Origin of the sequence: Planotetraspora silvatica (assembly GCF_016863315.1) — a bacterium.
In the GTDB taxonomy this organism is placed as follows: domain Bacteria; phylum Actinomycetota; class Actinomycetes; order Streptosporangiales; family Streptosporangiaceae; genus Planotetraspora; species Planotetraspora silvatica.
In genome coordinates this window covers 1-54619 of the sequence record NZ_BOOQ01000057.1, presented here as the reverse complement: position 1 = coordinate 54619, position 54619 = coordinate 1, and the positions used below count along the sequence as shown (strand labels likewise).

At 68.5% G+C, this 54619-nt stretch carries 61 protein-coding genes and 2 tRNA genes; 21 read left to right on the top strand and 42 right to left on the bottom strand.

What is annotated here, in order from left to right; all coding sequences use genetic code 11:
- Window positions 1–84 precede the first annotated feature (84 nt).
- Window positions 85–975 (top strand): LysR family transcriptional regulator, encoded by an 891-nt coding sequence (locus Psi02_RS36170; protein ID WP_203980364.1) that lies wholly within the window; start codon window positions 85–87, stop codon window positions 973–975.
- A gap of 197 nt (window positions 976–1172) precedes the next feature.
- Here the strand turns inward: Psi02_RS36170 and Psi02_RS36165 are convergent.
- From Psi02_RS36165 to cysS, 3 genes are all read right to left on the bottom strand, one after another.
- Window positions 1173–1248: transfer RNA gene (locus Psi02_RS36165), tRNA-Thr, on the bottom strand.
- 48 nt (window positions 1249–1296) lie between these two features.
- On the bottom strand, window positions 1297–2256 hold the full coding sequence (rlmB, locus tag Psi02_RS36160; RefSeq protein WP_203980363.1) for a 23S rRNA (guanosine(2251)-2'-O)-methyltransferase RlmB: 960 nt from the start codon (window positions 2254–2256) through the stop codon (window positions 1297–1299).
- A 23-nt stretch (window positions 2257–2279) separates the two neighbouring features.
- Entirely contained in the window at window positions 2280–3674 is a 1395-nt protein-coding gene (cysS, locus tag Psi02_RS36155; RefSeq protein WP_203980362.1) for a cysteine--tRNA ligase, read from the bottom strand.
- A 368-nt stretch (window positions 3675–4042) separates the two neighbouring features.
- On the opposite strand from cysS, the gene Psi02_RS36150 reads away from it, so the two are divergent.
- Window positions 4043–5398 carry a DUF2637 domain-containing protein gene (locus Psi02_RS36150; RefSeq protein WP_203980361.1) on the top strand — a complete coding sequence of 452 codons (1356 nt, stop codon included), beginning with the start codon at window positions 4043–4045 and terminating at the stop codon, window positions 5396–5398.
- Between the two features lie 104 nt (window positions 5399–5502).
- Here the strand turns inward: Psi02_RS36150 and Psi02_RS36145 are convergent, their stop codons facing one another.
- The 3 genes from Psi02_RS36145 to Psi02_RS36135 form a co-directional block, all read right to left on the bottom strand.
- Window positions 5503–5772: a GlsB/YeaQ/YmgE family stress response membrane protein gene (locus Psi02_RS36145; protein WP_203958434.1), complete on the bottom strand. Its 270-nt coding sequence runs from the start codon at window positions 5770–5772 to the stop codon at window positions 5503–5505.
- A 179-nt stretch (window positions 5773–5951) separates the two neighbouring features.
- The gene (gene ispF, locus Psi02_RS36140; RefSeq protein ID WP_203980360.1) at window positions 5952–6419 is read right to left on the bottom strand and encodes a 2-C-methyl-D-erythritol 2,4-cyclodiphosphate synthase; all 468 of its coding nucleotides are present in this window, start codon (window positions 6417–6419) and stop codon (window positions 5952–5954) included.
- Between the two features lie 17 nt (window positions 6420–6436).
- Window positions 6437–6919 carry a CarD family transcriptional regulator gene (locus Psi02_RS36135; RefSeq protein ID WP_203958436.1) on the bottom strand — a complete coding sequence of 161 codons (483 nt, stop codon included), beginning with the start codon at window positions 6917–6919 and terminating at the stop codon, window positions 6437–6439.
- 257 nt (window positions 6920–7176) lie between these two features.
- On the opposite strand from Psi02_RS36135, the gene Psi02_RS36130 reads away from it, so the two are divergent.
- The gene (locus Psi02_RS36130; RefSeq protein WP_239095448.1) at window positions 7177–7788 is read left to right on the top strand and encodes a copper chaperone PCu(A)C; all 612 of its coding nucleotides are present in this window, start codon (window positions 7177–7179) and stop codon (window positions 7786–7788) included.
- Window positions 7789–7861: 73 nt separating this feature from the next.
- Here Psi02_RS36130 and Psi02_RS36125 read toward each other — a convergent pair whose 3' ends face one another.
- Both Psi02_RS36125 and Psi02_RS36120 read right to left on the bottom strand, forming a co-directional pair.
- Window positions 7862–8551, bottom strand: a complete 690-nt coding sequence (locus tag Psi02_RS36125) for a response regulator (protein ID WP_203958437.1) — start codon at window positions 8549–8551, stop codon at window positions 7862–7864.
- A complete protein-coding gene (locus tag Psi02_RS36120; RefSeq protein ID WP_239095458.1) occupies window positions 8548–9657 on the bottom strand; it encodes a sensor histidine kinase in 1110 nt (369 codons plus the stop codon). Before Psi02_RS36120 ends, Psi02_RS36125 begins: the two co-directional genes overlap by 4 nt.
- A 183-nt stretch (window positions 9658–9840) precedes the next feature.
- Between Psi02_RS36120 and phoU the strand changes: the two genes are divergently transcribed.
- Window positions 9841–10500: a phosphate signaling complex protein PhoU gene (gene phoU, locus Psi02_RS36115; protein ID WP_203980359.1), complete on the top strand. Its 660-nt coding sequence runs from the start codon at window positions 9841–9843 to the stop codon at window positions 10498–10500.
- Between the two features lie 149 nt (window positions 10501–10649).
- Here phoU and Psi02_RS36110 read toward each other — a convergent pair whose 3' ends face one another.
- From Psi02_RS36110 to mshA, 3 genes are all read right to left on the bottom strand, one after another.
- A complete protein-coding gene (locus Psi02_RS36110; RefSeq protein WP_203980358.1) occupies window positions 10650–11393 on the bottom strand; it encodes a phosphoglyceromutase in 744 nt (247 codons plus the stop codon).
- A gap of 61 nt (window positions 11394–11454) precedes the next feature.
- Complete coding sequence (locus Psi02_RS36105) at window positions 11455–11940, bottom strand: type III secretion system chaperone family protein (protein ID WP_203980357.1); 486 nt, start codon at window positions 11938–11940, stop codon at window positions 11455–11457.
- 9 nt (window positions 11941–11949) lie between these two features.
- Window positions 11950–13233, bottom strand: coding sequence for a D-inositol-3-phosphate glycosyltransferase (gene mshA, locus Psi02_RS36100; RefSeq protein ID WP_203980356.1), 1284 nt, complete (start codon window positions 13231–13233; stop codon window positions 11950–11952).
- Window positions 13234–13369: 136 nt separating this feature from the next.
- Between mshA and Psi02_RS36095 the strand changes: the two genes are divergently transcribed.
- Genes Psi02_RS36095 through Psi02_RS36085 form a run of 3 tightly spaced genes read left to right on the top strand, consistent with a single transcriptional unit; the run spans window position 13370 to window position 15464 of the window.
- Window positions 13370–14119: an SDR family NAD(P)-dependent oxidoreductase gene (locus Psi02_RS36095; RefSeq protein WP_203980355.1), complete on the top strand. Its 750-nt coding sequence runs from the start codon at window positions 13370–13372 to the stop codon at window positions 14117–14119.
- Complete coding sequence (locus tag Psi02_RS36090; protein WP_239095447.1) at window positions 14116–14925, top strand: class I SAM-dependent methyltransferase; 810 nt, start codon at window positions 14116–14118, stop codon at window positions 14923–14925. The genes Psi02_RS36095 and Psi02_RS36090 overlap by 4 nt, the downstream gene beginning before the upstream one ends.
- Window positions 14926–14960: 35 nt before the next feature.
- On the top strand, window positions 14961–15464 hold the full coding sequence (locus Psi02_RS36085; RefSeq protein WP_239095446.1) for a GNAT family N-acetyltransferase: 504 nt from the start codon (window positions 14961–14963) through the stop codon (window positions 15462–15464).
- Window positions 15465–15503: 39 nt separating this feature from the next.
- On the opposite strand, the gene Psi02_RS36080 is transcribed toward Psi02_RS36085, so the two are convergent.
- On the bottom strand, window positions 15504–16019 hold the full coding sequence (locus Psi02_RS36080; RefSeq protein ID WP_203980353.1) for an O-acetyl-ADP-ribose deacetylase: 516 nt from the start codon (window positions 16017–16019) through the stop codon (window positions 15504–15506).
- Between the two features lie 51 nt (window positions 16020–16070).
- Here Psi02_RS36080 and Psi02_RS36075 point away from each other — a divergent pair, with 51 nt between their 5' ends.
- The 6 genes from Psi02_RS36075 to Psi02_RS36050 all read left to right on the top strand — a co-directional run bounded on the left by Psi02_RS36075 (window position 16071) and on the right by Psi02_RS36050 (window position 19588).
- A complete protein-coding gene (locus Psi02_RS36075) occupies window positions 16071–16427 on the top strand; it encodes a BlaI/MecI/CopY family transcriptional regulator (protein ID WP_203958445.1) in 357 nt (118 codons plus the stop codon).
- Window positions 16424–17341, top strand: coding sequence for a M56 family metallopeptidase (locus tag Psi02_RS36070; RefSeq protein WP_203958446.1), 918 nt, complete (start codon window positions 16424–16426; stop codon window positions 17339–17341). The genes Psi02_RS36075 and Psi02_RS36070 overlap by 4 nt, the downstream gene beginning before the upstream one ends.
- Before the next feature lie 68 nt (window positions 17342–17409).
- On the top strand, window positions 17410–17844 hold the full coding sequence (locus Psi02_RS36065; protein WP_203887051.1) for a helix-turn-helix domain-containing protein: 435 nt from the start codon (window positions 17410–17412) through the stop codon (window positions 17842–17844).
- A 3-nt stretch (window positions 17845–17847) separates the two neighbouring features.
- A complete protein-coding gene (locus Psi02_RS36060; RefSeq protein ID WP_203980352.1) occupies window positions 17848–18321 on the top strand; it encodes a hypothetical protein in 474 nt (157 codons plus the stop codon).
- A gap of 162 nt (window positions 18322–18483) precedes the next feature.
- On the top strand, window positions 18484–18816 hold the full coding sequence (locus Psi02_RS36055) for a DUF2516 family protein (RefSeq protein WP_203980351.1): 333 nt from the start codon (window positions 18484–18486) through the stop codon (window positions 18814–18816).
- Window positions 18817–18853: 37 nt separating this feature from the next.
- Window positions 18854–19588, top strand: a complete 735-nt coding sequence (locus tag Psi02_RS36050) for an alanyl-tRNA editing protein (RefSeq protein WP_203980350.1) — start codon at window positions 18854–18856, stop codon at window positions 19586–19588.
- A 13-nt stretch (window positions 19589–19601) separates the two neighbouring features.
- Here the strand turns inward: Psi02_RS36050 and Psi02_RS36045 are convergent, their stop codons facing one another.
- Together Psi02_RS36045 and Psi02_RS36040 are read right to left on the bottom strand one after the other, a co-directional pair.
- Window positions 19602–20573 (bottom strand): magnesium transporter CorA family protein, encoded by a 972-nt coding sequence (locus Psi02_RS36045; protein WP_203980349.1) that lies wholly within the window; start codon window positions 20571–20573, stop codon window positions 19602–19604.
- A gap of 59 nt (window positions 20574–20632) precedes the next feature.
- Window positions 20633–21580: an asparaginase gene (locus Psi02_RS36040; protein WP_203980348.1), complete on the bottom strand. Its 948-nt coding sequence runs from the start codon at window positions 21578–21580 to the stop codon at window positions 20633–20635.
- A gap of 45 nt (window positions 21581–21625) precedes the next feature.
- Between Psi02_RS36040 and dtd the strand changes: the two genes are divergently transcribed.
- Window positions 21626–22060, top strand: coding sequence for a D-aminoacyl-tRNA deacylase (gene dtd / locus Psi02_RS36035; protein WP_203980347.1), 435 nt, complete (start codon window positions 21626–21628; stop codon window positions 22058–22060).
- Here the strand turns inward: dtd and ygfZ are convergent.
- The 3 genes from ygfZ to Psi02_RS36020 form a co-directional block, all read right to left on the bottom strand.
- Window positions 22057–23100 carry a CAF17-like 4Fe-4S cluster assembly/insertion protein YgfZ gene (gene ygfZ / locus Psi02_RS36030; protein ID WP_203980346.1) on the bottom strand — a complete coding sequence of 348 codons (1044 nt, stop codon included), beginning with the start codon at window positions 23098–23100 and terminating at the stop codon, window positions 22057–22059. The genes dtd and ygfZ overlap by 4 nt on opposite strands.
- A gap of 211 nt (window positions 23101–23311) precedes the next feature.
- On the bottom strand, window positions 23312–23722 hold the full coding sequence (locus Psi02_RS36025; RefSeq protein ID WP_203958455.1) for a Fur family transcriptional regulator: 411 nt from the start codon (window positions 23720–23722) through the stop codon (window positions 23312–23314).
- Window positions 23723–24155: 433 nt separating this feature from the next.
- Window positions 24156–24653: a heme-binding beta-barrel domain-containing protein gene (locus Psi02_RS36020; protein WP_203980345.1), complete on the bottom strand. Its 498-nt coding sequence runs from the start codon at window positions 24651–24653 to the stop codon at window positions 24156–24158.
- A gap of 122 nt (window positions 24654–24775) precedes the next feature.
- On the opposite strand from Psi02_RS36020, the gene Psi02_RS36015 reads away from it, so the two are divergent.
- The gene (locus Psi02_RS36015; protein ID WP_203980344.1) at window positions 24776–25138 is read left to right on the top strand and encodes a DsrE family protein; all 363 of its coding nucleotides are present in this window, start codon (window positions 24776–24778) and stop codon (window positions 25136–25138) included.
- 34 nt (window positions 25139–25172) lie between these two features.
- Here the strand turns inward: Psi02_RS36015 and Psi02_RS36010 are convergent, their stop codons facing one another.
- The 4 genes from Psi02_RS36010 to Psi02_RS35995 form a co-directional block, all read right to left on the bottom strand.
- Complete coding sequence (locus Psi02_RS36010) at window positions 25173–25886, bottom strand: type 1 glutamine amidotransferase (protein ID WP_203958458.1); 714 nt, start codon at window positions 25884–25886, stop codon at window positions 25173–25175.
- A complete protein-coding gene (locus tag Psi02_RS36005) occupies window positions 25876–27132 on the bottom strand; it encodes a Mur ligase family protein (protein WP_203980343.1) in 1257 nt (418 codons plus the stop codon). Before Psi02_RS36005 ends, Psi02_RS36010 begins: the two co-directional genes overlap by 11 nt.
- Window positions 27133–27360: 228 nt before the next feature.
- Entirely contained in the window at window positions 27361–30456 is a 3096-nt protein-coding gene (locus tag Psi02_RS36000; protein ID WP_203980342.1) for an ATP-binding protein, read from the bottom strand.
- A gap of 96 nt (window positions 30457–30552) precedes the next feature.
- Window positions 30553–32481: a hypothetical protein gene (locus tag Psi02_RS35995; RefSeq protein WP_203980341.1), complete on the bottom strand. Its 1929-nt coding sequence runs from the start codon at window positions 32479–32481 to the stop codon at window positions 30553–30555.
- A 144-nt stretch (window positions 32482–32625) separates the two neighbouring features.
- Between Psi02_RS35995 and Psi02_RS35990 the strand changes: the two genes are divergently transcribed.
- Genes Psi02_RS35990 through Psi02_RS35980 form a run of 3 tightly spaced genes read left to right on the top strand, consistent with a single transcriptional unit; the run spans window position 32626 to window position 34882 of the window.
- Window positions 32626–33282 carry a hypothetical protein gene (locus tag Psi02_RS35990; protein ID WP_203980340.1) on the top strand — a complete coding sequence of 219 codons (657 nt, stop codon included), beginning with the start codon at window positions 32626–32628 and terminating at the stop codon, window positions 33280–33282.
- Entirely contained in the window at window positions 33282–33938 is a 657-nt protein-coding gene (locus Psi02_RS35985) for a DUF4352 domain-containing protein (protein ID WP_203980339.1), read from the top strand. The genes Psi02_RS35990 and Psi02_RS35985 overlap by 1 nt, the downstream gene beginning before the upstream one ends.
- Window positions 33939–33994: 56 nt before the next feature.
- Window positions 33995–34882, top strand: coding sequence for a hypothetical protein (locus tag Psi02_RS35980; protein WP_203980338.1), 888 nt, complete (start codon window positions 33995–33997; stop codon window positions 34880–34882).
- Here Psi02_RS35980 and Psi02_RS35975 read toward each other — a convergent pair.
- From Psi02_RS35975 to Psi02_RS35935, 9 genes are all read right to left on the bottom strand, one after another.
- On the bottom strand, window positions 34872–36164 hold the full coding sequence (locus tag Psi02_RS35975) for a hypothetical protein (protein ID WP_203980337.1): 1293 nt from the start codon (window positions 36162–36164) through the stop codon (window positions 34872–34874). The two genes, Psi02_RS35980 and Psi02_RS35975, sit on opposite strands and share 11 nt — an antisense overlap.
- Window positions 36165–36301: 137 nt before the next feature.
- Window positions 36302–36607 carry a DUF1416 domain-containing protein gene (locus tag Psi02_RS35970; protein ID WP_203958466.1) on the bottom strand — a complete coding sequence of 102 codons (306 nt, stop codon included), beginning with the start codon at window positions 36605–36607 and terminating at the stop codon, window positions 36302–36304.
- Entirely contained in the window at window positions 36607–37446 is an 840-nt protein-coding gene (locus tag Psi02_RS35965; protein ID WP_203980336.1) for a sulfurtransferase, read from the bottom strand. Before Psi02_RS35965 ends, Psi02_RS35970 begins: the two co-directional genes overlap by 1 nt.
- Window positions 37443–37853 carry a DUF4395 domain-containing protein gene (locus Psi02_RS35960; protein WP_203958468.1) on the bottom strand — a complete coding sequence of 137 codons (411 nt, stop codon included), beginning with the start codon at window positions 37851–37853 and terminating at the stop codon, window positions 37443–37445. Before Psi02_RS35960 ends, Psi02_RS35965 begins: the two co-directional genes overlap by 4 nt.
- 171 nt (window positions 37854–38024) lie before the next feature.
- Window positions 38025–38477 (bottom strand): thioredoxin family protein, encoded by a 453-nt coding sequence (locus tag Psi02_RS35955; protein WP_239095445.1) that lies wholly within the window; start codon window positions 38475–38477, stop codon window positions 38025–38027.
- A 113-nt stretch (window positions 38478–38590) separates the two neighbouring features.
- Window positions 38591–39370, bottom strand: a complete 780-nt coding sequence (locus Psi02_RS35950; RefSeq protein ID WP_203980334.1) for an anti-sigma factor family protein — start codon at window positions 39368–39370, stop codon at window positions 38591–38593.
- Entirely contained in the window at window positions 39367–39879 is a 513-nt protein-coding gene (locus tag Psi02_RS35945) for a sigma-70 family RNA polymerase sigma factor (protein ID WP_275415334.1), read from the bottom strand. Before Psi02_RS35945 ends, Psi02_RS35950 begins: the two co-directional genes overlap by 4 nt.
- 49 nt (window positions 39880–39928) lie before the next feature.
- Window positions 39929–40606, bottom strand: coding sequence for an LmeA family phospholipid-binding protein (locus Psi02_RS35940; protein ID WP_203980332.1), 678 nt, complete (start codon window positions 40604–40606; stop codon window positions 39929–39931).
- A 41-nt stretch (window positions 40607–40647) separates the two neighbouring features.
- The gene (locus tag Psi02_RS35935; RefSeq protein ID WP_203980331.1) at window positions 40648–40896 is read right to left on the bottom strand and encodes a MoaD/ThiS family protein; all 249 of its coding nucleotides are present in this window, start codon (window positions 40894–40896) and stop codon (window positions 40648–40650) included.
- A gap of 243 nt (window positions 40897–41139) precedes the next feature.
- Here Psi02_RS35935 and Psi02_RS35930 point away from each other — a divergent pair, with 243 nt between their 5' ends.
- The gene (locus tag Psi02_RS35930) at window positions 41140–41853 is read left to right on the top strand and encodes a winged helix-turn-helix transcriptional regulator (RefSeq protein WP_203980330.1); all 714 of its coding nucleotides are present in this window, start codon (window positions 41140–41142) and stop codon (window positions 41851–41853) included.
- A gap of 143 nt (window positions 41854–41996) precedes the next feature.
- On the opposite strand, the gene Psi02_RS35925 is transcribed toward Psi02_RS35930, so the two are convergent.
- Window positions 41997–43745 carry a bifunctional metallophosphatase/5'-nucleotidase gene (locus Psi02_RS35925; protein ID WP_203980329.1) on the bottom strand — a complete coding sequence of 583 codons (1749 nt, stop codon included), beginning with the start codon at window positions 43743–43745 and terminating at the stop codon, window positions 41997–41999.
- Window positions 43746–43875: 130 nt separating this feature from the next.
- On the opposite strand from Psi02_RS35925, the gene mshD reads away from it, so the two are divergent.
- Window positions 43876–44793, top strand: coding sequence for a mycothiol synthase (gene mshD, locus Psi02_RS35920; RefSeq protein WP_203980328.1), 918 nt, complete (start codon window positions 43876–43878; stop codon window positions 44791–44793).
- On the opposite strand, the gene Psi02_RS35915 is transcribed toward mshD, so the two are convergent.
- From Psi02_RS35915 to dcd, 3 genes are all read right to left on the bottom strand, one after another.
- Window positions 44794–45792: an inorganic phosphate transporter gene (locus tag Psi02_RS35915; protein WP_203980327.1), complete on the bottom strand. Its 999-nt coding sequence runs from the start codon at window positions 45790–45792 to the stop codon at window positions 44794–44796.
- Window positions 45793–46410, bottom strand: a complete 618-nt coding sequence (locus Psi02_RS35910; RefSeq protein ID WP_203958478.1) for a DUF47 domain-containing protein — start codon at window positions 46408–46410, stop codon at window positions 45793–45795.
- 157 nt (window positions 46411–46567) lie between these two features.
- Entirely contained in the window at window positions 46568–47143 is a 576-nt protein-coding gene (dcd, locus tag Psi02_RS35905) for a dCTP deaminase (protein ID WP_203980326.1), read from the bottom strand.
- Between the two features lie 166 nt (window positions 47144–47309).
- On the opposite strand from dcd, the gene Psi02_RS35900 reads away from it, so the two are divergent.
- Window positions 47310–47383, top strand: a tRNA-Gly gene (locus Psi02_RS35900).
- Window positions 47384–47473: 90 nt separating this feature from the next.
- Here Psi02_RS35900 and Psi02_RS35895 read toward each other — a convergent pair.
- The 8 genes from Psi02_RS35895 to Psi02_RS35860 all read right to left on the bottom strand — a co-directional run bounded on the left by Psi02_RS35895 (window position 47474) and on the right by Psi02_RS35860 (window position 54417).
- Window positions 47474–48808, bottom strand: coding sequence for a tyrosine-type recombinase/integrase (locus Psi02_RS35895; RefSeq protein WP_203980325.1), 1335 nt, complete (start codon window positions 48806–48808; stop codon window positions 47474–47476).
- Window positions 48808–49014: a helix-turn-helix domain-containing protein gene (locus Psi02_RS35890; RefSeq protein ID WP_239095444.1), complete on the bottom strand. Its 207-nt coding sequence runs from the start codon at window positions 49012–49014 to the stop codon at window positions 48808–48810. Before Psi02_RS35890 ends, Psi02_RS35895 begins: the two co-directional genes overlap by 1 nt.
- 13 nt (window positions 49015–49027) lie before the next feature.
- Window positions 49028–50641 (bottom strand): replication initiator, encoded by a 1614-nt coding sequence (locus Psi02_RS35885; protein WP_203980324.1) that lies wholly within the window; start codon window positions 50639–50641, stop codon window positions 49028–49030.
- Window positions 50638–50817, bottom strand: coding sequence for a hypothetical protein (locus Psi02_RS35880; RefSeq protein WP_203980323.1), 180 nt, complete (start codon window positions 50815–50817; stop codon window positions 50638–50640). The genes Psi02_RS35885 and Psi02_RS35880 overlap by 4 nt, the downstream gene beginning before the upstream one ends.
- Window positions 50814–52244 (bottom strand): FtsK/SpoIIIE domain-containing protein, encoded by a 1431-nt coding sequence (locus Psi02_RS35875; RefSeq protein WP_203980322.1) that lies wholly within the window; start codon window positions 52242–52244, stop codon window positions 50814–50816. Before Psi02_RS35875 ends, Psi02_RS35880 begins: the two co-directional genes overlap by 4 nt.
- A gap of 85 nt (window positions 52245–52329) precedes the next feature.
- The gene (locus Psi02_RS35870) at window positions 52330–52629 is read right to left on the bottom strand and encodes a hypothetical protein (protein WP_203980321.1); all 300 of its coding nucleotides are present in this window, start codon (window positions 52627–52629) and stop codon (window positions 52330–52332) included.
- On the bottom strand, window positions 52626–53051 hold the full coding sequence (locus Psi02_RS35865) for a plasmid replication, integration and excision activator (RefSeq protein WP_203980320.1): 426 nt from the start codon (window positions 53049–53051) through the stop codon (window positions 52626–52628). Before Psi02_RS35865 ends, Psi02_RS35870 begins: the two co-directional genes overlap by 4 nt.
- Window positions 53052–53685: 634 nt before the next feature.
- Window positions 53686–54417: a GntR family transcriptional regulator gene (locus Psi02_RS35860; RefSeq protein WP_239095454.1), complete on the bottom strand. Its 732-nt coding sequence runs from the start codon at window positions 54415–54417 to the stop codon at window positions 53686–53688.
- Window positions 54418–54619: the final 202 nt, after the last annotated feature.

Below are 54619 nucleotides of genomic sequence, written 5' to 3'. Positions count from 1 at the left end.
ACTGTGGAGTGGCGGCGTGCCAGCATCAACGTGGGATTCCGTGCGATCCGATAACTTGGCGCTTATAACGCGACTAGGAACAACATGGAACTTAGGGACATCGAGATCTTTCTGACCCTGGCCGAGGAGCTGCACTTCGGCCGAACGGCCGCCCGGCTCCACGTGTCCCAGGCGCGGGTCAGCCAGGCGATCAGCCAGCAGGAACGCCGCATCGGGTCCCCGTTGTTCGACCGCTCCAACCGCCGCCAGGTCCGCCTGACCCCGGTCGGCCGACAGTTGCGCGACGACCTGCTCCCGGTTTACGCGGGCCTACACGAAAGCCTCGAACGCGCCCGGATGGCATCCCGCGGCATCAACGCGCGGCTGCGGGTGGGCATGCTGCCCTTCAACGTCCACGACCTGCATCCTTACTGGCGGGCATTCCGCGACCGGCACCCGCAATGGGAACTGCAGTTGCGCCGCACCCCCTTCATCGACCCGTTCGCCGGGCTCCGCAACGGCGACATGGACGTACTGATCGCCTGGCTACCCGTGGAAGAACCCGATCTCACCGTGGGCCCGATCCTGTTCACCGACCCACGAGTCCTCGCCGTCTCCGCCGAGCACGAATTGGCCGGCCGGTCCTCCGTACCCCTGGAAGCGCTCGGCGACTTCCGACACGCCACCGCCCCCCACATGCCGGACTACTGGGAGAACAGCTACCTCCCCTTCCACACCCCGCGTGGCCAGACCATCGAACGGATCGAAGCCATCACCAACCCCGACGAGCTGATCCACCTGGTCAGCACCGGCGAGATCGTCCACAACTTCCCCGCCCACGTCACCCGATATTGGGCGATGGCGCACCTGCAGTGGCTACCCATGCCGGACATGCCACGCCTGACCTACGCCCTGATATGGCAGACCGAGGCCGAAACCGACCTGATCCGAGCACTCGCCCAGACGATCCACGACCTCGGCCCCGCCCACGGCTGAGCAACGGCCCGGCACAAATCGTCAATTGCCCACGAGAACGCGCCTGCGGCACCGCACCCAACATGGCTGACGTCGCCGACTTGGCTGAACAACCCCCCGCGAAGCCTTCGTCCTCACCTGGACGAAGCAGCCTGATCACGACCCGGACAAACACAAGGCCCCTGACGGCAAAATGCCTGGTCAGGGGCCTTCTCATGTGGAGCCGCCTTGGGGAATCGAACCCCAGACCTTCTGTTTACAAGACAGATGCTCTGCCGATTGAGCTAAGGCGGCGTATCGGCACGAGTCTAGTGGCCAGCAGCCCGTACCGTCACCGCAGAATCACCGCCGGCGGTGCTGCGCGACCTCGTACAGAGCGATCCCCGCGGCCACTCCGGCGTTGAGGGACTCCGCCGCGGCGAACATGGGAATCCGCGCCACCTGATCACACGATTCGCGGACCAGACGCGACAGACCCTTGCCTTCCGAGCCGACGACCACGACGAGCGGCTCGGTCACCAACTCGACCTGCGCGATGTCCAGCGTGGCGGTGCCGTCCAGTCCGACGACGAACAGCCCTTCCTCCCGGTACGCCTGGAGGGTCTGAGTCAGGTTCGCCGCCCGCGCGACCCTCAGGTGGGCGAGGGTTCCCGCCGAGGTCTTCCACGCTCCGGCTGTGACTCCAGCCGAGCGGCGCGCTGGGATCAGGAGGCCGTGAGCGCCGAACGCCGTCGCCGACCGCGCGATCGCACCCAGGTTGCGTGGATCCGTCACACCGTCCAGGGCGACGATCAGCGGCACCTCAGCGGCTTCGCGCGCCCTCTCGACGAGCTCCTCCGGATGGGCGTAGTCGTACGCGGGGATCTGCAGCCCGACACCCTGGTGGATCCCACCCTCGGTAAGGCGGTCGAGCTTGTCGCGAGAGACCTCCAGCAGGGCGATTCCATGATCCGCCGCGATCCTGATCGACTCACGTACCCGGTCGTCGCTCTCGATCCGCTGCGCCACGTAGAGCGCGTTCGCGGGCACTCCGGCGCGCAGCGCCTCCAGCACCGGGTTGCGCCCGCCGATGACCTCCGGCGCGTCGTCCCTGCGCGGCCTGGTCGCGGCACGTGCGGGGCGGCCAGGACGCCCGGCGGCCTCGCGCTCGATCCGCTCGGCCCGCGCCTTGTCCTTGTACCAGTGCCGCATGTGCGCAGGAGGCGTGGCCCCCTTGCCCTCCAGGGAGCCCCGGACCTTGCCACCCGTGCCCCTGGTGGGACCCTGCCTCTTCGAGGACTTCCCTGAAGCCTTACCAGCCATGGTCCCTAGGGTACCGGCCCCGCTCAGCGTGCCAGTTCCCAACGCGGACCCTGGGGGGTGTCCTCCACGATGATCCCAGCGGCGGCGAGTTGGTCGCGGATCGCGTCGGCGGCGGCGTAGTCCTTGCGTGCCCGCGCGGCCTGACGCTGCTCGAGCGCGACGGCCACCAGAGCGTCGACGACCTCCCGGAGACCGTCGTCTCCGGTCGTACGCCACTGCTCCGACCTCGGGTCGAGCCCCAACACGTCGAGCATGTTCTGCGTCTCGGCCAGCAGCCGGGCGACCTGCTCCTTGTTGCCGTGGGCCAGGGCGACGTTGCCCTCGCGCACCACCTCGTGGATCACGGCGAGCGCCTGGGACACGTTGAGGTCCTCGTCCATGGCGTCCACGAAGGCCTGCGGCAGTGGCGCCGCGGCGTCCACGTCGTGGATCACCTCGGCCGCCCGCGTCACGAACCCCTCGATACGCCGGTAGCCGGCCGCGGCCTCCTGGAGGGCCTCCTCCGAGTAGTCGATCGGCGAGCGGTAGTGCGCCGCGACCAGGTAGTAGCGCAGCTCGACCGGGCGGACCTTGCGCAACATCTCGGGGATCAGCAGCGAGTTGCCGAGCGACTTGCTCATCTTCTCGCCGCCGAGCATCAGCATGCCGTTGTGCAGCCAGTAGCGGGCGAACCCGTCGCCCGCCGCCTGCGACTGCGCGATCTCGTTCTCGTGGTGCGGGAAGATCAGGTCGACGCCTCCGCCGTGGATGTCGAAGGTCCCGCCGAGGTATCTGGTGGCCATCGCCGAGCACTCCAGGTGCCAGCCCGGCCGGCCGCGACCCCACGGAGTTGGCCAGGTCGGCTCGCCCGGCTTGGCGCCCTTCCACAGGGCGAAGTCGCGGGGGTCGTGCTTGAGCGAGTCGGTGTCGGTGTCCCCGGCCGCCCGCATGTTCTCCAGCTTCTGGTTGGAGAGCTTGCCGTACCGGTCGGCGTAGGACATGACGTCGAAGTAGACGTCGCCGCCCGCGGCGTAGGCGTGGCCCTTGTCGATCAGCCGCCGCATCAGCTCGACCATCTCCGGGACATGGCCCATCGCGCGCGGCTCGACGGTCGGCGGAAGGCAGCCGAGCTGGTCGTAGGCCCAGGTGAACGCCCGCTGGTTGCGCTCGGAGACGACGAACCACGGCACGTCCTCTGCGGCCGCGACCCGGATGATCTTGTCGTCGAGATCCGTCACGTTGCGGCAGAAGGTCACGTCGTACCCCTGCCGCGTCAGCCACCTGCGGAGGACGTCGAAATTGACCCCGGACCTGATGTGCCCGATGTGCGGCGGAGCCTGAACGGTCGCACCACACAGGTACATCGAGACCCGGCCGGGCTCGACCGGTACGAATTCACGGACCGTACGCGTGCTGGTGTCGTAGAGGTTCAGGCTCACGAAGGCAAGGCTAACGCCTAATGCCACAGCACAGAGCTACTTGCGTGCCCGTGAGCGGTCCACGAGTCGCCTTTCCACCATGTACGGCCATCACTTCAGACTCATAAGTCACGCTATAAGCGGAGATAACTCCGTTAGAACAGATTTACCTTCTCCCAAAGTCGCCCGAACGATCACACACCCGGTGTCCGGTCGCGGCTTCTCGCGGCGCCGGCGGCCCGGAATCCCACCGGGGACGGACCCTCCCCGCCCGGGCGAGTGGACCGCCGATCGAGGGCGACCAACCCGATATGACCCACCATTTCAGGAGACATCAGCCTCACAGAGCTGGTCAAACGGTCGGCATGATTCTGTAGGCTCAGAACGCCATGGACGCGAACCCCCCCGGAGCGGCAGGCATCACCTCCCGCCCGTCCACATCGACATCCGCCGGAATCCCGCCGGTGCTGCGCCGTCTCGTGATCGGCCTCGCCGGCCTCATCGTGGCGGTGCTCGCGGGCGCGGCCTGCGCGCTCTCCTTCGACGATCTCCGAGCCCTCGCCGTCACCGGTCGGGCGGAGCCCAGGCTCGCCTACCTGTACCCGACGGCTTTCGACGCCCTCCTGGTGCTCTCCCTGGTCAGCGTCCCGCTGCTGCGCGGCGGCCGCTTCCTGGTCCGGGCGCAGGCCGCCGTCGTCCTGCTCGTCCTGTTCGCGGCGGCCGCGTCGGCGACCGTGGCGACGGCCACCGACATGACCTTCGACCCGGAGAGCGCCGCGATCGTGGTCGCGCTGCTGCCCTGGGCGTTGCTCGCGATCGGGCTCTGGTTGCTTCTCCTCCTTCTGAAGCACGCGCGGGCGTCCCGGACCGCTCTGGACGGCCTGGTCGAAGAAAGTGACATCGTGCCCTTCGCCGAGGAGCGCGGTTCACGCGGCCGTGAAGAGGCCGAGATGCCGACCGCGCCCTATGCCGTCGTCCCCGCGATCGCGACATCGCCCGAGCAGGCTCCGCCGCTTCCGGTGTCTCCGCTTCCCGAGCATGCGGACGCCATCGGAGGCACGTCCCCCGCCTCCGACGCGACGGAGGAGCCTGAGGCCCTGCCGGTGGTCCAGCCCACGGCCGCGCCCCACACGCCGGAGGTCACCGAGCTTCCCGCTCCGCCGGAGCCCGTCTCGCCCCGGCGCAACCGGCCCAACCGGCCCATCAAGTGGGGCGACTTCGTCCGTCCCTCCACAGGCGACGTGCTCGTCCACCCCCGCCTTCCACAGCCGGGTTCCGCCCAGGCGGCCGACGAGCCCCCTGCCGAGAGAGTCCAGACCGCGGAAGCACCCTCGCCGAAGCACGCGGCGCCGGTGTTCCCCGAGGGCGCTCGCGAAACGTCCTCCCCGGTCACCTGGGAGGCGGCGGCGCTCCCGAGTGAGCAGACCGCATCCGTGACCGGGCCGGCGGAACCGGCGCCGACGCCGGCAGATCAGATCACACAGGACATCGTCCCGGCCGACCTCACCGAAGCCGACGCGGCGGAGGTCGAAGCCGCCGATGTGGACACGCAGCCGTTGCACCACATCAAGGACGACCCCGACCCCGCCCATACGGCCGAGCTCGCCGACCCGGAGGAACACTCCGCGACGCGGCGGCAGCCGTACAGCACGGAGACCGGAACCGGGGAGGGCACCGTCCCGCTCGCGCCTCCCTCCGGACGGATGCGGAGCACTCCGATTCCGCCCGACGAGGAGACGGACTGAGAGACGACACGTGAAAGGCCTCACTCGGAGTCCCGGGACTCCGCGTGAGGCCTTTCACGTTTGTCATGCCGCGAGCGACGGGGGAAACCCCGCCTGCGGCGGTCCTACACGCGTGTCCTGCCACGGATGCCGGCGACGAGGCCGACACCGACAACCGCCAGCACCACCTGCATGATCAGTTCGATCCAGTCGATGCCCTTGGTGGTGGCCACGCCCAGATGCTGGGCGATGAATGTCCCGATCAGCGCCGCCACGATGCCGACGACGATGGTCAGGATCCAGCCGATCGGCTGCCTGCCCGGCAGGAACAGACGGCCCAGGGCCCCGATGACCGCACCGATGACGATGGCGCCAAGGATGGACTCGATTGTCATATCGACCTCCCGTTGGGGGGTTGCCCCCTTCACTCTCAGAAGGTGGGCTACCCTGCCCCGGCGAAATATGCGCTCTCAGGAGGAGAAAAAGAGGACGGCGACTCGTACCGCGCCTGGTTTGAGTCGCCGCCCACGTGCTAATGAGACGCCGCTAGCCCAATTCCGGTTGACATGTCCGATTAGGCAAGCCGTTCAACGAAAACGATCGCGTTGGCGATCGCCGCGATGCCCTCTCCCCGTCCGGTGAGGCCGAGCCCGTCCGTGGTGGTCGCGCTCACGCTCACAGGAGCGCCTACAGCGGCCTCAAGGACCTTCTCGGCCTCCGTACGGCGGGGCGCCAGCTTGGGCCGGTTTCCGATGATCTGAACCGCCACATTGCCGATCTCGAAGCCTGCGGCCCGGACCTGACGTGCCGTCTCCTCGAGGAGGGTGACACCCGAGGCGCCGGCCCATCGGGGGTCCGACGTGCCGAAGAGCCCGCCGATGTCACCCAGACCTGCCGCCGAGAGGAGGGCGTCACAACATGCGTGCGCAGCGGCGTCCCCATCCGAATGTCCAGCGAGACCGGTTTCATCTGGCCAGTGGAGCCCCGCCAGATGAAGTTCCCTACCAAACGCAAAAGGGTGGACATCGATACCGACGCCCACCCTTGGCGATGTCGTGTTCAGGAGTTCAGCACCTCGTCGAGCAAAGCCTCAGCCTTGTCCTCGTTGGTCTTCTCCGCCAGCGCAAGCTCACTGACCAGTATCTGCCGCGCCTTGGCGAGCATTCGCTTCTCACCCGCGGAAAGGCCGCGTTCCTTGTCGCGTCGCCACAGGTCGCGAACGACCTCGGCCACCTTGTTGACGTCGCCGGACGCCAGCTTCTCGAGGTTGGCCTTGTAGCGGCGGGACCAGTTGGTGGGCTCCTCCGTGTGCGGCATGCGCAGCACGTCGAAAACTCGCTCGAGCCCTTCTTGACCGACGACGTCGCGTACACCGACGAGTTCGGCATTTTCAGCTGGCACTTGGACGGTGAGGTCGCCCTTGTCAACCTTCAGCACCAAGTAGGTCTTTTCCTCACCCTTGATGGCCCGGGTAGTGATTGCTTCGATCCGAGCAGCCCCATGGTGGGGGTAGACGACAGTGTCGCCGACCTGGAAAGTCATGTGACGAGTACCCCTTCCGCTGTACTTAAGAGTACCACGCGATTACAGCCTCCCGGAACAGTGAAATGAACATAACTGCAGGTCAAAGCCCCGTTTTGGGACTTGACAACCGGTCGGCTCTGTGAATGGCATTCCCGACATACCGGGTGACCTGCGTCGCAGCCGGTCCGGCAGCGGGGTACCGAGTGAGGACCGTTGGAGTGCGCAGATAGGCTGATTCCCGCCCATATACGTGCGCACCAAGGAGAACTCGAACCGTGACCAGCACCAGCCACCGCAGGGCGATCGCCGTTGCGGCGGTCCTCGCCTCCATCCCTGCTCTGGCCGCGTGTGGCGCCGGGGTCGACGCCAACACCAACAGGGCCTACGCGCCGACCGAGGCGGGCGTCCTCATCCAGGACGACGGCTCGACCAGGAGCTACGGCGAGAACGGCATCATGATCAGCCAGGCGTTCATCCTCGGACCCGACTCGGGTGGACAGATCGCCGCTGGAGGCTCGGCACCGCTTTACCTCAGCATCGTGAACCGGGCGAGCACCCCGGACACCCTCACCGGCGTCGTCTCCGACGGCCAGGAGGTCACCTCCGTCAAACTGCCGGCCCCGGTCCCGCTGGCGTCCGACCAGCTCGCCAAGGCGCCCCAGGCCACGGTCGACGGCCTCAAGAACCCCCTGCTGGGCGGTGAGAGCGTGCGGCTGACGTTCCAGTTCACGAACGCGGGCGACGTCACCATGTGGGTGCCCGTCATCGCTCGGAGCCGGGAGTACGCCACGCTGCCGCCCGCCCCCCAGCCAATTCCGACTCCCGCCACCTCGGCCAGCCCCGCGGCGACGCCCACCACGGTCACCACGGAGACCCCGCAGACCTGACGTCCGCGAACGTCTGAGGCCCTGTCCGGTACGGCATGCCGTACCGGACAGGGCCTCGAACGTTTCAGGCGATCTATTCCTCAGTGGGGTCGAACTTGTAGCCGAGGCCCCGCACGGTGAGGATGCAGCGGGGGTTCGACGGGTCGGCCTCGACCTTGGCCCGCAAGCGCTTCACATGGACGTCGAGCGTCTTGGTGTCACCGACATAGTCCGCACCCCAGACGCGGTCGATCAGCTGGCCACGGGTCAGCACCCTGCCGGCGTTGCGCAGAAGCACCTCGAGCAGCTCGAACTCCTTGAGGGGGAGCTGCACGTGCTCACCGCGAACGGCCACGATGTGCCGGTCGACGTCCATCCGCACCGGCCCGGCGGCGAGGATCGCGGACTCGAGCTCCTCGACGTCGCCCTGACGGCGCAGGACGGCCCTGATCCGGGCCACCAGCTCACGCGACGAGAAGGGCTTGGTCACATAGTCGTCCGCGCCGAGTTCGAGCCCCACGACCTTGTCGATCTCACTGTCCTTCGCGGTCAGCATGATCACCGGGACCTTGGACCGCTGGCGGAGCGAGCGGCACACCTCCGTCCCCGGCAGGCCCGGCAGCATCAGGTCGAGCAAAACGAGGTCGGCACCGTTGCGATCAAAGGTGTCCAGTGCCTCGGGACCGGTGGCCGCGACCGCGACCTCGAACCCTTCCTTGCGCAGCATGTAGGACAAGGCGTCGGAAAACGACTCCTCGTCCTCCACGACGAGTACTCGAGTCACTTCGTGGCCTCCAGGGGGCTGGTAGTGCGTGGTTCGGCGACCGCCGTCCCGCCGAATGCGGGGAGGCGGAGTGTGAAGGTCGACCCGGAGCCTTCCTTGCTCCAGACGGTCACCTCGCCACCATGGGCGACGGCGACGTGCTTCACGATGGCGAGCCCGAGCCCCGTGCCACCGGTAGCTCGGGACCGGGCCGCGTCGACCCGGAAGAATCGTTCGAAGATGCGCTCCTGGGCGCTCTCGGGAATCCCGATGCCCTGGTCGCTGACGCTCACCTCGACGGAGCGCCCGGCGGGCCTGGCGCTCACCACGACACGGGTGTGCTCCGGGCTGTAGGCCACGGCGTTGTCGATGAGATTGCGCAGCGCGGTGACGAGGAGCTCATCGTCACCCCAGATCTTCAGGCCCTCGGCGCCGCCGGCCACCAGCGTGATGTCCTTCGCGGACGCCTTGGTGTTGCATCGGTCGATGGCCTCGTGAACGGCCTCGTCGATCGGCACGGGACCCGGAGTGGGGACGGTTTCCCCACCCTGGATCCGGGACAGGGTGATCAGGTCCTGCACCAGGTAAGTGAGCCGGGCCGCCTCGTGTTGCATGCGGCCAGCGAAACGGGTGACCGCCTCGTGATCGTCGGCGGCGTCCTGAATCGTCTCGGCGAGCAGGCTCAACGCGCCGACCGGCGTCTTGAGCTCGTGACTGACGTTGGCGACGAAGTCTCTGCGGACCGCCTCGACCCGTCGGCGCTCGGTCTGGTCCTCGGCGAGCACGAGCACCTGCCCGGTGGAGCCCAACGGCGCGACCCGTACGGCGAAGGTGGTCGACTCCTGGCCGAACTTGCGACGGGCCGTCTCGATCTCGCTCTCACGGATCTCACCGTCCCGGCGGACCTTCCTGGCGAGGGCGAGCAACTCGGCGGCCATGAGGGAGTCCCCGCGCACCAGCCCGAAGGCCCGGGCGGCGGAGCTGGCTCGAAGGACGCGGTCGTCCCGGTCCAGGACGACGGCGGAGGACGGAAGGACGGCGAGGACGGACGCCACGCCCGGCGACAACATGTCGTCGACGGGTTCGGGATCCTTGTCCTTGTCGGCCTGACGACGAATGGCCAGCATGACGAAGGAGCCGAGGACGAATCCGCCCATCGCAGCCAAGCTCGCCAGCAACTCGTTCACGCTTGAATGCTAGGCGGCCTTTCCCGTTATCTGACCAGTGGGATAGCCCATGACCATGGTGTTTCCAGGAATGTTCATTTTACGGCAGGGATTCGTTCACGAAATCCCGCGTAGCGTGGCCGCATGCGCGACTCCTATCATGATGAGCTGGAATCCCTGACTGATCGGCTGGTGGAGATGACCCGGCTGGTCAGGTCGGCCATGTCCCGGGGCACTACTGCACTCCTTGACGCCGACCTGCAGCTCGCGGAGAGTGTGATCTCCCAGGACGCCGAGGTCGACCGGATCTACAACGAGCTCGAGTCTTCCATTTACGAGTTGATGGCGCTGCAGCAGCCTGTCGCCGTCGACCTGCGCACCGTGGTGACGGCCTTGCGGATGGCATCCGACCTGGAGCGCATGGGTGACCTCGCCGAGCACATCGCCAAGATCGCTCGGATGCGCCACCCCGTCTCGGCCATCCCCGCCGAGCTTCGCGACACCATCGTGGAGATGGGCGCGATCGCCGAGAACCTGATCACGAAGACCGGCAGCTGCATCGCGTCCCGCGACATCGAGCTCGCGAAGGAGCTCGATGAGGATGACGACGCGATGGACCGCCTGCACCGGCGGCTGTTCCGCGTCCTGCTCTCCGACGAGTGGTCGCACGGCGTCGAGGCCGCGATCGACGTGACGCTGGCCGGCCGCTACTACGAGCGCTACGCCGACCACGCCGTCCGGGTCGCCCGCGACGTGGTCTACCTGGTGACCGGATCGCGTACGGACGAAGTCGCCGCCGACTGACCATCCTCACGGGCTCGAAAGCCCCGGTCCTCGGGGGGCCGGGGCTTTCGTGTTTATCGTGCTCGCTCCGCTCACGCGGGCTCGGGGCGCCTTAGAGGCGCCGCCGCGGCCCTCGCGGGACCGGTTGGGGTCCCGCGAGGGGGGATGGATTACTTCTTGCCCTGGTTGGCGACGGCTTCGATCGCGGCCTCGGCCGCCTCGGGGTCGAGGTACTCCCCCGGGCCCGTCGGGCGGAAGTCGCCGTCCAGCTCGTAGCGGAGCGGGATCCCGGTCGGGATGTTCAGCCCCGCGATGTCGGCGTCGCTGATCCCCTCCAGGTGCTTGACCAGCGCCCGCAGAGAGTTCCCGTGAGCCACGACGAGCACGGTCTTCCCGGCCGCGAGATCCGGCACGATCTGGTCGTACCAGTACGGCAGCATGCGGTCGACGACGTCCTTCAGGCACTCCGTCCTGGGCTTCAGCTCGGAGGGCAGCTCGGCGTATCGGGCGTCGCCGTACTGGGAGTACTCGTCGTCGTCCGCGATCGGCGGCGGGGGCACGTCGTAGGAGCGGCGCCACAGCATGAACTGCTCGTCGCCGAACTCCGCGCGGGTCTGGGCCTTGTCCTTGCCCTGGAGGGCGCCGTAGTGCCGCTCGTTCAGCCGCCACGAGCGGCGCACCGGCAGCCACAGCAGACCGGCGGCCTCCAGCGCGAGGTTGGCCGTCTTGATCGCACGGGTGAGCACCGACGTGTGCACCACCTCGGGGCTGATGCCCGCGTCGAGCAGCAGTTGCCCGCCGCGCCGTGCCTCGTCCTCACCAGTCGGCGAAAGGGTCACGTCCACCCAGCCCGTGAACAGGCCCTTGACGTTCCATTCGCTCTCGCCATGCCTCAGCAGCACCAAAGTAGCCATGCCGGCAATCCTATCGGCGCATGGCTTTCGCCCCTCTTTACGCTGGTAAGAGAGCGGCCGGTCACGTCTCGATCACCCGGGCGAAGGGCCGCAGGTTCGCGAGGGACTCGCCCCGCTTGACCCGCCAGTCCCACTCGCGGCGGATCGAGGACGCGAAGCCCAGCTCAAGCGCCCGGTCGAACGACTCGTCGGAGTAGGTCAGCACACAGCCGAGCACCCGGTCGATCTCCTCCTCGGTCACGGCGTCGAGGGGCAGGCGGCCGACCAGGTGGACATCGCCGATGGGATCGATCGCGAAGTGCACGCCGTACATCGAGCCGTTCTTGAGCAGCAGCCATCGGTAGAACTCGGCGTGGTTCTCGTCGGGCTGACGGCAGAAGAACGCCTCGACGTTGAGCGCCTGGTCGCCGATGACGAGCCAGGTGAGCGTGGCGAGCTTGTGCTGGCCCGGCAGCTTGACGAGGAACGAGCCCGGCTTGGGTCGTTCGTAGGAGAGCTCCGCGGACTCGAGCGCGGACGCCACCACGCCTTCCAGATCGGGTCTCATGGTCCCAGCCTACGAGTTGACCGCGACGGGCGCCCATTGCCGTTGGGCCATGGCGCCCGCGTACACGTCGGCCAGACGGGCGGCCGTCTCCGACCAGCCGAAGCCGACGGCGTGCTGTACGGCGTTGGCGGACAGGAAGTCCAGCCATCCCGGGCGGTCGACCAGCCGGCCCAGGGCCCGTGCCCAGGCGTCCGGCTCGTGGCCGTCGACCAGGAGGCCGGACAGGCCGTCCTTCACGGCCGTGCGCAGACCGCCGACGGACGCGGCGACGACGGGCGTGCCGCAGGCCTGCGACTCCAGCGCGACCAGGCCGAACGACTCGTTGTACGAGGGCACCACGGTCATGTCGGCCGCGCGGTACCAGTCGGCCAGCTCGTCCTGGGGAGCCGGGGGCGCGAGCCGGACGATGTCGCTGATGCCCAGCTCGGCGGCGAGGTCGCTCAGCAGTGCGGGACGGGCGAGCCCGTTGCCGCTGGGACCGCCGACGCAGGCCACGACCAGGCGCGACCGCAGGGCCGGATCGTGCTCGACCATCCGGGCCGCGGCCTTGAGCAGGATGTCGGGGGCCTTCAGCGGCTGGATGCGGCCGACGAACAGCAACACGCGGGCGTCCTGCGGGAGCCCGAGCCGGTGCCTGGCGGCCCCCTTGGACGCGGGCTGGAAGACCTTCAGGTTCACCCCGGGGTTGACCACGGCCACCCGGTCCGCGGGCGCGTCGTAGAGCTCGATCAGCTCCTGGGCCTCGGCGGCGGTGTTGGCGACGAGCCGGTCGGCCACCTCCACGACCTGCTCCTCGCCGAGGACCCGGAGCTTCGGCTCCGGCTTGTCTCCCGCCGCCAGCAGCGCGTTCTTGACCTTGGCCATGGTGTGCATGGTGTGCACCAGCGGCACGCCCCATCGCTCCTTGGCGAGCCACCCGACCTGGCCGGAGAGCCAGTAGTGGGAGTGGATGACGTCGTAGCGTCCGGGGTCGTACATCGCCTCGGTGCGCAGCACGCCGGACAGGAAGCCGCAGAGCTGACCGGGGAGGTCGGCGCGGTCCAGTTCCTCGTACGGCCCGGCCGTGACATGACGGACCATGACGCCGGGAGCGAGCTCCGCCACGGGAGGCAGGTCACGGGCCGTCTGGCGGGTGAACACCTCCACCTCGATGCCGAGCTCGGCCAGCCGTTTCGCGACTTCCACAATGTAGACGTTCATCCCGCCCGCGTCGCCGGTGCCCGGCTGGTCGAGCGGGGATGTGTGGACACTGATCGTCGCGACCCGGTTGATCCGACGCCGTCTGAGCGTCACCCCAACCACCTCCGAGATCGTTATAACCGAAAGGATCTCAGCGAGATTCCCTGGCCCCTCAACGACCGTCTCCGGGACGCGCTACTGAGAGAATGTCGGCCTCTTGACGGGTTTTTCCATGGGGCGCGGAGGGATCATGACGAAGACCGCAGTGGTGACCGGTGCGAGCAGCGGCATCGGTGAGGCGACGGCCCGCCGCCTGGCGGCTGAAGGGTTCGACGTCGTCGCGGCGGCGCGGCGGCGTGACCGGCTCGACAAGCTGGCCGCCGAGGTGCCGTCGATCCGCTCCGCCACGCTGGACGTGACCTCTGAGGAGTCCGTGGCCGCGTTCGCCTCCTCACTGGACCGTTGCGACGTGCTGATCAACAACGCGGGCGGCGCCTTCGGCCTGGAGCCGGTGGCGCAGGGGCGGGTGGACGACTGGCAGCGCATGTACGACGTGAACGTGCTCGGCTCGCTGCGGATGACGCAGGCGCTCCTGCCCAGGCTGATCGAATCGGGCGACGGCGTCCTGCTGATGCTCACCTCGGTGGCCGGGCTCGTCTCCTACGAAGGGGGCGGTGGCTACTGCGCGGCCAAGCACGCCCAGACGTCGATGACCGAGACGCTCAGGCTGGAGCTCGTCGGCGAACCGGTGCGGATCATCGAGGTGGCGCCGGGGATGGTGCAGACCGAGGAGTTCTCGCTGACCCGCTTCCGCGGCGACGCCGAGAAGGCCGCCAAGATCTACGAGGGCGTCCCGAACCCGCTGACCGCCGACGACATCGCCGATGTGATCGCCTTCGCCGTCACGCGGCCCTCCCACGTGAACATCGACCGGCTGGTCGTCCGGCCACGCGCGCAGGCGGCGCAGCACAAGGTGTACCGCGTCCCGCAAGGCGCGTGACGGCGCGGCCGGTCCGGCGGCCGATCGGGGCGATCACCCGCGGGACCACGGGCCACAACAGACTGCGGCGGTCCGACCGATGGATCTCCGCCGTCTGCGGCCCGCTGCTCAGGTCGTCGGCGGACGCGCGGCCGCTGGTGGTGGACCTCGGCTACGGCGCCTCGCACATCACGACATATGAGCTCTTCACCAGGCTGCGGCGGGTGCACCCGGCCGTCGAGGTCGTCGGCGTGGAGATCGACCCCGAGCGGGTCGCCGCGGCGAAGCCGTACGAGCGGGAGGGGTTGTCGTTCAGGAGAGGGGGCTTCGAACTGCCGGTCGCGCGGTCCCCGCTGGTCGTGCGGGCGTTCAACGTGCTCCGGCAGTACGCGGAGGCCGAGGCCTGGGAGCACTGGGACCTGATGCGGTCGCGGATCGCCCCCGACGGAGTGATCGTCGAGGGGACCTGCTCGGAAGTGGGCCACCGCGCTGTGTGGGCCGCTCTCGGGGCGGAGGGACCGAGGACGCTCACCTTCGCCGCCCGTTTCACCGGTTTCGAACGGCCGTCCGACCTCGCGGAGCGGCTGCCGAAGACGCTCATCCACCGCAACGTGCCCGGTGAGCGCGTGCACGCGTTCCTGACCGACTGGGACCGCGCCTGGGCGGCGTGCGCCCCCTACGGTTCGTACGGCTCCCGCCAGCGCTGGATCAGGACGGCCGAGGCGCTGGCCCGTGACTGGCCGATCGCCACGGCGCCGCCGGCCGGAGGTCCCGCGCGATGGCGGCTCGGCGAGCTCACGCTGCCCTGGACCGCCGTCGGCCCGTAGTTCGCCGTTCACCGGCGATTGGTAACGTCCGAGTCATGCGTTTCGTCCTCGCCCCCGAGATGACCACCGAACTGTTCGAGGAGCTCCTCGACTGCTGGACCGAGGTCACAAACGCGGGCGGCGCCGTCGGATTCGTCCCTCCCGTGACACCGGACGACATCAGGCCGACGGCCGAGAAGGCCTTCGGCCGGGCCTCCGACGCCCTGCTGGTCGGCTTCGACGAAGAGGACCGCGTGGCCTGCTGGCTCATCCTCGCGGACAACGGGTCGGGGCTGCGGGCGCACTGGCGGTGGGTGGTGCGGGTCATGGTCCACCCCAAGCACCAGGGCAAGGGCTACGGCAGGGCTCTCATGCTGGCGGCGGACGACGCCGCGAATCGGCTCGGGCTTGAGGCGCTCCAGCTCACCTGCCGAGGCGGAACGGGCGTGGACGGCTTCTACGGGAGTGTGGGCTACCACGAGACCGGCCGGGTCCCGCGCTCCATCCGTCTCGCCCCCGGCGAAGAACGCGATGAGATCTACCTGATCAAGTGGCTCTAGGTCTGTTTCGATACCCAACGACGAGACTTGGCCGAACGCTTACCCCATGTCCCCCAAGGCCTGCTCAAAGTCCGCATAAGCTGCGGGACTGAACAGCACGAAACGGACCTCGGTGACACTGGACCCGGCGTGCCGTATCGCTGCCAGGGCGATGCGGGCGGCGTCCGCCATCGGCCATCGGTAGATGCCGGTCGAGACGGCGGGGAACGCCACCGTCGAGGCGCCCAGCGAGTCCGCCACGTGCAGCGACTCCCGATAGCAGGAGGCCAGCAGATGGGACCGGTCCTCGCTCCGCGAGTACACGGGCCCGACGGTGTGGATCACCCACCGGGCCGGAAGACGGCCGGCCGTGGTGGCCACCGCCGCGCCCACGGGAAGCCCACGTCCGTACCGCGAGGCACGCAGCGCCCGGCACTCCTCCAGGATCTCCGGACCGCCGCGCCTGTGGATCGCGCCGTCGACCCCGCCGCCGCCCATCAACGAGGAGTTGGCGGCGTTGACGATCGCGTCCACGCGCTGCTCGGTGATGTCTCCCTCGACCAGAACGAGCTTCATCTGTCTCACCTCTCTACGGGACGTAGTACTACCCCGGGTAGGCTGAACGACGTGAAGGGTCTCGGCGAGCTTGAACGCAGCATCATGGACATCCTCTGGGCGGAGAACGCTCCGCTGACCGCCCGCGAGGTGGGCCGCATGATCGAGGACCGCGATCTCGCACCGACCACGGTGATGACCGTACTCGACCGGCTCTCCCGCAAGGGGTTCCTCACCCGCACCAGGGACGGGCGTGCCTGGCGCTACCAGCCCGCCGCGAGCCGCGACGCCTACGTCGCCGAACTCATGCTCGAAGCCCTGGAGATGACCGGTGACCGCGACGCGGCGCTGACGCGCTTCGCCCAGGCCGTCTCCGGCTCCGAGGCCGAAATCCTGCGAAAAGCCCTCACGGAGCTGGAGGAGGAGTGATCGCGGCGGCGGTCTTAGCGGCCCTGGCCACGATCTGCGCCCTGGCCGCCTGGCGGCTGACGTCGGCGCGCTGGACGTGGCGTGCCCCGCGCACGGCCATTCTCCTGTGGCAGTCACTCGGGGTGACCTGGGGGCTCGCCTCCACGGGGGCGCTGCTGGCATACGCGCTCGAGCCGTACAGGCGGGGCGTGGTCCACGGTCTCGCCGCCCTGCTCACCACCCTGGAGTACGGCACCCGCGAACCGCACGACGTGGTCAGGCTGGGCTCCCTCATCGCGGGGCTGGCACTGCTCGCCGGGTTGGTGGCGGTGCTGCTCGCCGCCGGCGCCCAGACGCTGCGTGCCCGGCATCGGCACCGCGTGCTGCTCTCGCTGATCGCCAGGGACGAGCCCGCCGTCCCCGGAGTCCGTGTCGTGGACTTCCCCGCCGCCGCCGCATACTGCCTTCCGGGGCTGAAGAAGTCACACGTGGTGATCAGCGACGGGACGCTGAGCCTGCTGTCGGCCGACGAACTCGACGCCGTGCTCGCGCATGAGGCCGCGCACGTGCGGGAGCGGCACGATCTGGTGCTTCTGCCGTTCACCGCGCTTCGCCGTGCGCTGCCCTGGTCGGCGGTGGTCCGCGACGCCCACGCGTCCGTGAGCCTGCTGATCGAGATGGCGGCCGACGACCGCGCCCTGCGCCATTGTTGCGCCAAGCCCCTGGCGACGGCCCTGCTCCGTTTCGGCTCCGCCGCCGCGCTTCCCACGCCGCAGGGGGCCCTGGGCGCCTCCGCGGTGTCGAACGTGATGGCCCGCGTCAACCGCCTCGTCCATCCGGCGGTGGAGCTTCCGGCCCACGCCCGGTTCCTGATCCTTTTCGGCTCCGTCCTGCTGACCGCGTCGGCCCCGCTGCTTTGGCTGATTCCTGGTTGAGCGTTGGGTGCTAGCTGGTGTTTATCGCCTAGCTTGCAATTGCAAGCACCATGCGGCAGACTTGGGGTATGGAACTGCCCAAAGTCGGCTCGCTCGGTGAGTACATCCGCCAGCAGCGGCAGCAGGCGAAGATCTCTCTCCGTCAGCTCGCCGCCCAGGCAGGGGTGTCGAATCCCTACCTGAGCCAGGTCGAAAGAGGCCTGCGCAAGCCGAGCGCGGAGATCCTGAACCAGATCGCCAAGGGGCTGCACATCTCGGCCCAGGCGCTGTACGTGCAGGCCGGGCTCATCGAGGACCGCGAGCCCCACAGTGACGTGCTCGCGGCGATCCGTGCCGATGTCACACTCACCGGGCGGCAACGCCAGGTGCTCATCGATATCTACGAATCGTTCCACAAGGAGAACCGGGCCGCTGATTCCGACCGGCCGCCGCAATCGGCCGATGATCTCGGGGACGACCCGGTTCCCCCACGTAACGGCATCACGCCGGAGAAGGAAGGATAGTCCATGACCCTCGCGACCGAGGTCAAGAAGATCACCGAGTCCAAGCCCTTCTACGCGCTGACCGGCGCCGGGGACTTCGCCGTGGAGAAGCTCCGCGAGCTGCCCGAGCAGCTGCAGAAGATCCAGTCCCGCCAGGACGACCTGCGTGAGACGGCCAAGGACCTCCCCGTCAAGGCGCGGGAGTACGCCACCACCGTCCAGGGCAGGGCCGAGGCCGTCGCCAAGGACTTCCCCGAGAAGGCCCGGGCGTACGCCGACACCGCCGCCACCAGGTTCGCCGAGCTCTACGAGGAGTTCGCCCTCCGCGGCCGCAAGATCGTGAGCAAGGTGAGCGGCGAGGCCGCCCACGAGCTCGCCGAGGTCTCCGAGTCCGCCGGCACCACCAACGGCACCACCCATGGCGCGACCAACGGCTCCGCCAAGCGGGCCACCACCGGAACCACCAGGAAGTCCGGCGCCAAGCGCTCGCACTCCTGACGACGGCTCCGCGATGCGACGCGTCGCCCGGCCCGTCCCCGCTGACCGGGGGACGGGCCGTTCGCCGTTTCCGGGTGATACGCCTCTCGCGCCCGCGACACGGATCGCCCCCGGCCATTAGTGTGGAGCCGACACCCACCGAATGACCGACTGGGAGAGTTCATGTTCGGGCCTGTGAACGGCGTGCTGGATCTGATCTTCTGGCTGCTCAGCGTCGGGGCCTTGATCCTCTCCGCATGGGCGCTGATCCACGCCATCCGCATCCCCAAGAGCGCCTTCCCCGCCGCGGGCAAGCAGACCAAGCCGCTGTGGCTCGTCATCCTGGGATTCGCGACACTGTTCACCTTCGCCGCCGCGGTGAGATACCTGACTCCGCTGAGCATCTTCACGATCGCGGCGGTCATCGCCGCGGGCATCTACCTGGCCGACGTCAAGCCCGCGGTGAACGGCTACCGCAAGGGCGGCGGCAACCAGGGTCCCTACGGTCCCTGGTAGGTCCCGATAACCGGGAGGTGGCCCTAGGCTGCCAACCATGGGAACCGATGTCCTCGGGCGCACCGAACGCCTCGAACTCGCCGACCAGAGCCTGCGTGACTGGGAGGCGGTCGTTCTCGCCTCCTCGCCTGACGGGATCGTGCTCGACCGCTCGGCGTTCTACCCGGGCGGCGGCGGCCAGCCCGCCGACGAAGGCACCCTCCTCTGGCAGGGGGTGGAGACCCGCATCGCGGGTGTGCGCAAGGGCGACGACCTCTACCTGATCCCCGCCGAGGGTGAGCCGCTTCCCGTTCCCGGCACCGTGGTCACGGCCGCCGTCGCCGACGAGAGGCGTTCGGCGCTGATGCGCACGCATTCCGCGCTCCACGTGCTCTGCGGAGTCGTGTTCCGGGACTTCGGCGCCCTGGTCACCGGCGGCAACATGGAGCCTCTGGTCGCCCGGATGGACTTCAACCTGACGGAGGTGCCGCCCGGCTTCAAGGAGGCCGTCGAGGCGGCCTGCAACACGGAGGTGACGGCCGACCGGCGTATCGACGTCCGGGTGTTGCCGCGCGAGCAGGCCTTCGCCATCCCGGACATCATCCGCACCGCGACGAACCTGGTGCCCGAGTCCGTCCAGGAGGTCAGGATCGTGGACATCGTCGGTCTCGACTGCCAGGCCGACGGCGGCACCCACGTGGCCTCCACCCGGCAGATCGGCAGGATCCGGGTCGCCAAGATCGAGAACAAGGGCAAGGGCTTCCGGCGGCTCAGGATCGCCGTGGAGGAGTGAGGTCCCCCGTCGATCAGAGCCAGTCGCGCTTGCGGAACGACCGGTACAACACCGCCGACACGAGCACGATGGCGACGCTGGACGTCCAGAACCCCCAGGAGTGTTCGAACCCGGGGAACGGGATGTTCTGCCCGTAGAAGCCGGTGATCAGGGTGGGGACGGCGATGATGGCCGCCCAGCTCGTCACCCGCTTCATGATCAGGTTCATCTTGTTGCTCTGCATCGTGAGGTGCGCCTCACGGATGTTGCTCAGCAGGTCCCGCAGGGACTCGGTCCACTCCGTGGCACGCAACACCTGGTCGTACACGTCCTGGTAGTACGGGGCCATCGCCCCGTCCCCGATCTCGCCGTTCCTGCGGATGAGCGTGTTGACGACCTCGCGCATCGGCATGACGAGGCGGCGCAGGGTCACCAGGCTCTTGCGGATCTCGAACGTCCGCCGCTGGTCGCCCTGGGTGATCGGCCGCTCCCCGAAGACGCTCTCCTCCAGGACCTCGATCTGCTCGTCGATCGCCTCGACGGTTTCGAAGTGGGTGTCCACGACGTAGTCGAGCAGGCCGTGCAGCAGGAAGGCGATGCCGTGCTCGGTGAGGGCCGGCGAGTCGTCCCACCGGCTGACGACCTCGCCGATGTCGAACCGTTCGGAGTTCCGTACGGTCACCAGGGCGTTGGACGTGATGAACGCCGCGGCCTCGGCGACGTCCAGGCGCCCCGAATCGGGGTCGAACGTCACGGCGTAGACGTTGAGGAACTTGTGACTGTCGTAGATGTCCAGCTTCGGGCGCTGCTTGTGCTGCAGGGCGTCTTCGACGGCGAGCTCGTGGATCCCCAGTTCTTCGCTGATCGCCCGCAGGTCCTCCTCGGTCGGCTCGCACATGTCGAACCACACCACCGCGGACGGGTCCTTCACGTGCTCCGACACATCGGCGACGGGGAAGCCCTCAGCCTCGAGCTTCCCGTTCCGATACAGACGCGTGCGTCCCATGTCCAGCAAGCCTAGTCAGTGAGCCTGGCCGTACAAGATGGGGCGTTCGCGGGTCGACGTCATGCGGAGGCCGGCCGGACCCGGATCTCACCCACCGGCTCTCCCCCGCCGGTCACCGGCGCGGTGGCGAGCCGGTCCAGCTCAGGGGCGTCGAGGCCGAGGGCGCGGAGAGCGGCGACGGTGACGGGGACGCGGGCACGCGAACCGCCGTCGTCGACCTTCACGGCGCCGGCGCTTCCGTCCGCGTAGGCGAAGGCGTCGAACGCCTCGGCGCCCGCCTTGACCATGAGACCGGGGATTGCGCGCATCAGCACGGCCTCGGGCCGCGCCGTGCCGCTGGTCCATTCGGGGTGGGCGCGCATCGCGTCGGCGATGCGGCGCTCCGGGCTGCCGGAGTCCGCGAGGGTGAACCGGCGAAATGCCCGCACGACGCCGGCCATGGAGACGAAGAACAGCGGGGCGCCGCACCCGTCGACCCCGGTGGCCGCGACCCGCTCCCCGGTGAGCTCCTCGACCGTGGACCTGATCGCCCGCTGCAGGGGATGCCCCGGGTGCAGGTAGCCGTCGACGGGCCACGCGTTCACCACACAGGTGGCGAGCATGGCCGCGTGTTTGCCCGAGCAGTTCATCAGGATCCGGCTGGGGCCGCCGTGCTCACGGAAGACCTGGTGGAGCGCCTCGGTGTCCAGGGGCAGGTCCTCGGGGCAGCGCAGAGCGGACTCGTCCAGCCCGGCCCCGGCGAGGATCTTCCGTACCCCGTCGACGTGGAACCGTTCCCCGCCGTGGCTGCCGCAGGCCAGCGCGAGCAGTTCGTTCTCCGCGGGCAGGCCGGCCCGGACCATGGCGAGCGCCTGCAGCGGCTTCATCGACGAACGGGGGGATACCAGGCTCGACGTGTCACCGTGGACCATGACGGGCGAACCGTGCGCGTCCACTGCGTACACCCGGACCCGGTGGACGGACTCGACGAAACCGGAGCGGACCACTTCGACGATCAGTTCGGACATAGCGGGCAGTCTACGAAGCGGCCGGACGTGGCAGAATGCGGGGCCATGCGTGCGGTGGTCCAGCGAGTCAGCTCAGCGTCGGTATCGGTTGACGGCAAGGTGGTCGGGGCGATCGACGAGCCCGGCCTCCTCGTCCTGGTGGGCGTCACCCACTCCGACGGTCCCGCCGAGGCCGCCAGGCTGGCCGGCAAGCTGTGGGGGCTGCGCATCCTCCACGGCGAGAAGTCCTGCTCGGACGTCGGCGCCCCCCTGCTCGTGATCAGCCAGTTCACGCTGTACGGCGACGCCCGCAAGGGCCGCCGTCCCACCTGGCAGTCGGCGGCCCCAGGACCTGTCGCCGAGCCGCTGGTGGACGCCGTCATCGCCGAGCTCAGAGCACAGGGGGCACACGTCGAGACCGGCGTGTTCGGGGCCGACATGCAGGTCTCCCTGACCAACGACGGCCCCATCACGCTCGTGCTGGACGTTCCCGGCGTCTAGCGGAGACGGCGCCTGAGGGCCGGGTCGATCGTCACGTTGCGACCGGCGTCCGGCGGCACGATGACCTCCTGCGTCGCCGCGACGCCTCCGGCGAGCAACTCGGCGTCGACGGGCACGGTCCGCTTCACGACGGCGAGGGCGATCGGGCCGAGTTCGTGGTGACGTGCGGACGAGCCGACGAAGCCGATCTGGCCGGGCTCGGCTGCCGCCTCCGTGTCCCCCTCGGCCGGCGGCATGGCGCCGAGCGTCACCGGAGCACCGTGCGGGGGCAACGTGTCCACACTGCCGTCGAGATGCAGGAACACCAGGCGCCTCGGCGGATGGCCCAGGTTGTGGACCCGGGCGACGGTCTCCTGACCGCGGTAGCAGCCCTTGCTCAGGTGGAGCGCCTGGCCGATCCAGCCGACCTCGTGCGGGATCGTCTTGTGGTCGGTCTCGAAGCCCAGCCGCGGCGCGTGCGCCTCGATGCGGAGCGCCTCGTACGCCCAGATCCCGGCGAGTCTCAGGCCCAGCTCGGCCGGGACGTCCGCCAGTGTGGCCCGCGGCACCAGGAAGTCGCCGCCGATGGCGATCGTCCCCTCCGCGGGTTCGACCTCGGGGACGGCCCCGGAGGCGGCGACCGAGACCACGGCGTAGTCGGCGGTGACGTCGGCCACCTCGACCCGCAACATGAATCGCATCTTGTCCAGGAACGCGACGAGCTGGGCCGCGGTCCCCGGCTCCACGTGCGCCCACACCGCGTCGCCGTCGTCCACGAGCGTGAGGTGGTGCTCGACGCGGCCCTGGGCGTCGAGCAGCAGCGTCTGGGTGGGAACGCCCGGTGCGAGGGTGTCGAGCTTCTGCGAGCTCAGGTCGTTCAGCCAGGTCAGCCGATCGGCCCCGGAGACCCGGATGATCTCCCGGTTGCTCCGGTCGACCAGTGCCCGGCCGGCCGCGAGCGCGCGTTGTTCGGCGTAGGGCTCCCCGTAGTGGGCTGCGATCGTCTCGTCCGGCGCCACAGCGGCGACCGCTCCCGGGGTGTCAAGCAATGGGCTCCGCATGCCTCAAGGCTATTCGGTCCGGTACGGACCTCGTCCGCGTGTGCGGGTACGGACCTCGTCCGCGTGTGCGGGTACGGACCTCGTCCGCGTGTGCGGGTACGGCCTCGTCCGCGTGTGCGGGTACGGCCTCGTCCGCGTGTGCGGGTACGGCCTCGTCCGCGCGCGCCGGTACGGACCCCGTCCGCGCGCGGTGACGGCGCGGACCCGTGGATCAGCGGCAGTCTCCGCACCGGCCGAACACGGTGAGGTGGCGGACGTCGGTCGCGAAACCCAGCCGATCGTCGAGCACGTCCACCAGACCGTTGACCAGCTCCGGGGCGACCTCCGTCACCTTGCTGCACGAACGGCAGACGAGATGGACGTGATCCGCCTCCGAGGCGAGGTGATAGGTGGGCGCGCCGTGACCGAGGTGGGTATGGGAGACGAGGCCCAGTTCCTCCAGCAACTCCACGGTGCGATAGACGGTGGAGATGTTCACCCCGCGGGCGGTCTCCTGGACACGCGAGCAGATGTCCTCGGGCGTGGCATGCCCGAGCTGGGTGATCGCTTCCAGCACCAGCTGGCGCTGAGGAGTGATCCGGTAGCCGCGCGAACGCAGCTCCTCATGCCAGGTCTCAGCCATGAACAGAGTCTACGAGGCGCCACAGGCAAGTAGGTCTCGCTGTGATTTCGGCCTCTCCGCTTAATCGCTTGCCGCTGCCTCTGGAGCTCGCATAACGTACAAGCACGCAGAAGGGAGGTGGTCCGAACAATGGTTGATCATTATTGGACTAGCGAGGTGGCTGTCCGCTAGGACGTCGTCCATTCGGACCTTCCGTCTGGATGTCTTTGACGTCCTGGCGAAATCCTCAAACAGACACCGGAACCCCGGGCTGCCGGCGGTCGAGGAGCATCCTCGGCCATGGTCCAGCCGGCCCGCCTCATCGTGAGGCGGAGGCCGCCCGGGGTTCTTTTTCTTTTCTGCGACTTCTCCTGGAACGACCGTCTCCCAGGGTGATCCGGCTCAACGGTCGCCTGGTCGGCCCTCAGTCCTGGGCCCCTGGCCCTCCGGCCGCTCAGTCCTCCGGCTGGAAGTCCGCCACCTTCTTGAGCTCCGCGGAGGCGTGCGACTGCAGGGGCTGACCCATCGCCGCCATGTCATAGGCGTACATCAGGCTGCCGCCCACCAGGCCGTACAGACGGTGACCCGCCGTGTACTCCTTGGCACTGGCCGTACGGGCGACGACGTCGGTCTGCAGCTCGATCTTGTGGAAGACGACCTCCCCCACGTAGATCTCCACGATGCCTGTGGGGTGGGCGAGGCAGACCTCGAGTTGGCGTCCAGGCTGGATCCGCCAGAAACCGGTCTCCGTGGCGAGCGGGCGGACCTTGGCGCCCTCGGCGTCGAGCAGCCAGGAGCGGCTCCGGTAGGTCAGGAACGGCTTGCCGTTGTGCCCGAACTCCACCTCCTGGCCGAAGTTGGCGCTCTCCATGGTGGGGTAGCCGATCACGCCGGCCCCCTCCCAACGGCCCAAGAGGAAGGCGATCGGTTCGAGGTCGGGATGTGCGTCCATGGGATACGAGCTTAGATGCCCGGGCGGGCCGGACAGCAGGCCAACCGGCAGCCGCAGGACTTGTGGCGACTTATCCGGTATGCGGCGACGCGGTCCCATCGGTCTCCGACTAGGCTGCCAGCATGGCACGATCACTGGTGATCAAGGTGACGGCCGGCGCGGACGCGCCGGAGCGATGCAACCAGGCGTTCACCGTCGCGGCGGCGGCCCTGGTCAGCGGCGTCCCGGTGTCGGTCTGGCTCACCGGAGAATCCGCGTGGTTCGCGCTCCCCGGTCGTGCGAAGGAGTTCGTCCTCTCCGAGGCGGCACCGCTCGCGGATCTACTCGATGCCGTCCTCGCGGCCGGACGTGTGACCCTCTGCACCCAGTGCGCCGCACGGCGCGGGATCACCGTCGACGACATCATCGACGGTGTCCGCATCGCGGGAGCCTCCACGTTCGTCGAAGAGGTGCTCGCCGAGGGCGTCCAGGCCCTGGTCTACTAGCCGGCGGAAGCCGTACCGGCGGTATCGCGCTCCATCAGGCCTGGTCACCCAGGACGGCCGAGAGCCGCTCGTCGCGCAGCCGCTGATACCACTCGTCGTTCACCGGCGGCAGCGGCCCGATCGCCCACGAGAGCAGCAGGTCGGCCAGGGCGGGATTGCGCGCCAGCGCCGGGCCGTGCAGGTAGGTACCGATGATCTTTCCTGCGACGCAGCCCTCGGTGCCGTCTCCGTTGCCCGTGCCGACGATCGTCCGCGACAACGGCCGCACGCCCGGGCCCAGCCGGGTGACGCCCATGTGGTTCTCGAAGCCCGTCAGAGTCGGCAGGCGCAACGCGGGATCGACCTCCGCGGCCAACTCTCCGACCGCGCGCCGCTCGCCGCGGCTCGAACTGATGTCGAGCAACTCGAGGCCGGGCACGGGCTGCCCCTCCTCACCGCCGAACACCGAACCCATGATCTGGTAACCCGCGCAGACCGCCAGCATGGCGGCGCCGCGGGCGATCGCCGACTGCAGCCCGCCGTCCTTGCGCAGCCGCTCGGCCCCGAGGATCTGCGGCCGGTCCTCACCGCCGCCGATGAGGTAGATGTCGCCCTGCTGCGGCACCGGGTCGGACGACCGGACGTGATGGATCCGGGTCGGGACGCCCCGGGCGCGGGCCCGCTGCTCCAGGACCAGCGCGTTGCCCTGGTCGCCGTAGGTGCTGAGTAGGTCCGGATAGATCCAGACGATTGACAATTCAGACTGCACGACCGAACTCCGTCCGGATCTGCTGGAACGCGGTGTAGTTGGCGATCACGTCGATCCTGCCCAGCGGCAGCGCGGCCACCGCCTGGTCGAACGAGTCGCAGAGCTGGAACGGGATGCCGGCGACGTCGAGCCGCAACGCCAGGTCGAGACGCCGCTCACCGGTCACGTAGACGGGCCGCCCCCGGAGGATGCGGTAGTCGACGTCCCAGAGCCACGAGGTGTCCCGGCCGTCCGGCCCCTGGGCGTTGACCGACAGGATGATCGGAAGCCTGGGGTCGGAGACCTCGAAGGCCTCCAGCCAGCCCGCCGGGTTCTTGGCCAGCAGGAGTCGCAGGGCACGTCCGTCGCGCTCCACCGTCGTGTAGCGGCCCGCCACCGACGTGACCGTCCGCAGCCTCGGCAGTGCTCTGGCCGGGTCGAGCCCGAACGCGTCCACCGTGGCCAGCGCGATCGCGGCGTTGGACCTGTTGGCCTCGCCGGGAAGCTGCAGATCGAGCCGCCAGCGCCGGCCGTGCGGGTCGATCACGTCCTCACCGTCGAGGACCCAGTCGGGCTCGGGGCGGTGGAAGGTGCACTCACGGCAGGCCCAGTGGACCGAGCCCTGCTGCCCCATCTCCCTGGAACCGCCGCGGTCGAGGGGGCCGCCGCACTCGGGGCAGCACCACGAGTCCTCACGCCAGCGCTGCCCGCCCGACACCCAGGTCACCCGGGCCGCCGTGGACGCGCCCCATGTCACCAGGGGGTCGTCACAGTTGGCGATCACGTGCGCCGGCTTGCCCGCCAGCGCACGGCGCCACTTCTGGGCGAGCAGCCAGATCTCGGCCGCGCGGTCCATCTGGTCGCGGCTGAGGTTCATGAGGGAGACGATCCCGGCGTTGGTCGTGTCGAGCACCTCGGGGAGGTACTTCTCGTCGACCTCGAGCACGGCGAACGGCGCATGCTTCGCCCCCGACAACGCCGACACGTGCCCTGCGGGCATGTTCGCACCGAAGGCGTTGGTGGCCACCTCGCCCAGTTCCATGAGCGCCGAGGCGATCAGACGCGTCGTCGTGGTCTTGCCGTTGGTGGCGCTGACCAGGGCGAGTTTGCGATCTGTGGCGAGCTTGCGGAGCAGATCAGGCTCCAGCATGAGCCCGACCCTGCCGCCGATGACCGACCCGTCGCCGCGTCCGGTGGCCCTGGACAGCGTCGCGGCCGTGCGGCCCAAGGCACTGGCGAGCTGCGCCCGCAACGGAAGCTGACTCATGCCCGAGATCCTATCCGCGCTCCCCACCACCGGCCGCCTCGCGGCTCGGGGCCGTACGGCCCTGCATGATCACGAACCGTGAAGACGCAGGCAGGAGGCGACTTTTGCGAACCTGTGCATGATCACGAGTTGTGAAGGTGCAGGTGAATGTGGGTTTCCCCGAACCTGTGCATGATCACGCCCAAGGTTTGGGCAGGTCGGTGGGGGTGTTGCCGAACCTGTGCATGATCACGCGGGGGGGATGAAGGACAACTCTGGGGGGGTGTCTCCGTCGAAGGGGAGGACGAACCGGCGGGGCCAGGACAGGACCGTCTCCAGCCAGCCGGCACCCATCGTCTGGGCGACATGCTTGACCCGGTCCTTCGGCTCCACGCCGATCGCGACGGTTCCCACGTCCCGCTGGATGCCCTCGTGCTCGTCGTCTCCGAGGATGACCCGCCACGCGAGAGCGCGGTTGCGGTCCACCTCCATCGACAGGGGGTGGTGCCGCAGGGCCTTGGCCCGGTGGCCGAGCAGCTCGGTCCTGACCCCCACCGCGACGGCCCCCTCACCGGCCGCCGCAGAGCCGTTGACCCCCTGGTGCGTGTACGGCCGGCCGACCGGATCGGTGCCGAACAGGGTGTACTCCATGGCCGGGGCGGCGCTGCGCAGATCCGGTGCGGAATGCCCGAACGGGAACAACCGATCCACTTCGTGCAGCCAGCGGACCTGCGGGATGACCCAGGCCGCCCCCGGGCGCTCCCCCGCCTGCATCGGCTGCTCCCGGTCCTCCGGGTCCAGCAGTCCCGCGGCGACCTCGGACGCCTTCTCCGTGAGCAGCGTGGGGTCGAACCAGGTCCGCAGCGACCACGACCTGCGGGCGACGCCGCGCTCGGTGAGGGTGGCGAGCAGGCATTCCCGGCGCTTGACCGGCAGCTCGGCCCAGATGTCGGCGAGGACGCGCGGCACACCGGGCAGGGAGCGGTTCGTCACGAACGAAAGGATCACCGTGTCGGTCCAGATCCGCAGCCACGCCCATTCCGGCGCCACGGCCAGCAGGTCGGCCTCGCGCAGCTCGACCAGCGTGCAGGCCTTGCCCGTACGACACTCGCGGCCGCAGGCGGCCGAGCGGCGGCCGCAGATGGGCGGGACCGGGCTCAGCATGGCGCGCTCGCGGTCCTCCCCCAGCGGCACCTGGATGCGCAGCGGGCGGTCCATCCCGTCGGCGAAGACCGCCGCGTAGCCGGGCTGGAGCGAGACGACCTGGCGGGACTGGTCCTCGCTCAGGTTCATCGCCGCGCCGACGAGCCGCCGGTCGTCCTCGGCGGGCAGACGGTGGACGACCTTCAGGGCGGTGTTCTTCACGACGTCGGAGACCAGCTTGGTGGGGATCTGCTCGGCCACGATGATGCCCTCGCCGTAGGCCCTGATCTCGGCGAGCATCCCGGCCAGCAGTTCGACCGCGTGGGTCGAGGCCCGCTGCGAGCCGCGGTCCCTGAGCAGGCGGTGGGCCTCCTCGATCACGATGACGTGCCGGAGGCCGGCCGGGCCGTCCTCGTTCCGCGGGTCCTGCCTCGCACGCATCCGCAGGTGCTCGACGATGCGGATGATGAGCGTGCCCATGAGGAACGCCTTGTCCTCGTCGTTGGCCACGTCCTCGATGGCGAGCACCACGTTGCGCTGGAGCAGGCCGCCGATGTCGGCCGGATGGCCACCCTCGAAGAACCTGCCGGCGCTGCCCACCCGCAGGCTGCGCAGCCGGAGGCTGATGAACCCCTCGACGTCGGCCTGCACCTCGTTGCCGTAGCCGATCTCCTGGATGACCTCCAGGGCGTGCTGCTGCAACTGCTCGAGGGTCGGTACGGCCGGCTGCACCGCCGCCCCGGGGATCCCGCCTCCGGTGACGACGTCCCAGCCGTTGGCCTCGTAGACCCGCTGGAGGGCCAGCGACATGATCTGCGGGAACGGCTCCTCGGCGTCGAAGGCCGCCATGAAGAGCGCGCGGACCATGTCGATGTGCGCCTGCACCGGATAGCCCGGCTCGGGAGCGAGCGGGTTCACGCTGAACGGCACGTTGTCCGGCGCGGACGGGTTGATGACGGTCAGCGGCGCGAGGTTCTCGACCCGGCCCGCCATCGCGGCGTACTCCGACTTGGCCGGCTCGATGGCCAGCCACGGGATCCCGGCCTTGGTGAGCTCCTCCAGCAGGTGCCTGACCGTCTGCGACTTGCCCGAGCCGGTGGCGCCGGTGATGAAGGCGTGGCGGTTGAGCGTGGCCAGCGGCACCCGGAACGCGCCCACCGCCCGGTCCTGGCCGTCCACGATGGCCCCGAGGTCGATCAGCTCGGAGGAGCCCTCGATCTCGGCCTCGCTCGTCACGTCGAAGTAGCCCGCGTCGACCACCCGCACACCCGGGACCTCCCGGCGCGGCAGTCCCGCGAGAGCGGCGAGCGCACCCGCCGTGGCGGCGAACGGCGCGCCCGCCCCGTCGGCGGAGTCCTGCAGGTTGACGGCCAGCGCCTCGGCGAAGCCGTATACGGACTCGCCGGCGGCGATGCCGCGCTCGGCCCCGGACAGGGCCGGCACGGACATGGCGCTGCGGAGCCGGTACGGGTGGTGGCTCATCTCGACCGAGCCGACCAGCACGGGGGCGAGTTGCCGCAGTTCGTCGGGGCCCGCGGCGCCCGCGAGCACGCGGACGTTCCACAGACCGGCCTCGCGGAACGCGTCGAGCTCCTGCATCCTGCGCTCGGCGCGCTCGGCGTCGAATCGGGACCTCTCCGAGGCGTCGCCGTACTGGCGCAGGACATTGAGCTGGGTGCGCAGGTGGGCCACCTCGGTGTCGAGGAGGTCGGTCGGCTCGGCGACCACCACCCAGCCGAACGGCCGCGACATCAGCGTGACCAGCGTCGACTCGAACAGCGTCGGCCGCTTGTGCTCGTCGGGCTCGGGCTCGCGCCTGCCGTACAGCGGAGGCGCCTGCCTGCCGGGGCAGGGCGTCCAGACCAGGTCGGCCAGGTCGGCGATCCACTCCTCGCCGATCTCGATCCCGCGGGCACCGCCGGGGAAGAGCAGCGGCTGAGGACCCGTGACGGGCGCCTCGTCGCTCGCGACCGCGCGCTTGGGCGGCCGCGGCGGCGTGAGCGGCCCCGCGTTGGTGATGAGCTCGAGCGGCGCCCCCGAACCACGCGACAACCAGCCGATGACGAACGGGCGGTTGCGCTGTGCGGCGGACAGAACGGCCGGGAGAACGGTGACGAAGTCCCATTCCGCAGACGAACTCCGCGACGGGGCGGCGATCGCCTGGATCCGGTACCACGGCCCGCTCAGGGGGAACGGATGCATGAGACCCCTCACTTGACGACGAACAGGGGAGAGACTCCTTCAACGATCAAGTGCTCACATCCCTGTTGACGATGCCCTTACCGGATCCGGACGGTGTCATGGCCGCTTGCGCCAGTCGAGCCGGGGCGGCGGAGGACCGAGATTCGGCGGCGGCGCGTCCTCGTCGAGCTCGAGCGGCTCGGGCTCCTCGGAGCGCAGCGCGACCCGCCTCAGCTCCTGGAACTCGCCCAGCGTCGTCTTGGGGAAGGTGAGGATCGCGGGGTTGGCGTCCGCGAGCCTGACCTGCCGCCCCTCGGCGGTCGCATGGGTGACGATGACCGACGTGGTGGGGAGTTGCTGCAGTTGGTGCGGCTCGACGAGGAACTCCCGCGAGCGCTGCAGCACGCCCTCGGCGACCTGGGGAGCGGTGCGCCCCCACTCGGTCGACTCGGTGATGTCCTCCTTGAGGTCGCCCTCCCCCTTCTCCTCCGGGCCGGTACGGCCTTCGCCGACGGTGGAGGTGTAGAACCCGCTCGGGGGGTGGACCGACGAGCTGAACGTCTCGGTGAGCTGGGCCAGCTCGAGACGGTGCTCGGTGCCGACGTGCTCGCTCGCGACCCTGGCGTCCTCGGCGTTGCCCAGGCGCATGAACGCGACGGCGGCGTGGCCCCTGCCCAGCCGTTCCCTGACCGTGGGGGTGAGGCTGCGGTAGGTCAGCACGAGCCCCGTACGGGACGTCTCACAGGCGTCCATGAGCCGGTCGAGGACGTCGCCGCGCAGCTTGTCCGCCCCGGCCACGATGATCGTGTGATACCAGGGCCGCTCGCTCGCCGGAGACTGGCGCAGGATGTGCGTGAGCGCCGTGGCCACGTAGGTGCCGAGCACCCGGTTGCCGAAGACGCCCGCCTGCCGGTCCATGCTGACCACGCGCAACCGTGCCGGCGGCAGCCGTACGGCCTCGGAGCCGAGCGTCTCCAGCTTGCGTAATTGCGATTCCAGGGCCCAGGCCCGTTCGATCACGACGCGGTCGGCGACGCCCCGGCCGAACAGGGTGCCGATGCGTTCGAGCTGGGTCGCGGTCAGCAGGCCGTACTTCATGTCGTCGCGCGGGTCGCCCACCTGGGCGAGTGCCCGGAGCGCCGCGGTGACCTGGCTGATCGTGGCGTTCTCCCCGAGGACCTCGAGGACCCGCTCCAGGATGGCGTTGTCGAAGCCGATGTCCCTGCTGGTCTCCTCGCTCACGCTCACGACATGGGCGAGCACGTCGGCGAAGGCCTCCGGCTTGAGCGTGGCGCCCAGGTCGAGCCGCGGCAGGTCCACCGGAAGCACCCACACCAGCGGGTCGTCGCCGCCCCTCTTGGCCAGCTCGATGAGGTCCTTGGCGATGGCGCCCTCGGACAGGTCGAGCACGGTGAGGTGGCCGCCGCTGTAGAGCCGGGTCGCACCGATCAGGGTGATCAGGGCCGACCAGCCCGCGAGCGTCCCGCCCGCCACGTCGACGCGGTCGATCTCGTCGGGCACGGCCACCGCGTACCAGTTCAGCTGTTTGTCGAACGTGCTCTTCTTCTCGGCCCAGGCGCGGTACTCGGCGGCGTGCTCCTCCTGGGCCGTCATGATCTCGCGCTCGCGCCGCTCCTGCGTCCGCTGCTCCCGCGCGAGGCGCTCGTTCACCCGTACGCCGACCGCGCGGTTGCCCTGGACGATCGCGTACGTGCAGATCCCGGCGACACCGCCCGCCGCGACCAGTCCGAGCAGCACGAACGACCACGCGAGCATCTGGGTCACCCCGAGGGCGAAGATGCCGACCGCGACGACGGCCATGAACCGGCGGAAGATCCGGACCGGGCGGTTGAGCATGTCCTCCTGGAGCCGCTCCCGCTGGGCCCATTCCGCCTCGACGGGCGCGTGCGCGTCCGCCTCTTCGATGTCCTCCCGGGCGGGACGTTTGGGCGGCGGCCCCGGATCTGGATGCAGCAGGGCGTACTGCCAGCCCAGGTATATACGGTCCGCCTGAAGCTGAGCATGCTCCGGGTGCGGGTCGCCCACAAGCCCTCCATGTCCGCCTGGGTCACAGCGTAGGAGCTATAAGCCCTATCAGGACGGGCTTCTCGGCATTCGGCCGCAATTCCGGCCAGCGATGGGACGAATGCGGCTAATGGTTCGACTGTGGGCGTACTACCATCCGGTGCCATGATGTCATCCCCCCGTGGCAGCCGCCGTCGACGTCCGGTCCTGGTTCCGGTCGCCTCCGCGGTGCTGGCGGCGGGCATCGGCGCCACCGCCCTGTCCGGCGGTTTCGCTCAGGCGTCCGACGAGCCACCCCCGAAGGTCGGTCCAGGCAAGGTGATCGACCAGGGTCAGTTCCGCACGCAGTTCATCAAAGCGGTCGACACCACCGAGAAGGACGACTACGGAACGTACAAGCGATATCTGGAGATCGATCTCCAGGTCACGAACCTGGGCGACGACACCGTCAGCGTCGGGACCATGCGAAGGCCTGGGGACAAGATCACGCAGATGCCCTTCAGCTTCGCCGGTTCCATTCTGCGCGTGCGACCCGAGCCCAAGACCAAGTACGGCCCCGACATCACCGTCTTCAGTTACGACATCAAGAGCAAGCTGCTCATGCCCGACCTGATGAAGAACGTGGTGCTGAAGTACGAACTCGACCCCGCGGCCACCGCGCCCTCGACGGTGACCTTGGACCTGGGCCGGTTCGTCTACGAGCAACTCGGTATCCGCGACCAGGGGTATTACTGGCAACTCGTCGGCGACGACGACGGCGACACGTTCGTCCCCACCGTGGCCGCGCAGGTCACCCTCCCCGTCAAGCGGGAGCGCGGGTGATGGCGGCGGCACGACCGGAGGCCAAGCGACCCCCGCAGGCCCGCAGGGGCATCGTGGGGCGCATCGTGGGGATCGTGGCCGGGCTCGCCTTGGCGGCCGCCGCGGTCTGGGCGCAGACGAACGCCATGCCGTACGAGGAGCGCGGCTCCTTCCTCACCACCAAGGGGAAGATCGGCCAGGTGGTGAAGACGAATCGTTACAGCGTGAAGGTGACCTCGGTGACGGCGGCCCGGGCGGTCGACACCAAGACCTTCAGTGGCGAGGCGCTGAAGGTCAGGACAAGCCACGTGTTCCTTCTCGTGAACGTCTCCGCGACCACCGTTCGCCAGCCCATGGATCTGAGCACGCTGAGCCCGCCCGCTCTGCTCACCGTGGACGGCCGGCGCTACGACACCACCGACAGGGTCGACCAGAGTCTCACCCTCCTGAGCAAGCGATTCCAGCCGGGATTGTGGTCCAGTGGACTCCTCGTCTACGAACTGCCGAAGGATGCGGTGCCCGGAGTCCGTTTCATCTTCGCCCCGTCCGCGGGAGCGATCCCCGTGGACACCTCGACTCCCGAAGCGGAGATCGACCTGGGACTCACCCCCGGTGCCGCGGACAAGCTGATCTCACAAGCACCGGCCTACCGCTCATTGGTGAACAAGACCTCATGAGCGGACGGAAGCCGGAACGCACCCGACAGACTGACGTCCCTGAGCGAGGTTCTGACGTGACCCAGAGGCCTACGGGCGGAGACCGGCCGGGCCCCGGCTCTCCGGACTCCCGGGACTGGTTCGCCCCTCCGCTGGACCAGCCCGCGGACATGGACATCACCTACACGGGGCCGCCGCCCCAGCCTCCGTCGATCCCCATTCCGGGAACGCTGCGGCCGGTCGGGGACCTGCGGGTCTGGCCGGCTCCGTCGGAGGAGGAGCACACCATGACGGTGCCCTTCCCCGCCGTCCCGGGCACCCGCGTCGAACTGCCCGCCCACTACAGGCGGCCCACTCAGGCGGCCGTCCCCGCTCCTCCCCCGCGCAAGAAGATGTCGCGCGGCAAACGCCGTGCGCTGCTGGGAGCCGGCGCGATCCTGTCGGTGGCGGCCGCCGTCGCCCTTCCCGGCTGGTTCGCCTACGAGGTCTACCAGTACGGCCGGCCGAGCGACCACATCCACATCGTCAAGCCCGGGCAAGCCGCGACCTGGCAACACGTGTCGTGGAAGGTCAGTCTGGCGGCCATCCCCGATCCGGTTCCGAGTGCGAAGCCGGACACTTCGCGCCAGTGGATGAAGGTCGTGGTGACGAGGACGGCTCTGGACGAGGAGGGGACCATCCGGCACTACACGCCCGAGGTACGGCTGACGGACAAGTCCGGACGCGTGTGGCTCGCTGAGATGGTCAACGAGACGACACCGAACGAGCCTCAGGAGAACAAGATCGGTACGCCGTACCAGATCGACCTGATGGGTGTGGTGCCGCCGTCGGTCGCCGACCAGGTCGAGGTCCTGTTGCGGCCCAGCATCTCCCGCGACGTGCCCGGTCAGTCGGTGACCGACATGATGAAGGAGTCTGTCACCACCGAGGAGAAGAGCGACCAGGTGCTCCGGTTCACCCGGTGACGGACCGCCGCCGCAGCCGGTCACGGGTGGCCGCGAGGTCGAACGTCGCGGCGATGAGGCACATGGTCAGCGTCGTGACGAGCAGTTCGGCGACGAAGAACACCGGAACGTCGGTCACGAAGTAGAAGTACGGCTTGTCACTGGCCAGCAGGTACTGCCCCGCCCTGCCGAGGTAGTCGCCGCCGATGTGCAGCCCGACGTAGCAGAGCGCGAATAGGCCGAACAGCGGCGCCCCTCCTCTCACCGTCAGCCGGAGGGAGTTGAGGAGGGGGATCCAGCGCTCGGTCCACCCTGAGGTGAGCTTGGAGAGGGCTCTCCGGGTCAGGCTGTGGGTGTCCTGCAGCCGGGCGGCGGCCGTCTCCAGAGGCGTGCCCCTGATGGTGGTCTGCGTGTCCTCCGCGTACGCCCCGTAGACGAGGATGCCGACGGTCAGCCATGCCAGCGGCACGGCGAGCCCGTCGAGCGCGTGGGGCCAGACGTCCGACCAGAACCACTCCCACCCGGGGATGGCCCCCTGGGCGTCCGCCGCCAGCTTCTCCCCGCTCGCGACGACCGCACGGTCACCGATCCAGGCGGAGCGGGCGCCCGCCAGCGTCCAGATGGCGTTCAGCCCGTAGAAGACGAACGCGAGTTCGCCGAAGGTCGCCATGATCCCGGAGAAGCGACCCTGTCCCGCCTCGTGCCGCCGTCCGAAGAAGGTCTTCACCAGATACGCCACCGCAGCCGTGGCGAGGGAGACCTTGAAGTCGAGATTGATCAGCCCGGCCATCACCCCGCTGTCCTGACCGGCGAAGGCGTCGACCAGCACCCTGTCGGGCTGGCGGAACAGGTCGATGTTCATGAAATCGCTGATGTCCTGGTTGATGAAGCTCCAGGTCATGTAGATGCCCGAGAAGACGAGGGCCGTCCGGTTGAGCGCCCCGAACAGGCCCTCCTTCGCCTCGCTCGCGTTCCTGCGCGCGCTGGTCTCCATGAGGGCGCCGCGGATCACGTACAACATGCCCACCGTCGTGGCGAGTGACGTCATCACCACGAGCGTGAACAGGAACACGACCACGACCAGGCGCGCCTGGTACCACGAACCGTGCGAGAGGGTCGCGGCCAGCAGCAGGAGCGCCCACCGCACGAGCCGCCCGGCGGAGAACCAGATGATCAGCGGCAGGGCGCAGCTCGCGGCGATGCGCAGGGTGTGCAGCGGCAGCGCGTACGGCGACAGCCTCCAGGTCGCCTTGGGGGCGGCGGCAGCCTGGATCGGGGCGGGGAGCGCGGACGTTCCGGACATCTGCCGCATGCTATCGGGTTCGATCGGCGCTATCACCCCGCTGTCGCGGCGAGATCGTCACGGTGTGGCACCGGTGAGAATGCGAAAGGGCCGGCACTCGCTGAGAGTGCCGGCCCTTTCGCTGATGCGTGTGTAGGTCAGACGGCGACGGCGAGCTGGGAGACCTCGCCGAGCTTCGCCTCGACCGAGACGTCCTTCGTGACGCCCCCACCCGCGATGATGCGGACGGTCCACTGGCCCGGGGCCGCGAAGAAGCGGAAGATGCCCTCGTCGGAGACGACGACCTCACCGGTGAACTCGCCGGAGTGGTCGAGCAGGCGCGCGTAGGCCGTACCGGCGCCGGAGACGACACCCTGGATCACGGCCTGCGTCGACAGGTCGATGCCGGCCGGCAGCGCGACGGTCTGCTCCGGAGCTGCGCAACCTTGTGCTTGAACGGTCATCAGCGGGCCTCCCCCAACTCGATCGGCACGCCCACGAGCGAGCCGTACTCGGTCCACGAGCCGTCGTAGTTCTTGACGTTCGCCTGGTCGAGAATCTCGTGCAGCACGAACCACGAGTGCGCCGAGCGCTCCCCGATGCGGCAGTAGGCGATGGTGTCCTTGCCGAAGTCGACGCCCTCACCGGAGTAGAGGTCCTTCAGCTCGTCGTCGGAGCGGAAGGTGCCGTCGTCGTTGGCCGCCTTCGACCACGGGATGTTGCGGGCCGTGGGCACGTGGCCCGCGCGCTGCGCCTGCTCCTGCGGAAGGTGGGCGGGGGCGAGCAGCTTGCCGGTGAACTCGTCGGGCGAGCGGACGTCGACCAGGTTCTGCTTGCCGATCGCGGCGACGACGTCGTCACGGAAGGCGCGGATCGACAGGTCCTGCTCCGAGGCGGAGTAGGTGGTGGCGGAACGGGCCGCCACGTCCTCGACCAGCTCGCGGGAGTCGAGCTCCCACTTCTTGCGGCCACCGTCGAGCAGCTTGACGTTCTCGTGGCCGTAGAGCTTGAAGTACCAGTACGCGTAGGCGGCGAACCAGTTGTTGTTGCCACCGTAGAGGACGACGGTGTCGTCGTTGGCGATGCCACGGGCCGACAGGAGGGCCTCGAAGCCCGCCTTGTCGACGAAGTCACGGCGGACCGGGTCCTGCAGGTCCTGCCTCCAGTCGATCTTCACGGCACCGCGGATGTGGCCCTTGGCGTAGGCGCTGGTGTCCTCGTCGACCTCGACGAGCACGACACCGGGCGTGTCGAGGTTGGCCTCGACCCAGTCGGCATCCACCAGGACGGCGGAGCGGCTCATTGTGTTCTCCCAGGTTGTAGACGGCGGATGATCAGGTACATCTCGCAGCCCAGGCAGAGGCCGAAGGCGGCGTTGAGAAAGGCGGCCAGCAGTGCCGCTGCTGTCGCACCCAGAGCCAGCGGAGTGATCCCTGCCGCGAACCCGATCAACCCCACGATCGCGAACCCGAGCCCGACGCCCTGCGCGAAGCGCGGTGGTGCCGCGTCCTCCAACTCACTCGGCGGTCCCAGCCTCGGCCGTACCAGTCTCCGGAACAGGAGGCCGTACGGAGAGGCGTCGAAGGCGCCGAACGCGAACACGACCGCCTGCAGGGCGAGCAGCCAGGGGCTGCGCGTCACCAGGGTGATCGCGAGAATCAGAGTTGTGACGGCCGCACCGAACCGGGGGCCTCGAGGGTCGATTTGCATCGTGGGATGCTCCTGAACGATTCACGGAATGCGGCGAAAGCCGCGGGAATCACCCTCAGGCCATGCGACAGAGCGATGTGGCCACGCGGCAGAAGTCCACCGCGCGCCGCTTCGTGAGCAGCTCTGTCGTGGGAGTCATGACCACGACAGTACCTGCCGTCTCGCCATCTGTCACACGCTGTCCGATTGATGAGACGATTCGTGAGACGGCCCGTCGACCGCCACGCCGACGGCCGCGATGACGTCGGCCTTCCTGGGCAGGCCGGATGCCCGCTTCACGACGTTTCCGGCGTCGTCCACAACGAGGACCGTCGGCGTCCGCATCACATCGAAGCGCCTGACGAGATCGAGCCGCGACTCGGCGTCGATCTCGACATGCCGCACGCCGGGCACCATCTCCGCGACGTCGTGGAGGATCCGCCTGGTCGCCCGGCAGGGCTGGCAGAAGGCGGTGGAGAACTGCACGAGGGTCACGCGCTCGCCCAACTCCACGCCGAGATCGTCGCTCGTCACCACCGCGCGGGCGTCGGAGACCACCTGCTTCACGGCACGCACCTTCCCGTCGCGGCGCCTCACGGCGAATCCGATGATCACGCCCACGACGAGCGTCACACCAAGAACCACGATTCCGACCATCGTGCTGTGCAACCCGCCTTCCGCGCGGATTCATTCCCGTCATGCCTACCCGAGAAAGCACGCCCGTCACAGCGGTTCCGTCACGGGGACGGGTCGGACGGTCACACGGGCAGCGTCACGAGCCCGCCGTCGGAGGTGGACAGTTCGAAGCGCGTGATCTCCTCCAACGGGAGCTCGGTCGAGCCGTCGTACCACTGGCCGGGGCGGTAGCCCCCCTTGGGCACCTTCCAGCTTCCGGCCGGCGACCTCGTGCCGTCCTTGCCGATGGCCCACAGCCGGCACACCGTGCCCGCGGGGACACCCCGAACCCAGGACACGACCTTCGTACCGCCCGTCTCGGCCGTGAGGCGGACGCCGAGCCGCACGTCGCCGTCCGTGACCTCCCGCCTCATCGGCCTCGCACTGTCGGGCGCCGCCTGCGGGCTGTCGGAAACGATCTTGGGTGCGGAGGTGGAGGCCACGGCGTCGCCGCCGGCCGCCGCCATGCCGGCCGGGGTGCTCGGCTTCGCCGCGGCGATTTCACTGTGGGACGTCGTCGACATCGAGTCCTCGGCGCCGCGCGTGGCCGTCAGCCATGCCGTACCGCCGAGCGCCGCGACCACCACGGACGCGGCCAGTGCCAGGAAGGCCCGCGACCAGCGGCTGCGCCGGACGGACGTGGCCACCAGCCGGTCGAGCACGGCCCTCGGCGGACCCTCGGCGTGCCGGATGTCGTCCTCGGAGACCAGCGCGAGCGCGCGAGGCAGCCCGGACAGCTCCGCCAGCTCGGCCCGGCACTCGGGACATTCGTCCAGATGGGCCTCGACCTCGGCGACCTCGTCGTCCTCCAGCGCGCCGAGGATGTAGACCCCGAGCGACATGCGCACGTCGTCGCAGGTCATGGCGCAAGCCCCCGTTCCTCCAGGGCGAGCTTCAGCGCTCGAAGCGCATAGTAGGTCCGCGACTTGACCGTGCCTGCCGGTATGCCGAGGACCTCTGACGCCTCCTTCACCGATCTCCCCCGGTAGTACGTCTCCAGGAGCACCTCGCGATGCTCCGGCCTGAGCGAGGCCAGCGCCTCCGCCACCGCCCACGACTCGACGGCCTTTTCCAGCTCGTCGTCCGCGGGGACCACGGCCAGTGCCTCGTCACCCGTCTCCTGCGGCCGGGCCTGGCGGGCCCGGTGCTGGTCGACGACGAGGTTCCGGGCGACGGTGAACAACCACGCGCGCACGGGCCGCGCCCCGAGAACGGACGGATGGCGCCAGGCTCGCAGCAGCGTCTCCTGCACGACGTCCTCCGCCCTGCCCGGATCTCCGGTCAGCCGGAGCACATAGCCGTACAGCGGCCCACCGTGCTCCTCCACCAGCCCGCGCATGAGCTCGTCGGCGGCGGTTGCGGCTGGACTCACACCCTCATCACGTACGGCCGGGCCGTCGGGTTCAGGAGTGTGGCCCAGGTCACCGGAGGGGGACATCACTGGCGGTGCCCTCGACCGCGAGCCCCTGGGGGGTCGTCTTCACGCTGGTGATTTTAAGGCCGAGCGGCAGATCCTTGACAGGCACGGTGAAGGTGATGAACCTCTCCGGGTTCGGGACGGAGAAACCACCCGCGACCTTCACGCCGACCGGAGTCAACTTCACGGCGCCGGAGACGACGTTGATCTTCATGTCGGCCGTGACCGGGAGGGACCGTCCCAGCGCGGTGATGGAACCGGACACCCGCACCTTGTCCCCCGCGCCGTCGATCTCGATGCCACGCGGGGCACGGGCGGCGATGGTCTCCCAGGGGATCACCACGGTGCCGGTCACGTGTTCGGCCCGGATGTCGGCCTTGGAGGGGTCCTGGATCAGGTCGCCGAGGGGGGCCGTCACGCCGGTCAGCGTGGCGTCGATCTTCGACAGCTCGACGTCCTCGACGGTGACCGGCCCGATCCCGACGGCGATCTCGTCGTAACGTCCGAGAAGCGCCTGGGTGAGGAAGGGGATGCCCTTGATCTCCACCGTGGGAGGAGTCGTGAGGTCGTACTTCGCCGCGACCTGCTTGGCGATCTCACGTTGAACACCGGTGACCGCGACCCTGTCCACGATGGCGAGCAGGACGGCAAGCACGATCAGAGTGACGATCAGCTTGCGCATCCGGGTTCCTCCAGGGCTGGCCTGCCGTTGAGACTAGCGCCTCATCCCCCGGCAAAAGGCGGTAAAACTTCGACAACGGCGCCATCAGGGAGGAGTACGACACTCGGATCGCGCGTACCCGCCGGGTGCCCGTCGATCAAGAAGGACGAGCGCCGCAGCACGCGCTCCAGGTCCGGATTCCGTCCGATCGTGGCGAGCAGGTCTTTCAAGGTTTCCGCGTCGAACGGTTCTTCCGCGACTCCGGCGGCCTCCTTGGCCGCGGCCCAGTAGCGGACCGTCCCGGTTGCCATCGGTCTCCCAGCCCCCTTCCGCCACACGGGCGACCACTCAATGTGAGCAAGAGGTTACGGTGTTAATCCACGTGACCTGGTGTTCACACGATGGACCCACATTGGACCCCAACATGCTGTGAGCTACCCTACGGACTAATGGACCTGGGCAGCGTCGCCCCCGGGTCCTTCCGTGTTTGTACGGCTGGCGCAGTTTTCATCCGAAGCAGCGGACAAGCCGACAAGGTGGCAAGGAGGCGGAAAGTGAGCAACCTGCTCCTGCTGACCAATGCTTTGGAGCCCTCCGCGGAGGTTCTTCCCGCGCTCGGACTTCTCCTGCACTCGGTGCGGGTGGCACCCTCCGAGGCGTCCGCGTTGATCGACACTCCACCCGCCGACGCCATCCTGGTCGACGCCCGTCGTGAGCTCGTCCAGGCCAAGAGCCTGTGCCGGCTGCTGCGGACCACCGGGATCGACTGCCCGCTCATGGTGATCGTCACCGAGGGCGGCCTGGCCGCGATGACGGCCGAATGGGGTCTCGACGACGTGATCCTCGACACGGCCGGCCCCGCCGAGGTCGAGGCCCGGCTCCGCATGGCCGTCGGCAAGCGGTCGCTCGCGGCGGCCGAGGAGGTGCCGGACGAGATCCGCAGCGGCGAGCTGTCGATCGACGAGGCGACCTACACGGCGCGACTCCGCGGCCGCGCGCTCGACCTGACGTTCAAGGAGTTCGAGCTGCTCAAGTACCTCGCCCAGCACCCCGGCCGGGTCTTCACCCGGGCCCAACTGCTGCAGGAGGTCTGGGGCTACGACTACTTCGGGGGCACCCGCACCGTCGACGTCCACGTCCGCCGTCTGCGGGCGAAGCTCGGCGCGGAGTACGAGGCCCTCATCGGCACCGTCCGCAACGTCGGCTACCGGTTCGTCCCCGACCGCGGCGGCGAGCAGGCCGAGCCCGTCGAGACCGCCAGGCGATAGCCGTACCGGCCCGATCCCCGCACGGGTGACGGCACGGGCCACGAGACGAGAAGGCCCGCCCCGGACTCCGGGGCGGGCCTGTTTCGTGATGGCGGATCGGCTACGGGCTGACCCCGATTTCGGGATTCAGACCGTCGCCGGCGTTACTGGATGACGGTGATGCGGTCGGTCACCGGAGGAGCGATCGGCGAGTGGGCGCCCATGTAGGCGACGAACGCGTCGATGTCCAGCGGGCCGCTCCACAGGTCGGTGCCCTGGGTGAAGACCGTGAAGCCGTCACCTCCGCCGACCAGGAAGTTGTTGGCCGCCACCCGGATCTGCTGGGTGTCGGTCACGGCCACACCGTTGACCTTGATGTTGGAGACACGGGACCCGAACGGCTGCGTCAGGTTGGCCGTGTAGGTCAGCGTGGCCGACTGCTGAAGAACCCGGGTCGCCGTGGCGCTCCACTGCTGCTCGAGAAGCGCGTCGAGCTGGGCGCCGGTGAGCGTGACGGCCTGCATGAGGTTGTTGAACGGCTGCACCGTGAAGGCCTCGCCGTACGTCACGACGCCGTCTCCCTCGGAGCCGCTCTGCGCGAAGGTCAGATCGGCGCGGATGCCGCCGGGGTTCATCAGCGCGATCTCGGCGTTGCCGCCCACCTTCGTCCCCTCCAGCTGAGCGTCGGCGATGACGTCGCCCAGCGCGGACTCCCCGCCGTTGGTCGAGTTACGACCGAGGTTGGCGGTGATGGAGCCGATCGGCCTGTTGGCGACGGTCGAGACCCGGTCCTTCCAGGTCTGCACGAAGGCGGTGATCTCGGGGTCCGGGGTGACCGTGCGGGTCACCACGTGGTTGTCCGGGACGACGGACGAACGAACGATGTCGTCGGTCTTCTTGTCGACCTGGAAGTCGATCTGGGTGATGACGCGGCCGAAGGACGAGCCCTGGGTGAAGTAACGGTCGTGCCCGGCCGGGTCCTTGGTCTTGCAGATGTAGGCCTGGTGCGAGTGGCCGCTGATGACCAGGTCGACCTGCGCGTCGAGACCCTGGGCGATGCGGGAGCCGGCGCCGGGGGTGTTGGGGCAGGCGTCCGGGCTCTGGTTGGGGGCGACGTTGTCACCCTCGTGCATGAGCACGACCTGGGCCTTCACGCCCTGGCGGGCGAGGAGCTTGGACACCTTGTTGGCCGCGGCCACCTCTTCGGTGAACTTCAGGCCCTTGATGCCGGCGGCCGTGACGATGGTCGGGGTCGTCTGGGTGACGAGCCCGATGAAGCCCACCTTCACGCCGTTGATCTTCTTGACGTAGAACGGCGGGAGCGCGTAGTCGCCGTTCTTCTCCTTGAGGACGTTCGCCGCGAGGTAGTCGAAGCTGGAGCCCTTCCACGTGCCCGCGGGTGAGCAGCCGTCGACCGGGTGGCATCCGCCCTTCATGATGCGGTTGAGCTCGTCGATGCCCTCGTCGAACTCGTGGTTGCCCACGGCGGAGGTCGCGAGGCCGAGCTTGTCCAGCAGGGCGACCGTCGGCTCGTCGTGGTAGGCGGCGGAGATCAGCGGCGAGGCGCCGATGAGGTCGCCGGCGGCGACCACCACGGTGTTCTTGTCACGCATCTGCTTGAGATGCGTGGCGAGGTAGGCGGCGCCGCCCGCGTCGACCTGGGTGCCGGTCTCGTCGGTGATGCGGCCGCCCGATCCGGTCGGAGGCTCCAGGTTGCCGTGGAAGTCGTTGATGGACAGCAGGCGCACGGGAACCGTCTTCGGCTCGGGGTGATGGTGCGACGGCTGGTGGTGCGACGGGTGGTTCGACGGATGATGGGATGAGGTCGCGCCGGCCGGACCGATGGCGAGCGCCGTGAGGCTCACCGCGGCGACTCCTACGAGGGCCAGACGCGTGAGAGATGCAGGGGTCATGGCCCCGACAGTAAAGGCGTGATCTAAGCATCAAATGGCTGGAACGTAACGATTCATGGGGCCCTGAGATGGCGAACATTGCCAGAACCCGAGCGTGCTGAGATCTCGGCGGTCACTTAACGTTCATGGCATGAACGTGCGCGTGGATGTCGTGGAACGGTTGGATGAAGATCGGGTGGCGGCCGTGCTGTCCCTTGTGGAGGCGGCGACGGAGACGGACGGCGTCCGCCCGCTCAACGAGCAGGCGATGTTGCGCCTGCGCCACGGGGGCGCGCAGGGGGCGAGAGCCGTACTGGTCCACGAGGGCGCGGACCTCGCCGGTTTCGCGCACCTGGACCCGCCCGACCCGGCCGGCCCGGGTGAGGGGCCGAGCGGCGAACTGGTGGTCCACCCGGCGTTCCGCGGCCGTGGCCTGGGACGGCGACTCCTGGAGGCGGTCCTCGAGGAGAGCGGCGGCCGGATCCGGCTGTGGGCGCACGGCGACCACCCCGCCGCGTCCCGGCTGGCGGCGTCGACGGGTCTGATCCGCGGCCGGTCGTTGTGGCAGATGCGCCGTTCGCTGGCGACGCCGACGCCCGATCCGGTCATGCCCGGCGGCGTACGGCTGCGCACGTTCGAGACCGGCAAGGACGAGGACGCCTGGGTGGCGCTCAACGCGCTCGCCTTCGCCGCGCACCCCGAGCAGGGTGCGTGGACGATCGACGACATCGAGCAGAGGGAGCGGGAGCCCTGGTTCGACCCGGCCGGCTTCTTCCTCGCCGTACGGCGGGACGGCACGCTGGCCGGGTTCCACTGGACGAAGGTCCACCGTGACGGCGAGGACGGCGCGCACGAGCCCGTCGGCGAGGTCTACGTGGTGGGGGTCGACCCCGCCGAGCAGGGGACGGGGCTGGGCCGGGCCCTGACACTCACCGGGCTCGTGCACCTGCGCTCGCTCGGCCTGCCGCAGGTGATGCTCTACGTGGACGAGGAGAACCACGCGGCGGTCAGGCTCTATGAGTCCCTGGGGTTCAGCCGATGGAAGACCGACGTCATGTATCGCCGGTGACTACCCGATGATCAGGTTCAGAAGGAAGTAGGCGAGAGCGGCGACCAGGGCGGCCGCCGGAATCGTGAGGACCCACGCGGTGACGATGTTTCCGGCGACGCCCCACCGCACCGCCGACAGGCGCCGGGTGGCCCCCACTCCCATGATCGCGGTAGTGATCGTGTGCGTCGTCGAGATCGGCGCGCCGTACGCGATCGCCGCCGTGTAGAGGACGGTCGCCGCGGCGGACTCGGCCGCGAAGCCCCGCGGCGGGTCCAGGTGGATGATGCGGCGGCCGAGAGTTCGCATGATGCGCCAGCCGCCGGCGTAGGTGCCCAGCGAGATCGCCGCCGCCGACGCGGTGATGACCCACTCCGGGATGTCGGCCGTCGGCGAGATGTGCCCCCCGACGACCAGGGCGAGGAAGATCACGCCCATCGTCTTCTGCGCGTCCTGCAGACCGTGCCCGAGCGCCATCGCAGCCGCCGAGACCGTCTGGGCGTACCGGAACCCGCGGCTGGTCTTGTGCGGGTTCGACCGGCGGAAGATCCACAAAATGGCGATCATGATGATCCCGCCCAGCAGGAAGCCGACCACCGGCGACAGGATCATCGGGATGACGACCTTCTCGAGCACGCCCTTCCAGTGCACCGACACGCTCGCCGCCAGGGCGGAGCCCACCAGGCCGCCGATCAGGGCGTGACTGCTGGAGGACGGGAGCCCGAAGTACCACGTGATGAGGTTCCAGACGATGGCGCCGGCCAGCGCGCCGGCCACGACCACCAGGCCATGCCTGCCCTGAGGGGCGTCGATGATCCCGCTGCCGACCGTCTGGGCCACCGACAGGCCGAGATGCGCACCGATGAAGTTCATGACCGCGGCCATGAGAAGCGCGATCCGGGGCGTCAGCGCCCGCGTCGACACCGAGGTCGCGATCGCGTTGGCGGCATCGTGGAAGCCGTTGGTGTAGTCGAACGCCAAGGCGATGACGATGACGCCGATGACAATAGCGAGATCCACTTAGCTTTCCTTGACCGCGATCGACTCGATCGTGTTCGCCACGTGCTCGAAGGCGTCGGCGGCCAACTCCAGCTGCTCGATGACCTCACGCATCTTCATGACGGTGAGCGTGTCGAACTCCCCGCTGAACAGCTTGGCGAGCAGCCGCCGGTAGATCTGGTCGGCCTGGTTCTCCAGTCGGTTGATCTCGATCCAGTACTCGTTGAGATGCTGCATCGACCGCAGCCGCGGCATGGCGTCCGCCGTCAACTCGGCGGCCCTCTCGAGGACCTCGACCTGGCGGACGACCTCCTTCGGCAGGTGGTCGATCTGGTAGAGCACGATCAGGTCGGCGGCCGCTTCCATGAAATCCATCACGTCGTCGAGGTTCGAGGCGAGACGATAAATGTCCTCGCGATCAAACGGCGTGATAAAGCTCTCATTCAGACGATTCATGATCGCGTGAGTACGCTCGTCGCCCGCGTGTTCGCAGGCTCGCATCTTCTCGGCCAGGGCTTCCCTGTCCGAGTCGTCGCCGATGATCTCAACCAGCAGGCGGGACGCGGTGACGAGGTTGTTCGCGGAGTCTGCGAACAACTCGTAGTAGCTGTCCTCACGGGGTGTGAGACGCAGTCGCACGTCGTTTCTCCAGATGTGCGGGAATGGTCCGCAGAGAAGAGTACGGCCTACCTGTAGAAATGCGAACTTAAGGCATCGCACACCCACTTGTAACCTGCTCTTCTCCTTGTGGTTGCCCTCCCGTCCACTGTTGACACGCTGCCGATCCCCTGAGCGCTCAGATCGACGTGCGGTGGAAGTTGAGGTACGACCTGCTCGGCGTGGGACCACGCTGCCCCTGGTAGCGGGAGCCGTACCGGTCGGAACCGTAGGGGAACTCGGCCGGCGAGCTGAGCCGGAACATGCAGAGCTGACCGATCTTCATGCCGGGCCACAGTTTGATCGGGAGGGTGGCGACGTTGGAAAGCTCGAGGGTGACGTGCCCCTGGAACCCGGGATCGATGAAGCCGGCCGTGGAATGGGTGAGCAGGCCCAGCCGGCCGAGGCTCGACTTGCCCTCGAGCCGCGACGCGATGTCGTCGGGCAGGCTGATCACCTCGTACGTGCTGGCCAGCACGAACTCGCCGGGGTGGAGGATGAACGGCTCCTCGCCCTGCGGCTCGACCTCCCGGGTGAGGTCAGGCTGCTCCGTGGCCGGATCGATGTGCGGGTAGCGGTGGTTCTCGAAGACCCGGAAATACCGGTCCAGGCGCACATCGACGCTGGACGGCTGGATCATCTCGGGGTCGTAGGGGTCCAGCTTGACCCGTCCCGACTCGATCTCTGAACGGATGTCACGATCGGAAAGCAGCACGGTGCAAGGCTAATGGTCGCTGACACGGCGGCCACGCCTCCCCTTGCGTCTTCATCAAGCCGGCCGTGCCACGGGCCCGGAGCGAAGATCGGGAGCCCGGGGACTGCAGGAGTGGGCCGAGTTTCCGCTACAGTAGGGACGCGGTCGGCGTACACGGTCGACCCACGCGGGTGTAGTTCAATGGCAGAACATCAGCTTCCCAAGCTGACAGCGCGGGTTCGATTCCCGTCACCCGCTCCACACGAAAAGGCCCAGGTCAGAGGATGTTTCCTGACCCGGGCCTTGATCTTTTTAAGCGCCATTTCGATCTTCCGTGCAATTAACGTGCAATTAGCTCACGGGGACCAGGACCACGGCTGAGCCGCCCTCGTCGTCATCGGTCCCGCTGATGTGCTTGTCGATCGCATCCGTGATCGCCTTGTCCGCGCCCCGGACCGCGTGCTGATAGATCATCGCCGCCCGGACGTTGTCGTGCCCCATCCTGGTCATCAGGTCCTTGAGACCCGCGCCGGACTCAGCGGCGAGCATGTTGCCCGTGTGCCGAAGATCATGAAAGTGCAGGCCAGGCATGCCCATGTCCTTGACCACATCGACCCAGCGCGTACGGGTGTTGAAGCCGCTACGCCGCAAGGCACCGCCTTTGGCACCGGGAAAAAGCAACGCTCCCGGCTCATCCTGAACATAGGTGGCCAGATGCTCGCGCAGCGCGGGGGCAATGGCCTGCGGGATGCCGACTATCCGCCGGCCCGCCTTGGACTTGGGAGCGCCGAGGACCAGCTCACCCGTTGACCGTTCGACGAAGGCCGCCCGGATTCGGACTGTGCCCGCGACAAGGTCGAGATCACTACGCCGGAGCGCGCTGACCTCACCCCATCGCAGGCTCGCGAAGGTGGCGAGCAGGACCAGGGCGCGGAAGCGCCGATCATGTGAGCAGTCTGCCCGCCCTTCCGTTCCCATCTTCCATAGCGCGCGTTCTGCCTCGCTCCGTGCGACGAACGTCTCGGGGTGAGTGCGCATCTCGCCGTGCCGCTGGAACCGCAGCCGATAGGCGCCGTTGTTGAGCTTGCGGACGTTGCCGACCGGGCGACGGCCTACACGATCAGCGAGGTCGAAGACCTGGGCGACGGTGAGCACCGGACGTTCTTGAGCGTGCTCGTCGCCGGCCCCGCGGATTCGGCACGGGTTGGTCGGAATGATGTTGTCGTCTTCGGCCGCCGTCATGAGAACGGCTCGGAGCAATCGGTATGCCTTTGCCGCCACTGAGACCGAGACGCCGTTGCCGAGCAGGTCGGCTCGCCACTGCCGAATCATCGCGGTAGAGAGCTTTCCGAGCTGGACCCCGCCCAGGTACGGCGTGATGTGCTTCTTGAGCAGCCACGTATATAGATCGACAGTGCGCGGGCGAAGGCCGGCACGCTGAGAGATCCAAGTCTCCGCGTAGTCCTTCAGTTTGATCTTCCCGCGATCCGGATCCGTCCACTCCCCCGAGATCATCTTGGCCTCGATCAGCGTGAGCGCCCTTTCGGCATCGCCCTTGCGCTCGTACGTCTCGGAACCCGTTCGTCTCCGCCCGTCCGGTCCGAGGTAGCTCACCTGATAGCGCCCGGACGGAAGCTGACGGATATTGCCGAAACGGCGATGGTTCGCCCTGTTGCCCTTGGCCATCAGGCCGCCCTCCCTGTGACGTCATGGGCCGTCAGGGTCGCAACGGTCCCCGCTAGGACGAAGGCCCTCAGTGCCGACTCAGAGATGCGGACGTGACGACCGACCTTCACGAACTCGATGCGCCGTTCGGCGACCAAGCGACGAACGAAGCGAACTGAGGTGTTCAGGTGGGCCGCCGCTTGCGGGACAGTGAGCAGGTCTTCCAACGCCTTCCTCCTTTCATGCAGCGGGCTGAACTGCCGAAAGATCTTGTCCGTCTGCTTGTTCCTGTAGCTGGTTCATGTGGTTGCGCCATCGCTGGCGTTCATGGACCGAGCGCAGGAGGCGTACGGCGATCGGGGGCACGTTGGCATCTCCACTGGGAACAGGCCGCCAGACGTAGCGGTGCGGGTCGGCGGGTTTGTCGGGGAGCCCGAGGGCTTCCAGGACCCAGGTGCGCCGGTCCTGCTTGTGCTCGGTCAGGGTCTTGTTCGACCACTTGCGGGAGACCAGGACGCGCCGGCCCGCGTAGCCGAGGTGTTCGGGCTTGTGCGCCTTGCCCTTGCATCGGCCGGGAGCCATCCCTGGCTTGGTGCCCTTGGGCTGCAAGCCGTAGCGGAGCCAGTTCGGGCATGTCGGCGAGCAGGGTTCGAAGCGCAGCGCCTCAGTGAAGCGTTCGACGTGCGCCCGCTGGGCCGGGTCGTCGGGGTCGATGTCGTCGCCGATGGCCTTGGTCAGGTACTTCGATAGGTAGCGGATGCAGGTGTCTGCATCCGTGGTCCCGGCGAGCACGCCTTGAATGTCGAGCTGCTGACCGAAGCGGAGCACGTGCAGGGGTTCGGCCTCGTCGTCCTGGCCGAGCTGGTCGAGCGCCTCACCCCATGTCGGCAGCACCTCCCCCGTTTCCGGGTCGAGATAGCCGGCGTCTTCCGACCAGACCGGCAGGTGCGCGCCCCCGAAGCGGACCAGACGCGTTGGCGGCCACCACACCTGGTGATACGTCGCGGCGATGATCTGCCGAAGCTCCGCGCGCGGCATGTGCCCGCGGATCGCCATGTGCAGATGCGGTGCCAGGCGCCTTTGGGGTTCGACGGCCGCGAAGTACTGAACGTCGAAGCCGGCCACGCGGCGAAGGTTCTGCACGAACCGGTCGACCAGCTTGGAGAAGTGCAGCGCATCGCGAGCCGCCCGCGCGTAGTCGTATGTCGAGGGGTCGACCGGGATACCGGCGTTGACGCGCCCGTAGGACGGCAGCGTGAGCGTGACGAACATCGACGGGCGGAAGGTCTTGCCGTTCGAGCCGGTGAAGGTCCGCCCGAGCGTGGTCTTGGCCATCTTCCGCTTGGGCAGGTCCGGAGCGTCCTGCCGTCGCCTCGTCGACCGGGACCGCTTGCTCGTGGTTCGGCCGAGGACGTTGCCCCTCATGCCCGCCCCGTTGATCTCCTCATCGAGATCATCAATGGCCGCGTCCAGGTCATCGGTCGGTTCGCCGGCCGCCTCCGCGCGCTCCCGCCAGACCTGAGCATCGGCCCGCAGCCCGACGAGGTACCGCTGATGCTCGTCTGCCGGGTTCGGGGTGTTGACCGGTTCGGCTTGCAGGTGCCAGCCCTCCCGGCACTGCGCCTTACGGAGCTGCTGATTGCGTTTGGCGCACGGCGGGCACTTGGCCTCCAAGGTCGCGCCGCAGGGGACGTCGACCAGCTTGGATTCCCCCGTGAGGGTGTCGAGCTGCCGGAACGGGATCGGCCGGATGCACACCCCGTACTGCTTGGCGAGTTCTTCGACGACCTTGCGGGCGAGCGGCATCGCCATCCGCTCTGCCCGAGGCAGGGACCGATCGTTGGGGTTGGTCACCAGTCACCTCCAAAGGACCACCGGGAGTCGAGGGAATCGGCCGGGTCGACCATGACGGCGGCTTTCTGGCCGCATTCGTGGCACTCGACGAAGCCCCGGACCGGGTCGAGCCACAGCACGTTGAGCGCACCGCAGCAGGAGCAGCGCAGGTCATCGAGGAAGTGAGCGAGACTCATCGGGCCTCCTCCCCTACGAGTGCGAAGTCCGCCACCATGGCGCGGATGTCAGCGTCGGAGACGTACGCCGCCCGCACCCGAACCGGGTCAGGACTGGTTTCGAGCCGGACGTAGCCGACGCCCGCGCCGAGTTGTGGAACCGGTGAGATGTGATCGGCCAGTGCGCCGCGGTCACGTGCGCCGTCGCCGAGGACCATGTCGACCTGTTCGGACTCATCGAGCCGTAGCGCGATCTTGTCGGGGAACAGGTTCCGGATGTTCATGACCTCTTTGCGCGGGTCCTGAAGCGCCGCCAGGACGCCGACCCCGACCGCTCTCCCTTGCGTGGTCAGGGTCGCCAGTGCAGCCGAGATGCGTTGCTTCAACTGCTTGTCGGACTGGTACGCGGTGAGGAACGCGACCTCATCGACGATCACCAGGACGAACGGGTCCTGCACGGTCGGCGTGTGGTTGCGCTGGAGGCCGGCGAACCGGTCGGCCCGTTCCTGCATCACGCAGACCGCCTCGTCGAGAAGATCGGCGCACTGCTTGGGATCGGCCGCGTACCGGTCCCCGAACAGGGGACGGCCGAAGGACAGCTCCATGCGTTTGGGGTCGAGCGCCCACACCTGGACCAGGCCCGCCCGCATCGCGGGGAGGAGACCGCGGATGGTGCCCCACAAGAACGACCCCTTGCCCGCACCGGTCGCGCCCGCGACCAGGACGTGAGTGCCGTGAACTTTGAGCCGGAGCGGACGGCCGTCCTCCTGCTGTCCGATCTCGACCGGTCCCACGGACGGACGGTCCGGGACGGGGACGGCCGGCAACGGATCAGCGAGTGGATCGCGCCGGGGGAAGGTCAGCACCAACCGCCCGGCACGTTCGACCGCCACACGACAGGACGGAGCGCCGAACCCGTGGGCGAGGTTGTCAGTCCTGTCCGCCCAGTCCTTGACCGCCTGACCGCCCAGCATCCGGACGGTGACCCGGTCGGCCCACTCGTTGCACTCCACCCGGACGAGCCGAGGCAGGTAGTCACGGCCGCGCAGGTACCGGCCGAGCCCGGACACCGTCATCACAGCGTGCCAGTCACGCCGGTACACCCAGACGAGCCGCCACCAAGCGAGCAGACGCCAGCCGACCATTCGGCGGAGCGAAGCCCGGTCCAGGGAGAACCAGCACAGGCCCGCCATCAGGACGAGGCCGACCAGGAGCAGGGCCAGGCCGTAGCCGTACTGCCACCAGAGCAGTCCCAGGCCGACGGGGACAGCGACCGCGACCGGATGCCGCCACACGGTCCGGACGAGGCCCACGACGAGGCGGGATAGCCAGATGATCAGAGTGATGATCGCTGGTGTCTTGACGACGGCCGGGCGGAAGACCACGGCCGTATCGGGAGTGGTGGAGACGAGGTTTCGGGTCTCGTCACCAGGCAGTTTCTTGAACATTAGACTCGGCTCCTCTCGTGATTTCGCGTCAGGGGAGATCAAGGGGCCGCCGGAAGTAGCCGCTTCCAGCGGCCCCGCTTTGTGATCAGGCCGCCGTGTCCGTGGCCGGCTGGTGGGTGCTCTGCTGCTCGCAATGGGCCAGGAACGCCGCCGCCGCGTCGAGGAGCTGACGGGCGAAGGTGACGTGCGCGTCGGTCACCGGGGTCTGGCTCGTGGTGCCGATGTGCACGTGCGCGGTGCCGTAGTCGACCGAGATGAACGCGTGAGCGTCGTTCTTGGCCGGGTAGTACCTGACCCGTGTCTGCTCGTCCGGGTAGATCGAGACCCCCACGCGTGTGGGCTCACCCGGAGCCATGTTGATCGTGGTGTAGCTGTAGCCACTCACGCCGCCGCCCCCTCCTTGCCGTTGGCAGCGGCGTGCTTGACCGCGCCCGAGCGGGGAGCGCGCATCTCGCGGACCCGGATCGAGTAGGCCAGCCGGCCGTTGGCGTTGACGTACGGAGTGACGGAGACGCCGTCGAACTCGACCGGCGTGAACGGCAGTCCCGCCATCGGGGCCGGGGGAACCGGCTGGACCGGAGCCAGGATCTTGACCGCGACCGTCTTCTGAGCGGGCTTGAGCGTCGGGTCCGCGTCCATCACCGCGACCTGCCACACGAGTTCTCTCGTCTGCTTGTCGCGTGCCTGGACGAACCGCCCGTTGGTCGAGGCGTCGAAGTCCTTGACCTGCTCGACCTCACCCACGACGTAGCAGCCGTGCGGGAACACCATGTCGAAGGTGACGGGGATGGGACCTTGGAGCGCCATAACGCATCCTCCTCTCTTGACTGACAGGCACTTAACCTATCAACTGATCCGAGAGTAAGTCAGGCAGGCTTGATAGGTCAAGTGCCTAGGTGGATTTCCGTAGCGAACCGCATGCTGAGGGTTTGCTACTCAGACTGAATTGAGTATTTCGACCAGATTTGCAACCGGTCATGGTTGCGGATAATTCGGATCATGGACTCAGAAACCACCGAGCCGGGGACATGGAGCGGTCTTGCCCTCGTCGTCTTGACCCTGATCTGGCTGATAGGAACCCCGTACCTGTTTATGGTGGCGTTCGGAGAAGGGTTGCGCGGCTCGCTCGGAGGTCCTTCCGATGGCGACCGTGCCACGCGATTCCTAATCGCCTCAGCGGTTGTCGGGGTTGCTGCGCCCGCGCTCGCGGCCATCGTCGCCGGGATGACTCGGAGGAAGAGTGCTACATGGGTCTTCGGAGTCTCGACGGCCCTCTGCCTCCTCCTCGTCACCGCGATCAACGGCATCGGGCAACGTGAGGCCGACTCCACCCCCACTCGGGAGCCACTGCCTCCCGGCTATTGCGTTGAGCACAGCGGCGGAGGCAACGATTGTCCCGGAGGCTGAACACGTACGCGCCGTGCAACGCCACCGGACGCACTCACCCGATCGGGTATGCGTCTTCCAGCTCGTGACGGTCGGCGGGCAGCACTACGGCCAGCACGGCGAGTGGGTGACCGCCCGGATCACGCACGGCCGCGTACACGTCCAGAACAGGAGTGTTCTTGGGCATGCCGAGCTGCTTGACCTCACTGGTGGACGGCATCCTCGCGGTGATCTGCTCGATCACGTGATCAAAGCGGACACCCTTGCGGGACTGGATGTGATCGCGGATTCCTTGCGGCAGAGGCTCAGCGCTCGTCAGGTCCGTACCTTCGGACAGGTCGAGGGCGAGCCAGAGAGACACGATCTCTGACGGTTCGCCATCCGATGTCACGAGCCGCCGGCGGAGGAATGCCCGGCTCTTAGGTGGCAGGTCGAGCAGAGCAGCGATCCGATTCGGGAGAGCTGCCGCGCCCGCTTCCAGGAGCTCACCGGAGGATTTGGTCTCAGGGTTGGTCAGGTACGCCTGGCCAGGGTGAGACTGCTCGGCCAAGTCGAGCGCAGGACGGCCCCGTACGAAACGGCCCTTGCCCTGCTGAGAGTCGATCCAGCCCTGTTCCCGCAGTACTCGCAGCGCTGCCACGACAGTCGGACGGGAGACGCGGAACTCTTGGATGAGCTGGTTCTCACTGGGGAGAAGGGACCCCGGAGGGTACTCTCCCCCTTCAATACGCCGCTGAAGTGTCTGCACAAGCTGCGCATACTTCGGAGGCACGGATTCTAGCGACATCACGACCGTCCAGCAGCCGACAGGTTGTTTTACCAAGTGCGAGCCTAGCCCGGCTCAACTGTTCTGTCACGCCCTCCGCCCAAGCGCCCAGGTCAGGCACAGAACGGGAAAGGGGACCGGCAGGGCCACGGATGGGGAAACGGGGGGTGTGGCGGTTCGTGACCCTGCCGGGGCGGGAGGCGTGACGAGACAGGATTGATAG

Coding starts and splice junctions, on each gene's coding strand:
- Psi02_RS36170 (WP_203980364.1), top strand. CDS start 85: ATGGAACTTAGGGACATCGAGATCTTTCTGACCCTGGCCGAGGAGCTG.
- rlmB (WP_203980363.1), bottom strand. CDS start 2,256: ATGGCTGGTAAGGCTTCAGGGAAGTCCTCGAAGAGGCAGGGTCCCACC.
- Psi02_RS36150 (WP_203980361.1), top strand. CDS start 4,043: ATGGACGCGAACCCCCCCGGAGCGGCAGGCATCACCTCCCGCCCGTCC.
- Psi02_RS36145 (WP_203958434.1), bottom strand. CDS start 5,772: ATGACAATCGAGTCCATCCTTGGCGCCATCGTCATCGGTGCGGTCATC.
- Psi02_RS36135 (WP_203958436.1), bottom strand. CDS start 6,919: ATGACTTTCCAGGTCGGCGACACTGTCGTCTACCCCCACCATGGGGCT.
- Psi02_RS36120 (WP_239095458.1), bottom strand. CDS start 9,657: ATGCTGGCCATTCGTCGTCAGGCCGACAAGGACAAGGATCCCGAACCC.
- phoU (WP_203980359.1), top strand. CDS start 9,841: ATGCGCGACTCCTATCATGATGAGCTGGAATCCCTGACTGATCGGCTG.
- Psi02_RS36110 (WP_203980358.1), bottom strand. CDS start 11,393: ATGGCTACTTTGGTGCTGCTGAGGCATGGCGAGAGCGAATGGAACGTC.
- Psi02_RS36105 (WP_203980357.1), bottom strand. CDS start 11,940: ATGAGACCCGATCTGGAAGGCGTGGTGGCGTCCGCGCTCGAGTCCGCG.
- Psi02_RS36095 (WP_203980355.1), top strand. CDS start 13,370: ATGACGAAGACCGCAGTGGTGACCGGTGCGAGCAGCGGCATCGGTGAG.
- Psi02_RS36085 (WP_239095446.1), top strand. CDS start 14,961: ATGCGTTTCGTCCTCGCCCCCGAGATGACCACCGAACTGTTCGAGGAG.
- Psi02_RS36080 (WP_203980353.1), bottom strand. CDS start 16,019: ATGAAGCTCGTTCTGGTCGAGGGAGACATCACCGAGCAGCGCGTGGAC.
- Psi02_RS36065 (WP_203887051.1), top strand. CDS start 17,410: ATGGAACTGCCCAAAGTCGGCTCGCTCGGTGAGTACATCCGCCAGCAG.
- Psi02_RS36060 (WP_203980352.1), top strand. CDS start 17,848: ATGACCCTCGCGACCGAGGTCAAGAAGATCACCGAGTCCAAGCCCTTC.
- Psi02_RS36055 (WP_203980351.1), top strand. CDS start 18,484: ATGTTCGGGCCTGTGAACGGCGTGCTGGATCTGATCTTCTGGCTGCTC.
- Psi02_RS36050 (WP_203980350.1), top strand. CDS start 18,854: ATGGGAACCGATGTCCTCGGGCGCACCGAACGCCTCGAACTCGCCGAC.
- Psi02_RS36045 (WP_203980349.1), bottom strand. CDS start 20,573: ATGGGACGCACGCGTCTGTATCGGAACGGGAAGCTCGAGGCTGAGGGC.
- Psi02_RS36040 (WP_203980348.1), bottom strand. CDS start 21,580: ATGTCCGAACTGATCGTCGAAGTGGTCCGCTCCGGTTTCGTCGAGTCC.
- dtd (WP_203980347.1), top strand. CDS start 21,626: ATGCGTGCGGTGGTCCAGCGAGTCAGCTCAGCGTCGGTATCGGTTGAC.
- ygfZ (WP_203980346.1), bottom strand. CDS start 23,100: ATGCGGAGCCCATTGCTTGACACCCCGGGAGCGGTCGCCGCTGTGGCG.
- Psi02_RS36025 (WP_203958455.1), bottom strand. CDS start 23,722: ATGGCTGAGACCTGGCATGAGGAGCTGCGTTCGCGCGGCTACCGGATC.
- Psi02_RS36020 (WP_203980345.1), bottom strand. CDS start 24,653: ATGGACGCACATCCCGACCTCGAACCGATCGCCTTCCTCTTGGGCCGT.
- Psi02_RS36015 (WP_203980344.1), top strand. CDS start 24,776: ATGGCACGATCACTGGTGATCAAGGTGACGGCCGGCGCGGACGCGCCG.
- Psi02_RS36005 (WP_203980343.1), bottom strand. CDS start 27,132: ATGAGTCAGCTTCCGTTGCGGGCGCAGCTCGCCAGTGCCTTGGGCCGC.
- Psi02_RS36000 (WP_203980342.1), bottom strand. CDS start 30,456: ATGCATCCGTTCCCCCTGAGCGGGCCGTGGTACCGGATCCAGGCGATC.
- Psi02_RS35990 (WP_203980340.1), top strand. CDS start 32,626: ATGATGTCATCCCCCCGTGGCAGCCGCCGTCGACGTCCGGTCCTGGTT.
- Psi02_RS35985 (WP_203980339.1), top strand. CDS start 33,282: ATGGCGGCGGCACGACCGGAGGCCAAGCGACCCCCGCAGGCCCGCAGG.
- Psi02_RS35975 (WP_203980337.1), bottom strand. CDS start 36,164: ATGTCCGGAACGTCCGCGCTCCCCGCCCCGATCCAGGCTGCCGCCGCC.
- Psi02_RS35970 (WP_203958466.1), bottom strand. CDS start 36,607: ATGACCGTTCAAGCACAAGGTTGCGCAGCTCCGGAGCAGACCGTCGCG.
- Psi02_RS35965 (WP_203980336.1), bottom strand. CDS start 37,446: ATGAGCCGCTCCGCCGTCCTGGTGGATGCCGACTGGGTCGAGGCCAAC.
- Psi02_RS35960 (WP_203958468.1), bottom strand. CDS start 37,853: ATGCAAATCGACCCTCGAGGCCCCCGGTTCGGTGCGGCCGTCACAACT.
- Psi02_RS35950 (WP_203980334.1), bottom strand. CDS start 39,370: ATGACCTGCGACGACGTGCGCATGTCGCTCGGGGTCTACATCCTCGGC.
- Psi02_RS35940 (WP_203980332.1), bottom strand. CDS start 40,606: ATGCGCAAGCTGATCGTCACTCTGATCGTGCTTGCCGTCCTGCTCGCC.
- Psi02_RS35935 (WP_203980331.1), bottom strand. CDS start 40,896: ATGGCAACCGGGACGGTCCGCTACTGGGCCGCGGCCAAGGAGGCCGCC.
- Psi02_RS35925 (WP_203980329.1), bottom strand. CDS start 43,745: ATGACCCCTGCATCTCTCACGCGTCTGGCCCTCGTAGGAGTCGCCGCG.
- mshD (WP_203980328.1), top strand. CDS start 43,876: ATGAACGTGCGCGTGGATGTCGTGGAACGGTTGGATGAAGATCGGGTG.
- Psi02_RS35895 (WP_203980325.1), bottom strand. CDS start 48,808: ATGGCCAAGGGCAACAGGGCGAACCATCGCCGTTTCGGCAATATCCGT.
- Psi02_RS35880 (WP_203980323.1), bottom strand. CDS start 50,817: ATGAGTCTCGCTCACTTCCTCGATGACCTGCGCTGCTCCTGCTGCGGT.
- Psi02_RS35875 (WP_203980322.1), bottom strand. CDS start 52,244: ATGTTCAAGAAACTGCCTGGTGACGAGACCCGAAACCTCGTCTCCACC.
- Psi02_RS35865 (WP_203980320.1), bottom strand. CDS start 53,051: ATGGCGCTCCAAGGTCCCATCCCCGTCACCTTCGACATGGTGTTCCCG.
- Psi02_RS35860 (WP_239095454.1), bottom strand. CDS start 54,417: ATGTCGCTAGAATCCGTGCCTCCGAAGTATGCGCAGCTTGTGCAGACA.